Genomic DNA, 53,031 nt, shown 5'->3' with positions numbered 1-53,031 from the left:
GCGCGACATCAGGACATCCTCCCTCCAGACCACTGTCTGGAATCAAGGTGTCCGGCCCCACGGGGCAACTCCACGTGCCTGGGTGGACGACACGCGTGCCTGGGCGGACGACACGCGTGCCTGGGCGGACGACACGCGTTCTCGGGTGCCGGATTGCGTGCCTCCGCGGTCGGATTGCGTGCCAGGAGGGGTTGGTTTGCGTACCCGGAGAGGTCGGCTGGCGTGCTTGGGCGGGCATCACTCGTGACTGGGCGGGCATCTCGCGTGATTGGGGAGGCATCACGCGTGACTGGGCGGGCATCGCGGGTGATGGGAGGGTGGCGGCGGGCGGGGTAGGGGGCCGTTACCGTTTGGGAGTGCCACGACGTAACCGTCCCGGCCGCCGTTCGGACGGTGGGCCGCCCGAACGTGACCTCGGTGCCGCCACCGGGTGGGCGCGGGCCGAGTCCGGCACCGACGGGGACTGGCTCGTGCGGACCGTGCCCGGGAGCCAGGCGACCAAGTTCTACCGCTGTCCCGGTTGTGACCACGAGATCCGGCCCGGCACGCCGCATCTGGTGGTGTGGCCCGCCGACGAGACCGGGTCGGTCGCCGACCGCCGGCACTGGCACCGGGCCTGCTGGGAAGCGCGCGCCCGGCGGCGGCCGCAGCGCCGGTGGTGAGTCCCGTCCGGCCGCGGGTACCCCGTCGGCGGTGGTGGCCGCAGGGCTCGGTAGGGGCCCCGATTCGCTCTGGAGTTTTCAAACAACGCCCGGCTCAGCGCCGGTAGTGGCGGGACATCGCGCCGTCGTACATCTCCTCCGTGTACTCCGTGAAGCCCAGCCGCTCGGCCACCCGCAGCGATGGCTTGTTCGCGATGCTCACGCTCGCCAGCACCGGCACGGACGGCAGCTCGCGGGCGCACCACTCCAGGACCGCCTGCCCCGCCTCCACCGCGTACCCCTTCCCCCACGCCGACGGCCGGAACCGGTAGCCGAGGTTCAGGACCTTCTCGCCGTGGAACTCGCGCAGCCGCACGCCGCACATGCCGATCACCTCGGTGCCGCCGCGTTCGAGGACCGCGGGGTAGCCGAAGCCGTGCTCGGCCCAGTGGGCCAGCCAGTCCGAGAACATCGCCGACGCGCGCGGGACGTCGGGTGGGTCGGGGTGGAAGCGGTTGGTCCGGGGGTCGGTGTGGATGTCGACCATCGCCTGCCGGTCCGCCTCGTGGGGCGGCCGCAGCAGGAGCCGGTCGGTTTCGATGTCGGTGAACACATCGGCGAAGCTAGCGAGGGGGTCCGACAAAATGACGCGCATGACCGAACTGCCACTGGTCCTCCTCCACGCCTTTCCCCTGGATTCCCGCATGTGGAACGCGGTGCGCGAGCCCCTCGCTTCACACCTTCGGGTGATCACACCCGACCAGCGCGGGCTCGGCCGCTCGCCGCTGCCGGAGTCCGATCGCGAACCGAGCCTCGAGGACGCCGCGCGGGACGTCGTCGCCCTGCTCGACCGGCTGGACCTCGACCGCGTCGTGCTCGGCGGCTGCTCGATGGGCGGCTACCTCGCGATGGCCGTGCTGCGGCTCGCGCCGGAGCGGGTCGGCGGGCTGGTGCTCATCGACACCAAGGCCGGGCCCGATACCCCCGAAGCCGCCCAGACCCGGCTGGACGTCGCGGCCCGCGTCGAGCAGGAGGGCACCGAAACCTGGCTCGCCGAGGCGAACCTGCCGAACCTGCTGGCCGCGTCGACGCGCGAACGGCGTCCCGAGCTCGTCGAGACGGTCCGGGAGATCATCGAATCCCAGCCGCCCGCCGGCATCTCGTGGACGGCGCTCGCGCTGCGGACCCGGCCGGACTCGCTCGACCTGCTGCGGGACTCCGGCGTTCCCGCCCTGGTCGTCGTCGGGGAGGAGGACCCGATCACGCCGATCGCGGCGGCGAGCGAGATGGCCGGGGTGATGGACGGCGCGACGCTCGTGGTGCTCCCCGAAGCCGGTCACCTGACCCCGCTCGAAGACCCCGCGGGGGTGGTCGAGGCGATCCTCTCCTGGTACCCGGCGACTCACGAGAGCGAGAAGTAGGCAGCGAGCGCGGAGCGGGCTTCGGGAAGCCGGTGCGGGAACCGCCGGGCGATCACGAAGCGCCATGCCACGGCGAAGAGTTCCCGCAACCGCGTGTACGCGCGAAGGGCCTCGTCGGACACCGAGCCGGGGTAGGCGGCCAGGTACTCCGGGCCGCCTTGCCGGGCCAGGATGGCGAGGTCCCAGGCGAGCGGGCCCAGCCAGGTGTCCTCGAAGTCCAGCCAGCACGGCCCGGCCGCGGTCGCGATCAGGTTGCCGGGGTGCGCGTCGCCGTGCAGCGGCTGAACGGGCCCGTCCGGCAGCGTGGCTTCGATCCGCGCGGCTTCCGCCCGCAAGCGGGGGTCGAGGTCGTACCGGCCGAGGAGCCGCTCCAGGTCGTCCAGCGGCCCGCGGCGGGGCAGTTCGCCCGGGTACTCGCGCAGGGCCGCGTGCACCTCGGCGAGCGAGCGCGCGACGACGTCCGGGGCGTACCGGTGAGCCGGATCGTGCGGGGTGTGGTGCCAGAGCGTGACCGGCAGGCCGTCCGCGAAGTGCGGCCCGGCCGGGGGATCCGCGGCGGGTGAGACGACGAGCACACCACGGTCGGTGAGGAACCTCGAGAGCGCGACGTCCCGGGCCAGCCAGGCCGCCGGTTCCGGGCGGAGCAGCCGGGTCGTCGCGGGCACCCTGGCGACCAGCGAACCCAGCTTCACCAGCACGTTCGAGCGCTCGTGGAGTACTTCGGGATCGTGGCCGGGCAGCCCCAGCCGGGCGGTCACGGCGCGGGCCGCGCGCACCGCCGCACGGGTGTACTCGTCGGCCACGCCCCGATCTTGCCAGCCGGTGCGCGCGACTGTCGGTAGCGAGGGCTACGATCCCCCTAAGCCGCCGGATCGGGCTTTCCCGAGCCCCGGTGGCGCGACGATGACCACCACAAGGTTTCAGTGTTGGAGGCAGGAGTGACGGCCGTAGCCCCCAAGCCGATCGCCACGCGCCCGTACCCCGCGCGCGAGTCGGTTAAGGGTTCGTACCTGCTGCGGTTGTTCCGCACGACGGACCACAAGCAGATCGGGATCATGTACCTGGTCACGTCGTTCGCCTTCTTCATGGCGGGCGGCGCGATGGCCATGCTGATCCGCACCGAGCTGGCGCGGCCCGGGCAGCAGTTCCTGTCCCAGGAGCAGTACAACCAGCTGTTCACCATGCACGGCACGGTGATGCTGCTGCTGTACGCGACCCCGATCCTCTTCGGCTTCGCGAACTTCGTGCTGCCGCTGCAGATCGGCTCGCCGGACGTCGCCTTCCCGCGGCTGAACGCGTTCTCGTACTGGCTGTACCTCTTCGGCGGCCTGATCGTGCTGTCCGGCTTCCTGACGCCCGGTGGCGCCGCCGACTTCGGCTGGTTCGCCTACACCCCGCTGTCGGACGCCATCCACTCGCCGGGTGTCGGCGCGGACCTGTGGATCTCCGGCCTGGTCGTCTCCGGTCTCGGCACCATCCTCGGCGCGGTCAACATGATCACCACCGTGGTCTGCCTGCGCGCGCCGGGCATGACGATGTACCGGATGCCGATCTTCACCTGGAACATCCTGGTGACGTCGATCCTGATCCTGCTCGCCTTCCCGATCCTGACCGCGGCCCTGATGGGCCTGCTGGCGGACCGGCACCTCGGGGCGCACGTGTTCGACCCCGAAAACGGCGGCGTGATCCTCTGGCAGCACCTGTTCTGGTTCTTCGGCCATCCCGAGGTGTACATCGTCGCGCTGCCGTTCTTCGGCATCGTGTCGGAGATCTTCCCGGTGTTCAGCCGCAAGCCGCTGTTCGGCTACAAGAGCCTGGTCTGGGCGACGCTGGCCATCGCGGCGCTGTCGGTCGCGGTGTGGGCGCACCACATGTACGCCACCGGCGCCGTGCTGCTGCCGTTCTTCTCCTTCATGACGTTCCTGATCGCCGTCCCGACCGGCATCAAGTTCTTCAACTGGATCGGCACGATGTGGAAGGGCCAGCTGTCCTTCGAGACGCCGATGATCTTCTCGATGGGCTTCATCGTCACGTTCCTCTTCGGCGGCCTGACCGGCATCCTGCTGGCCGCGCCGGCGATCGACTTCCACGTGTCGGACAGCTACTTCGTCGTCGCGCACTTCCACTACGTGCTCTACGGCACGATCGTGTTCGCCACCTTCGCCGGCATCTACTTCTGGTTCCCGAAGATCACCGGCCGGATGATGGACGAGAAGCTCGGCAAGTGGCACTTCTGGACCACGTTCATCGGCTTCCACGGCACGTTCCTCGTCCAGCACTGGCTGGGTGCCGAGGGCATGCCGCGCCGGTACGCGGACTACCTGACCAGTGACGGCTTCACCACGCTGAACACGATCTCCACGATCGGCGCGTACATCCTCGGTGCCTCGACGCTGCCGTTCATCTGGAACGTCTTCAAGAGCTACCGGTACGGCGAGATCGTCACGGTGGACGACCCGTGGGGCTACGGCAACTCGCTCGAGTGGGCGACCTCCTGCCCGCCGCCGCGGCACAACTTCACCGAGCTGCCCCGGATCCGCTCCGAGCGGCCCGCGTTCGAGCTGCACTACCCGCACATGATCGAGCGCATCCACAACGAGGGTGAGATCGGCTTCTTCGGGAAGCAGAAGGTCAACAGCCACGCGGCGCCTTCGCAGCTGCTCACCGAAGCGGTGATCCCGGGAGACCACTCCAACGACAACGCGAGCGAGCAAGGCGAAAAGTAGCCCCCTGATCGAGTGAGCGCGTGCCCGGCTGATGTGAAGCCGGGCACGCGCTCTACTTATGTCCGGCCCCGGACCGGCAGACTGGCCGTGCAGCGTTGCCGAACGAGGGATGACCAGTGACCCAGACCCCCGTCCTGATCACGACGACCGGCCCCGACAAACCGGGTGTCTCGTCCGTGCTGTTCGCCGTGCTGACCCGGCACGACGTCGACGTGCTCGACGTCGAGCAGGTGGTCATCCGCGGGCAGCTCGTGCTCGGGGTGCTCGCCGGGGTCTACCGCGACCCGGAGGGCCTGCAGGAGACGGTCGAGCAGGCGATGGCGTCCGTCGGCATGCAGGTCGACGTCAAGATCGGCTCGGCGATCGGGGACGACCCGTTCGCGCTCGGCCGCCGGGACTCCTCCCACGTGCTGGTGGTGCTGGGCCGCCCGGTGACCGCGCGGGGCTTTTCCGAGGTCGCGCGCCGGCTGGCCTCGCTGGGCGCCAACATCGATGCCATCCGCAGCGTCGCCGACTACCCCGTGACCGGGCTCGAGCTGTACGTCTCGGTCGACCAGGACACGCCGCAAGCCGACGCCGAGCTGCGGTCCGAGCTCGCCGACGCCGCCGTCGAGGCGGGGGTCGACATCGCCGTGGAGCGGGCCGGCATCACGCGCCGGGCGAAGCGGCTCGTCGTGTTCGACGTGGACTCGACCCTGATCCAGGGCGAGGTCATCGAGATGCTGGGCGCGCACGCCGGGGTCGAGCCGGAGATCCGCGAGATCACCGAAGCGGCCATGCGCGGCGAGCTGAACTTCACCGAGTCGCTGGAGCGGCGGGTCGCGCTGCTGGCCGGTCTGCCCGCGACGGCGATCGACGAGGTCGCCGCGTCGATCGAGCTGACCCCGGGCGCCCGCACCACGATCCGGACGCTCAAGCGGATGGGCTTCCGCACCGGCGTCGTCTCGGGCGGCTTCACCCAGGTCATCGACGGCCTGGTGGAGGAGCTGGGACTCGACTTCGCGGTGGCGAACGAGCTCGAGATCGTCGACGGCAAGCTCACCGGGAAGGTCGTCGGTGACGTCGTCGACCGCGCGGGCAAGGCGAAGGTGCTTCGCCGCTTCGCCGCCGAGTACGACATCCCGCTCGAGCAGTGCGTTGCCGTCGGGGACGGCGCCAACGACATCGACATGCTCTCGGCCGCGGGCATGGGCGTCGCGTTCAACGCGAAGCCGGCGCTGCGCGAGGTGGCCGACACCGCGCTGTCGCACCCGTACCTCGACGCCGTGCTGTTCGTGCTCGGCCTCACCCGCGGCGAGGTCGAAGCGGCCGACGCCGCCGACGGGCTCGAGCTGATGCGTCCGTGAGCAGCGTTCTCGACCCCCTGGGCGTCCGCTACGCCTTCTGGCTGGGGCTTCCGGCCGAAGACACGTCGGACACCTCCGACGAGCTCCCCGAGGAAGTCCGCGCGATGCCGGTCATCCTCCGCATCGAACGCGCCGAGCCGCCGGGGCGCACGCCGCTGCTGGAGGCGGCGGCCGCGGCGGCGCTGGCGGTGTGCCTCGACGAGCGTGCCCAGCCCGGCGGCGAGTGGGCCGAGCCGATGCACGCCTGGCTCGACAACCGGATCCGCAAGGTCGCGCGGCGGGCGCGGGGCGCGCACTGGGCGGCCGTCCAGGAGCTGCCGGGCATCACCGTCGAGGTCGACGGCGCCGAGGCACGGGCCCTCCTGCCGGGGCTGGTCACCGAGACCCCCAAGGAAGTCGCGCGGCTGCAGATCTCCGGCAGTGAACTGCCGCCGGACGAGCCGGGCCCGCTCCCGGACGGTGTCCCGCTGCTGCTGCTCAACCCGCACGTGCCGATGACGGTCGGCAAGGGGGCCGCCCAGGTCGGGCACGCGACGATGATCCTCGCCGCGTTGCTGGGCGACGCCGAGCGGGCGGCCTGGGCCGATCGCGGCTTCCGGGTCGCCGTGCGCGCGGCGAGCGTCGCGCAGTGGAAGGAACTGCACCCGGGTGACGACCCGGAGGGCGCGTGGCGGCGGGACCGCGTCATCGCCGTGCGGGACGCCGGGTTCACCGAGGTCGACCCGGGCACGATCACGGTGCTGGCCCAGTGGGCGCCGGAACAAGCGGCCCCCTGAGCCGGTTGGAGCGGGCATGACACTGGAAGTGGAACGCACGGGCGAGCACGCGTTCGTCGGGCGCAACGACCGGGGCGCGGAGGTCCGGCTGGGCCGGGCGGGCGCCGAAGGGGCCTTCTCGCCCGCCGAACTGCTCCAGATCGCGGCGGCGGGCTGCAGCGCGGTGACCGCGGAAGAGCTGATCACGCGGCGGATCGGCGAAGACGCGAAGTTCCGCGTCGCCGTCAGCGCCGATCGGCGTGAGGGCGCTTCGGAACTGGACGCCGTCCACGTCGCTTTCGATGTCGATGTGTCGACTTTGACCGCGGATCAGCGGGACGCGCTGGCCGGTGCCGTGGACCGGGCGATCGACCGGCTCTGCACGGTGAGCCGGACGCTCAAGAAGGGGATTCCGGTGACCGAGGAGTTTCCGAGCTAGTCGAGGTACTTCGGCAGCTCGAGCCGATCGGCGGCTTCGGCGAGCTTCTCACGCTCTTCGTCGTTCATGAACGCGGTGAGGGCGCCGCAGTCCAGGCAGGCACGGCCGTAACCGACGGCGAACCTCGGGGTGCGCGAAAAGAACTTCGGCGCCGCGTACGTGAGCATCAGGCTGAAGAAGACGTCTTCGCGGGCCCTCAGCTCGCCGAGCGGGCCCAGGCGCTCCGAACCGCAGACCGGGCAGCGCACGTCAGTTCTGGCCGGATTCCCAGACGACGTAGGCCTGGTCGGCGTCGGTCGTCATGGCCTCGATGAACTTCTCGTTGTCGAAGCCCGGCAGGGCCTGCAAGCGCTCGATGAGCGCGTCGGCCGCCGGGTCGCCGCTCGGGACCGCGGTGCCCTTGCCGTCGGTGCCCACCAACATGAAGAACACGTCTTCGTTCCAGGGGCCGTCGGGGATCACCCGGACCATCACCGACGACAGGCCGGCCCACGTGACAGCTTCTTCGCTGCCGTCCGCGAGGCGCCGCCGCACGCCGGTGTCGTCGACACTGACGGTCCGGGACTGTGCGCTGGACGAATCCTGGGTCAACCGGTGCTCCCTTGGTACTTGGGTTGCTTCACCGTACCGGGCGAGGCTGTGGACCGCGTCACGCGGGCGCGGCTGCGTCCAGCCGGCGCAGTGCCTCCCGCACCACCTTCGGGTCCATGGTGGGCCAGAACGGCGGCAGCGACGCACGCAGGAAACCGCCGTAGCGGGCGTTCGCCAGCCGCGAATCCAGCACTGCCACCACGCCGCGGTCGGTGACCGACCGGTGCAGCCGCCCGGTGCCCTGCGCCAGCAGCAGCGCCGCGTGCGTGGCCGCCACGGTGAGGAACCCGTTGCCGCCGCGGGCTTCCACCGCGCGCTGCCGCGCCGAGGACACCGGGTCGTCCGGGCGCGGGAACGGGATCCGGTCGACCACCACGAGCTGCAGTGACGGCCCGGGGACGTCCACGCCCTGCCACAGGCTCAACGTGCCGAACAGGCACGTGCGGACGTCTTCGGAGAACTTCTGGACCAGCAGCGACGTTGCGTCGTCGCCCTGGCACAGGATCGGGAAGTCCAGCCGTTCCCGCATCTCCTCCGTGGCCTGCTTGGCCGCCCGCATCGAGGAAAACAGGCCCAGCGTGCGCCCGCCCGCGGCCTCGATCAGCTCGGCCAGTTCGTCCATTGTGGACGACGTGAGGCCGTCGCGCCCCGGTGGCGGCAGGTGCTTGGCGAGGTACAGGATCCCGTTGCGCCGGTGGTCGAACGGCGAGCCGACGTCCAGTCCGGTCCACTTCGGGCCCGAGTCGTCCGACGGCGCTTCCTTCTCCGTGGCGGCTCCGGGCGCCTGTTCCACCCGGGCCGCGCCCGGCGGGAGCCCCCACTGGCGCGCCATGGTGTCGAACGTGCCGCCCAGCGTCAGCGTCGCCGACGTCAGGATCGTCGTGTGCTGGTTGAACACCCGCTCCCGCAGCAGGCCGGCGACGCCCAGCGGCGCCACCTTCAGCGCCGGTGGCCGCGGGTTCGACGAGTACTTGTCGCCGGAGAGCCAGACGACGTCGCGCTGGTGCGCCTGGTCCTCGTCGAACGCCTCCAGCAGCCGGACGGCGGTGTCGTGCACCTCGTCGAGCAGCGACCGCGCCAGCTTGCGCGCCGTGGCCCCCTCGACGTCTTCCTTGCGGTCGGAACCCAGCGCCGTGATGCACCGGTGTGCGGCGTCGCGGATCGCCGGGATCGCGCCCTGCAGCGGCCGGGGCAGCTCGTCCATCCGGCCCGCGGGCAGGTCGTCGATGATCAGGGCCAGCCCGTCACCCGCTTCCAGCAGGCCGTCGGCGACGTCGGCGTCGATGAGTTTTCCGCAGCGGCGCGCGGCCGACGCGCACATCGCGCTGGTCAGCTCGCCGGTGGCCACCGAGGTGACCCGGTCGACCAGGTCGTGGGCCTCGTCGATGATCACCACGTCGTGGTCCGGCAGAACCTGGTAGCCCTGCAGCGCGTCGATCGCCAGCAGCGCGTGGTTGGTGACGATGACGTCGGCGCGGCCGGCTTCGGCGCGGGCCTTCTCGGCGAAGCAGTCCGTGCCGATCGGACAGCGTGAAGCGCCGAGACATTCCTTCGCCGTCACCGAAACCTGACGCCACGCCTGGTCGGTGACGCCGGGAACGAGCTCGTCGCGGTCGCCGGTTTCGGTGTCCGACGCCCACTCCCGCAGCCGCGTGACCTCCTTGCCCAGCCGGGACACCGCGAACGGGTCGAACAGCTGGGCGTCCTCCGGCTCGTCCGGCGCGCCGGAATCCAGCCGGTGCAGGCACATGTAGTTGCGGCGGCCCTTGAGGATCGCGAAGGTCGGCTCGCGGCCGAGCGGCTTCTTCAGCGCCTTCGCCAGGCGTGGGAGGTCACGGTCGACGAGCTGGCGCTGCAGCGCGATCGTGGCCGTGGAGACCACGACCGTGGCTTCCTTCTCGACGGCGTGCCGGATCGCGGGCACGAGGTAGGCCAGCGACTTGCCGGTGCCGGTGCCGGCCTGCACGGCCAGGTGTTCGCCGGTGCGGATGGCGCGGCCGACGGCGTCGGCCATCTGCACCTGCCCTGGGCGTTCGGCACCGCCTACGGACTCCACCGCGTGGGTGAGGAGTTCGAGGACGCCGGGGAAATCGGTTCGGGCGGGCACAGCGACACACATTAGCCGCCACCACCGACAGAGATCGGTGCTCCGTCGCGAACGGGCCACTCGCGTCGCGGGGGACCTCCCGCGCGGAAGGTCCCCCGGCGAGCGTCAGTCCTGCGTGCGGCCGGAGACCAGCTTCCAGGTCAGCGGCAGCAGACCGGCGGCCACGACGATCTTGATCGCGTCCCCGATCAGGAACGGCGTCACGCCCTTGGCGAACGCGGTCGACAGGTCGAACCCGGTCGACGCCATCAGCCACGGCACGCCGAACGCGTAGATCACCAGGTTGCCGAGGACCATGGTGCCCGCGGTGCGGACCGGCGTCCGGTCGCCGCCACGACCGGCGAGCGCGCCGACCAGCGCGCCGGCGAAGACGAACCCGACGATGTAGCCGGCGCTCGCCCCCGACAGGCCCGCCGTGCCGTGCTGGAACCACGGCACACCAATCGCGCCGACCAGCAGGTACACCAGCATCGAAGCGGCACCGCGCGACATGCCGAGCGACGCGCCGACGAGCAGCGCGGCGAACGTCTGGCCGGTCATCGGCACCGGGCTGCCCGGCACCGGGATCGTCAGCTGCGCGGCGGCGCCGGTGAGCACGGCACCGCCGGCGACCAGCGCGATGTCCCGCACGAGCGAACCGGGGACGAGGTCGGCCAGCACGGGCCGCTTGCCGGCGATGGACAGCGAAGACACGAAACCTCCCGAGGTGAACAGGCGACGACCGAGGTTAACGCTCGTTACCGTCCCGTGGACCCGCCGAGTTGCGTTCCTCACCGGCCACTCGTCCGGGTGGACCCGATCAGGGCGGCTGCCGGACCGGCCGATGACGAAAGGGCATAGCTGCGATCCGTCACGGAACCGAGGAGGCCGGAGCATGCGGAACGCCAGGAAGAGGACATACCGGTTGCTGGCCGTGACGACGCTGGCCGCTCCGCTCTTCGGCGCGGCGGCCCCGGTGACGTCCACCGGATGGGCGTCGTCCGGCTCGGTGGACGTGACGATCGACAACGAGCAGGTCGTCACCGGTGAGCTGGCGAAATGCACCGTCGACGGCCCCTACCGGGGCTGGACGCAGGGCGGTGCCACGGGCGACATCGCCGTGTTCGGCGCCGGTGACACCGGCTGCGGGCGATCCGGCGAGGTGTCGATCGCCCAGGCGGCCGGACGCCGCTTCCGGGCGACCGTGCTGCAGCGCTACGGCGGCCCGGAACTCACCGTCCGCACGTTCTCGGCGAAGTGCGCGACGACGGCCACCGGCAGCCAGGGCGAGGTGGCGGTCGGCGCCGTGGAAGGGGTCACGGTGCCGGAGGAGATCCCGCCGAACTACCGGATCGTCATCCCCGGCGGCGCCGCCGGCACCGCGCTGGCGACGGTCGTGCTCAACGAGACCGTGACGCCCCAGCCGCCGGACGGCAGCCTGGTGACGCACGCGGTGCACATCAAGCTGTTCCCGCAGGGCGGCCCGGCGAGCGGGGACATCTACCTGGGCACGGCCGCGTGCGACCCCTTCGGCAAGAAGTAGCTCAGGCCGTCCCGAAGCGCGAAGCCGCCGCGACGAATTCGCCCGCCCGCGTGGCCAGGTCCGGCAGGCTGCCGCCGGAGGACAGCGCGTCGCCCAGCAACGGCGTCGCCGCGGCGACCGCGATCGCGCCCGAGCGCAGGTAGCCCTCGACGTCGGCCAGGTGGACACCGCCGGTCGGCACCAGCGGGACGTCGGGCAGCGGCGCCCGCACCGCGCGCAGGTACGCGACCCCGCCGACGGCCGCGACCGGGAACACCTTCACCGCGGCCGCGCCGAGCCGCCAGGCCTGGTCGATCTCCGTCGGCGTCAGCGCGCCGCAGATCACCGGCGTGTCCAGGGCCGCGGCGCGCTCGAGGACCGCCGGGTTGACCGTCGGCGTGATCAGGTACGCGGCGCCCGCGTCCACCGCGATGTCCACATCGGACGGTTCACGGACGCTGCCCGCACCGATCAGCGCGTCCTCGCCGAGCGCCAGGCGCAGCGCGGTGATGGCCGCGGGCGCGTCCGGCGTGGTCAGCGTGGCTTCGAGCAGGCGGATGCCCGCCGCGTGCAGCACCATCGCGGCGTCGGCGAACCGCGACGCGTCGGTGGCGCGCAGGATCGCGACGAGCCGGTGTTCGGCCAGCGCCGCCTGCAGGTCCTTCACGCGGCCGGGCCGACGACGGCGGTGCCGGTGTACGCGACGCCCGCCTTGTCGAAGTCTTCGAGCGTCGCGTCGACCGTCGGCTGCGAGCCGCCGACGGTCAGGTCCAGCAGCACCCGCACGCCGAAGCCCGCCTTCGCCGCGTCGAGTGCCGTCGCGCGGACGCAGAAGTCCGTCGCGATGCCGACGACGTCGACGTCGGTCACGTCGTGCTCGCGCAGCCACGCCTCCAGGGACTTCCCGTCGCGGGCCGAGCCCTCGAAGCCGGAGTACGCGGCGCTGTACTCGCCCTTGGAGAACACCTCGCCGATCGGGACGACGTCGAGCGCGGGGTGGAACGACGCGCCCGGCGTGCCGGCGACGCAGTGCACCGGCCAGCTGTCCTTGAAGTCCGGCGTCTCGCTGAAGTGGTCTCCGGGGTCGATGTGGTTGTCCCGGGTGGCCACGACGTGGCTGTACCCGCCTTCCGCGGCCTGCTTCGAGATGCCGGCGGCCGCGGCGGCCCCGCCCGGCAGACCGAGCGAGCCCCCTTCGCAGAAGTCGTTCTGCACGTCCACCACGATCAGCGCGGTTCCCATGGCCGGACTCCGTTCCAGAAGAAGGTTTCAGAGGAAGAGGGTGGGGATGGCGGGTTCGCCGTGCGAGAGCTTGAGGCCCTCCCACGGCAGGCTGACCAGGCCGCGGCGCAGCCGCTGCCTCGCGTCGTCGAGCGTAGGCAGGCCGGGCTCCGGACGGCCAGCGCGGATCAGCGGAATCTGCAGCGGCCGGTCGTTGGCGTCCGGCTCGGGCGCGGTCCCCGAGGTCGTCCAGACGACCTCCTCGACCGCCGTACCGGTGCCGCGGTGGCGCCGCAGCGCGGACTTGCGCCCGCCGCGGGACTCCTTGTGCGCGCTGCGCTTGGCGACCGGCTTGCCGTCCACTTCGACCAGCTTGTAGACCATCCCGGCGGTCGGCGCGCCGGACCCGGTGACCACCGAGGTGCCGACGCCGTACGCGTCCACCGGCTCCGCGCGCAGCGCCGCGATGGCGTGCTCGTCCAGGTCACCGGACACCACGATCCGGGTGTCCTTCGCGCCCAGGGCGTCCAGCTGTTCGCGGGCGCGGCGGGCGAGCGGGCCGACGTCGCCGGAGTCGATCCGGATCGCGCCGAGCTCGGGCCCGGCGACGCGGACCGCCGTCTCGATGCCCGCGGTGATGTCGTAGGTGTCGACCAGCAGCGTCGTGTCCGCGCCCATCTTGTCCACCTGGGCGCGGAAGGCCGCCTCCTCGCTGTCGTGCAGCAGCATGAAGGCGTGCGCGACGGTGCCGCGGGTCGGGATGCCGTAGCGGCGGCCGGCTTCCAGGTTGGACGTCGTCGCGAACCCGGCCAGGTAGGCGGCGCGCGCGGCCGCGACCGCGGCGTACTCGTGCGTGCGGCGCCCGCCCATCTCGATGATCGGGCGGCCGTGCGCGGCGCCGGACATCCGGGCCGCCGCCGACGCGATGGCGCTGTCGTGGTTGAGGATGGACAGCACCAGCGTCTCCAGCAGCACGCACTCGGCGAACGAGCCGCTGACGGTGAGGATCGGCGAACCGGGGAAGTACAGCTCGCCCTCGGGGTAGCCGTCGATGTCGCCCGAGAACTCGTAGTCCGCCAGCCAGCCCAGCGTCGCGTCGTCGACGACCGCGGTGGCCTCCAGCTGCGCCAGTTCGGCGTCGGTGAAGCGGAAGTCCGCGATCGCGTCGAGGACCCGCGCGGTGCCCGCGACGACGCCGTAGCGCCGGCCGTCCGGCAGCCTCCTGGCGAAAACTTCGAATACGCAGGGCCGCGCGTGCGTCCCGTCGGCGAGTGCGCTGCCCAGCATGGTCAGCTCGTAGTGGTCGGTGAGCAGCGCAGTGCTGGCCGTGACCGGCTCCGGTGAACCCATGGGGTAAGCCTATTCACCCACATGGCCGGACCTGGCGCGGCGTACCCCGTCACCCCCGTGACACCATGGGGTGCATGTCCACGCCTGTCGCATCCGAACAGACGCAGGTCGAACCGGCCGGCGCCGAAGTCGCCGAGTCGGACACACCGTGGCGGACCGTGGTGTGGAACGACCCGGTCAACCTGATGTCGTACGTGACGTACGTCTTCCAGAAGCTGTTCGGCTACAGCCGCGACCACGCCACCAAGCTGATGCTGGACGTGCACCAGAAGGGCAAGGCGATCGTGTCGTCCGGCAGCAAGGAGAAGGTGGAGACGGACGTGGCGAAACTCCACGCGGCCGGCCTCTGGGCCACCATGGAGCAGCCCTCGTGAACGGTTGGCGGCGCAAGGGCGCGGTGATCCACGCCGGGTTCGAGCAGCAGGAAGCGGCCGTGCTGCGCGGGCTGGTCAGCCAGCTCGAGGACATGCTCACCGCGCGTGCCGAAGAGGCGCCCCAGGACGAGCTCGCCGAGCTCACCGGCATCCGGACCGGGCCCAGCGAGTCGCCGGACGACCCGGTGCTCTCGCGGCTGCTCCCGGACTTCCACAAGCTCGACCCGGACAACCCGTCGCGGGAGGACATCGACTCGGTCGCGGCGATGCGGTCGCTGCACGAGCCGGAGCTGCTCGACATCAAGGTCGGCGTGGCCAAGATCGTGCTCGACACGCTGCCCCGCGACGGCGGCCACGTGCGGCTGACCGAGGAGCAGGCCGACGCGTGGCTGAGCGCGCTCAACGACGTCCGGCTGGCGCTCGGCACCGCCCTCGACGTCACCGAGGACATGCCCGACGAGCTGCCCGAGGACGATCCGCGGGCGCCGCACCTCGGCGTCTACCACTGGCTGACCTGGGTGCAGGAGACGCTGATCCAGGCGCTGACGGGATGATCACCGACGTGCCGGGTGTCCTGGTCGGGCACCACGAGCGGGTCGGCGACGGCTGGGCCACCGGGACGACGGTGGTGCTGGTGCCCGAGGGCGCGGTCGGCGCGGTCGACCAGCGCGGTGGCGCGCCCGGCACGCGGGAGACGAACCTGCTGGAGCCGGAGAACCTCGTGCAGCGGGTCAACGCGATCTGCCTGTCGGGCGGGTCGGCGTACGGTCTCGCCGCGGCCGACGGCGTGATGCGGTGGCTTTCGGAGCGCAACCTGGGCTTTCCCGTCGGGACGCAGCCGCACGAGGTGGTGCCGATCGTGCCCGCCGCCGTGCTGTTCGACCTGCCGCGCAGCGACTGGGGCAACCGGCCCGACGCGTCCTTCGGCTACGCGGCCTGCGACGCGGCGGCCGCCGGACCGGTGGCCCAGGGGACGGTCGGGGCGGGCGCTGGAGCGGCTGTCGGGTCGCTGAAGGGCGGCATCGGGTCGGCGAGCGAGGTCGTGGGCGAATTCACGGTCGGGGCGCTGGCGGCGGTGAACGCGGCCGGCGAGGCCGTGGACCTGACCACGGGCCGTGCGTACGCGGCCGACCACGGCGACTTCGGCGTGACCTGGCCTTCGCGGCCCGCTGATCTGCCTTCTCGCCGGACGGACCTCAACACGACGATCGGCGTGGTCGCGGTCGACGCGGCGCTCTCGAAGGCCGAGGCGCGGCGGATCGCGGTCGCGGCGCAGGACGGGCTGGCGCGAGCCGTGCGTCCGGCCCACACGATGTTCGACGGCGACACGGTGTTCGCGCTGGCCACGGGCGCGCACGAGCTGCCGGACGCGAGCGGCCCGTTCGGCGCGGCGGCCCGGCCGGCGGCGCTCGACGCGCTGTGCTCGGCGGCGGCGCGGGTGTTCGCGCGGGCGATGGTGCACGGCCTGCTGGCGGCGACCCAGGCCGGCGGGGTGCCGGCCTACCGGGACGTCTGGCCGGAAGCGTTCGGTCAGCGGCCCGGGTAGGGGTCCTCGGGCAGGGCGTCGCCGGTGGCCTCGAGGTTCGCCGCGCGCACGGCCGCGATGTACTCCTCGTCGATCTCCATGTCGATCCCGCCGACGGACAGAACCGGCCCGAGCGAGGGGTGGATCTCGAGCGGGCCCAGTTCGGTGGAGCGCGGCAGGCGTTCCCAGATCTGCTTCGGCCGGTTCAGGGTCCAGCGGCTGCAGGCCAGCAGGGTGACGTGCCGGTCGGTCACCATGACCAGGAAGCCGACCCGGGCGCGCAAGCGGTTGACGTAGAGCGACATCCCCGGGATCAGGTACTGGATCCGCTCGTCCGTGCCCAGGTACATCCGGCAGCGGTCCCGTACTTTCGACGACAGCGGCACCCGGTCAGTATCCCAGGAACGGCTGGTGAGCGGTATATCTCAACATCTGGACCGGCTTTGTCCACCAACTAAGATGTCGGTGTGCTCCGGATCCGCCGTGAACTCGTCGACGAGATCGTCGCCCACGCCCGTCGTGACCACCCCGACGAGGCGTGCGGGGTGATCGCCGGGCCCGAAGGCTCGGATTCCCCCGAGCGGTTCATCCCCATGCTCAACGCGGCCCGGTCGCCGACGTTCTACGAGTTCGACTCCGGCGACCTGCTGAAGCTCTACCGCGAGATGGCCGCGAACGACGAGGTGCCGGTGGTGATCTACCACTCGCACACCGCGACCGAGGCCTACCCGTCGCGGACCGACGCGAACATCGCCGCCGAGCCGGACGCGCACTACGTGCTCGTCTCCACCCGCGAACCCGATGTGCACGAGTTCCGGTCGTACCGGATCGTGGACGCCGAGATCACCGAGGAGCCGGTCGAGATCCTCGACTGACCCGATCGGAATAAACCGCCGCGCCACCGGCGTCTGCGTGTAGGAACCCACCGGAGGTAAGAACCCATGGCCGTGACCGTCTCCATCCCGACGATCTTGCGCACCCACACCGGCGGCGAGAAGTCCGTCGAGGCGAAAGGCGCGACCGTCCTCGAGGTCATCGACGACGTCGAGGCCCGGCACGCCGGCATCAAGGCGCGCCTGGTCAAGGAGGAGAAGCTGCACCGCTTCATCAACGTCTACGTCAACGACGAGGACGTGCGCTTCGCCGGCGGGCTCGAGGCCGAGGTCAAGGACGGCGACACCCTGACCATCCTGCCCGCCGTGGCCGGTGGCTGATCGATGGCTCGCTTCGAGTCGCTGCTCGACGCGCTCGGCGGCACGCCGCTGGTCGGGCTGCCCCGGCTCTCCCCGACGCACGACGTGCGCCTGTGGGCGAAGCTGGAGGACCGCAACCCGACCGGTTCGATCAAGGACCGGCCCGCGCTGGCCATGATCGAAGCCGCCGAGCGTGAAGGCAAGCTGCGCCGCGGCTCCACGATCCTGGAGCCGACGTCGGGCAACACCGGGATTTCGCTCGCCATGGCGGCCAAGCTCAAGGGCTACGGGCTGGTCTGCGTGATGCCGGAGAACACCTCCACCGAGCGCAAGCAGCTGCTGCAGGCCTACGGCGCGCGGATCGTCTTCTCGCCGGCCGCGGGCGGCTCGAACGAGGCGGTGCGGCGGGCGAAGGAGCTGGCCGAGGCGAACCCCGAGTGGGTGATGCTCTACCAGTACGGCAACCCGGCCAACGCCGACGCGCACTACCGCGGCACCGGCCCGGAGCTGCTCAAGGACCTGCCGACGCTGACGCACTTCGTCGGCGGCCTCGGCACCACGGGCACGCTCGTCGGCGTCGGACGCTACCTGCACGAGGCGAAGCCGGACGTCCAGATCATCGCGGCCGAGCCCCGCTACGGCGAGCTGGTGTACGGCCTGCGCAACCTCGACGAGGGGTTCGTGCCGGAGCTGTACGACCCTTCGGTGCTCAACGGCCGCTTCTCGGTGGGGGCGTACGACGCGTTGCGGCGCACCCGGGAACTGCTGGAGCACGAAGGCATCTTCGCGGGGATTTCGACGGGCGCGGTGCTGCACGCGGCGCTGGCGGTGGCCGAGAAGGCCGCGGCGCGCGGCGAGGTGGCGGACGTGGCCTTCGTCGTGGCGGACGCCGGGTGGAAGTACCTCTCGACGGGGGCGTACGCGGGGTCGCTCGACGAGGCGGCCGAGCGGCTCGACGGGCAGCTCTGGGCCTGAATCACCCGGCCTCCCACAGCGGGGGCAGGGCGAGGTGGACACCGTCGGCCCGCGCCAGCCGCTCGAAGGTGGCCATGGTTGCCCTCACGTCGTCGAACGGCTTCGGCAGCAGCTTGAGCCGAGGTGGACGACGTCCGCGTCGTAGCCGGTCAGCGCGCCGGGGATGACGTTCGCCGAGGCGTGGACCAGCACGTTCCCCACCGCGTGCGCGATGTGGAACGAGTAGCACCGCCCGGTCTTGAAGGCCTTGGCCGGCAGCCGGACGGCTCGGCGGCCAGGCCGTAGCCCTTCTGGACCTTCCGGGTCGACGGCGAGCCGGCCAGCGTGGCGCCGGTCAGCTCGGCGACGACCGGCGCGTCGAGCACGTGGTCGACGTGCGAATGCGTCACGAGGACGGCATCGAGCGCCGTGACACCGAGACGGCTCAGGGCCTCCTCGATCCGGCCGCGGTCCGGCGCCACCCGCCTCCCCAGCTTCAGCAGCGATGGCCGCGAGAAGAAGCCGTCGACGAGCACGCCGGAGGTGCCGTCGGTGACCAGGACGTTCGACACCCCGGCGAACGCCGTGCGCAGTTCGGGCATGCTGGGGAGTATGAAGGTCATCGGGCTGCTCGGCGGGATGAGCTGGGAATCCTCGATCGAGTACTACCGGCTCGTCAACGAGCGGGTGAAGGCCGCGCTCGGCGGGTTCCACTCTGCGCACACCGTGCTCTACTCCGTCGACTTCGCCGCGATCGAAGCCATGCAGGCCGACGGCCGCTGGGACGACGCCGGTGCCGAGCTGAACCGGGCCGCCAAGGCCCTCGAAGCCGCCGGGGCCGGCTTCGTCGTGCTCTGCACCAACACCATGCACAAGGTCGCCGACCGGCTGGAAGACGGCCTCGGCATCCCGCTGCTGCACCTCGGCGACGCCACCGCCGCGGCCATCAAGGCCGCCGGTGTCCGCCGCGTCGGGCTGCTCGGGACCGGCTTCACCATGGGGCAGCCCTTCTACCGCGACCGCCTCGCCGCGCACGGGCTCGACGTGCTCGTGCCCAGCGCGGAAGACCGCGACCTCGTGCACCGGATCATCTACGACGAGCTGGTGCTCGGCGTCGTGAAGCCCGAGTCGCGCGAGGCCTACCGCGGCGTGATCGCGCGGCTGGCCGGCGCGGGCGCCGAGGGCGTCATCTACGGCTGCACCGAGATCGAGCTGCTCGTCGGGCCGCAGGACAGCCCGGTGCCGACGTTCCCCACCACCCGCCTGCACGCCGACGCCGCCGTCGGCTTCGCGCTCGGCAAGACCCCGCTGCCGCCGGCCCCGGTCACACGCTGACCACCGCCTCGCCGCCCGTGTGTGCTTCGTGCTGCGCGACGACCTGCCGCCACAGCCGGGCGCGCTCCTCGTCGGTGAACTGCGCCGGCGAGACGCCGAACACGTCGGCCGCCGCCGTCCACCACGCCGTCGGCGACTCGATCAGCTCCTTGGCGCCGTGCCGGTTCAGGGTCAGCGCCCGCAGGGTGTCGACGCCGGCCGCGTCGCGCCGCTGGAGCACGCAGACCCGCACGAACCCGGACTCCGGCGCCGTCGACAGCCACGCGTGCTTCTCGGCGAAGTCGGCCATCTCCGCCGGGCCGGGCGCGAAGTCGAAGCCGGTGAAGCTGCCCGAGGGGTCGTGGTCGAACCGCCAGCCACCCGGCGCCACCTCCGACGGCCGCAGCCGGTAGGTGTGCGGCCCCTGGACGTACGTGCCTTCCCGGAGGGGGAGCGGCTCGTGGATGCCGTCACCCAGCCCGGCGTCGACCAGCCAGGTCGCCGACGGGTCCTCGGGCAGGCCGGTGACGGTGAGGGCCAGGTGGTTCCGGTCGACGTTCGGCGCGTCCGCGGCGCTGCCCTGCACCCCGCCGTGGTGGCGCGTGACCTGGTAGCCGAGAGCGCGCAGCAGCGCCGAGAACGCCCCGTTCAGGTGGTAGCAGTACCCGCCGCGGCCCCGCAGGATCCGCGCCAGCGACGCCGCCGGCTCGAGCGAGGTCGTCCGCCCGAGCTGGATCTCCAGCGGCTCGTACGGCACCCGTTCCACGTGGGCCGCGTGCAGCCGCCGCAGGGCGTCCGCGCCCGGCGGCTCCGCGTCGAGGCCGAGCCGCTGCAGGTATCCGGTGACGTCGAAGTTCCCCATGCCGCCACGGTAGCGATGACCACCGACAAAACTCCCGGATCAGGGATTTCACCCGAGGTGGAGTGGCCGCGGCCCGCCGTAGCCTCGAAGGGTGAGCACCTTGAGCCCCGCCCCGGAAACCGCCGCCGCCAAGCGCGTGCTGCCGCCGAAGCCGGTGGCGGCCGCGATCGTCGCGCTGTCGTTCACCCTGCTGCTGTACCTGGTCGAGCTGGTCGACGTCATCCTCCCCGGTCACCTCGACCAGGGCGGCATTCACTCGCGGGCGCTGTCCGGGCTGGACGGCGTGCTGTTCGCCCCGGTCCTGCACTCGGGCTGGTCGCACCTGTTCGCGAACACCGTCCCGGTGCTGGTGTTCTCCTTCCTCGCGATGGCCGCCGGAATCGGCCGGTTCGCGCTGGTCACGGCCATCATCTGGGTGGTCTCCGGGCTCGGCGTGTGGCTGATCGGGCCGTCGGACGGCGTCACCGTCGGCGCGTCCGGGCTGGCCTTCGGCTGGCTCGCCTACCTGCTGGTCCGCGGCCTGTTCAACCGCGCGGCCGGCCAGATCCTGGTCGCCGTCGTCCTGCTCGGCGTGTGGAGCGGCATGCTGGCCGGGCTGCTGCCGGGCAACCCCGGCGTCTCCTGGCAGGGCCACCTCTTCGGCGCGCTGGCCGGCGTTCTCGCGGCCTGGCTGACCACCCGCCGGGCGGGCAAGGCCGCCCCGGGTAATCTCGAAGCGTGACGTCTCCGCCCGCTGATGCCCCGATCGGCGTGTTCGATTCCGGCGTCGGCGGGCTGACGGTGGCGAGGGCGATCCTCGAGCAGCTGCCCGCCGAGCAGCTCCGCTACGTCGGCGACACGGCGCACAACCCGTACGGCCCGCTCCCGATCGCCACCGCCCGCAGCTACGCGCTCGCGGCGCTCGACGAGCTCGTGGAGAGCGGGGTGAAGGCACTGGTGATCGCCTGCAACACCGCGTCCGCGGCCTGCCTGCGCGACGCGCGCGAGCGCTACGACGTCCCGGTGATCGAGGTCGTCCTGCCCGCCGTGCGCCGCGCCGTCGTGGCGACGCACACCGGCCGCGTCGGCGTGATCGGCACCGAGGGCACCGTGCGGTCGCGGGCCTACGAAGACGCCTTCGCCGCGGCGCCCGCCATCACGCTCACCAGCGTCGCCTGCCCGCGGTTCGTCGACTTCGTCGAGCGCGGCATCACGACCGGGCGCCAGGTGCTCGGGCTGGCGCAGGGCTACCTCCAGCCGCTGCTCGACGCCCAGGTCGACACGCTTGTCCTCGGCTGCACGCACTACCCGCTGCTGCAAGGAGTGCTGCAGATCGTGATGGGCCAGGAGGTCACGCTCGTGTCGAGCGCGGACGAGACCGCCAAGGACCTCGTCCGCGTGCTCACCGAGGGGGACCTGCTGACCACGCGGGACACCCCGCCGCGGCACGAGTTCCTCGCCACCGGGTCGGCGGAGCCGTTCACCCGGCTCGCCCAGCGGTTCATGGGGTTCGCCCCGGGTGTCCTCGCTCCCACCACCGCGTGATCGCGGCGGTGGACGCTTAGGGTGTCGTCGTGCGACTGACCATCCTCGGGTGCTCCGGCAGCATCCCCGGGCCGAACGCCGCCGCGTCCGGTTACCTGGTCGAGGCCGAGGGCTTCCTGCTCGGCCTCGAACTCGGCAACGGCACGCTCGCGCAGCTGCAATCCGTGGCCGACCCGTTCGACCTGGACGCGCTCGTGCTCACCCACCTGCACCCCGACCACTGCGCCGACGTCAGCGCACTCACCGTCCTGCGGCGCTACCACCCGGCGCCGCCGTACCCGGCGCGCCCGCGGCTGCTGCCGCTGTACGCCCCGCCGGACGCCCCGGTCCGGCTGGCCAACGCCTACGCCCCCAACGAGACCGAGCGGGCCGTCACGGACCTCTCCGACGTCTACGACTTCCGGCCGCTGCGGCCCGAGCCGTCCCGGATCGGGCCGTTCGAGGTCGTCGCGGTCGAGGTCGACCACCCGACCCCGGCGTACGGCCTGCGGATCTCCTACGGCGGCCGGATCCTCGCGTTCACCGGCGACACCGGGCCGTGCCCGGCGCTGAACGAGCTCGCCGACGGCGTCGACCTGCTGCTCGCCGAAGCGTCCTGGACGGACTCGGCGGAGCGGCCGATCGGTGTGCACCTGTCGGGCAAGCAGGCCGGCGAGCTGGCCCGTGACGCCGGCGTCGGGCGGCTGCTGCTGACGCACATCGCGCCGTGGACCGACGCCGGGGCAGTGCTGGCCGAGGCTTCGGCCGGGTTCCCCGGCGCCGAGGTCGTCAAGCAGGGTGCCGTCTACGACGTCTGAACGGCGGTCATAGAGTGCACCTGTGGCTCGTAAAGATGGCAGGAACGACGACCAGCTCCGCGACATCAAGATCACCCGGGGGTTCCAGCAGTGGCCGGCCGGGTCGGTGCTGATCGAATTCGGCAACACGCGGGTGCTGTGCGCGGCGAGCGTCACCGAAGGCGTGCCGCGCTGGCGGGCCGGCTCCGGCCTCGGCTGGGTGACGGCCGAGTACGCGATGCTGCCGTCCGCGACCAACACGCGCGGTGACCGCGAGTCGGTGAAGGGCCGGATCGGCGGCCGCACGCACGAGATCTCGCGGCTGATCGGCCGGTCCCTGCGGGCCTGCATCGACCTGGCGGCGCTGGGCGAGAACACGATCGTCATCGACTGCGACGTCATCCAGGCCGACGGCGGCACCCGCACGGCCGCGGTGACCGGCGGTTACGTGGCCCTGGCGGATGCGATCACCTGGCTGAGCGCGGCGAACCGGCTCAACGACCCGCAGCCGCTGTCGTCGTCGGTGGCGGCGGTGAGCGTCGGCGTGGTCGACGGCCGGGTCCGGCTCGACCTGCCGTACGAAGAGGACTCGCGCGCCGAGGTCGACATGAACGTGGTCGCCACCGACGCGGGCACCCTGATCGAGGTCCAGGGCACCGGCGAGGGCGCGACCTTCGCCCGGTCCACTTTGGACACGATGCTCGACATGGCCCTCGCGGGCTGCGCGGAGCTGACTCGGCTGCAGAACGAGGCACTGGCGCTGCCGTACCCGGGCGAGCTGCCGGAACCGCGTCCGGACAAGAAGAAGGGCTCGAAGTGACGAAGCTGCTTCTGGCGACGCGCAACGCGAAGAAGCTCGGCGAGCTGCGGCGGATCGTTGCCGCGGAAGGTCTTTCGGGCCTCGAGGTGCTCGGCCTCGCGGACGTGCCGGACTTTCCCGAGGCGCCCGAGACGGCTCCGGACTTCGAAGGCAACGCGGTGGCGAAGGCTCGCGACGCGGTGGCGGCGACGGGCTTGCCCGCCATCGCGGACGACTCGGGGATCGCGATCGACGCGTTGAACGGGATGCCAGGCGTGCTCTCGGCTCGGTGGTCCGGGCGGCACGGCGACGACGAGGCGAACCTGGATCTGGTGCTGGGGCAGCTTTCCGACGTGCCCGATGAGCGACGCGGGGCGCAGTTCGTCTGCGTTGCGGCGTTGGTGCTGCCGTCGGGCGAGGAGACGCTGGTCCGGGGCGAGTGGCGCGGGACGCTGGTGCGCGAGCGCCGCGGGACGAACGGGTTCGGGTACGACCCGATCTTCCGGCCGGACGGCGAAAGCCGGACGTCGGCAGAGCTGGACCCGGCGGAGAAGGACGCGGTTTCGCACCGGGGGCTGGCTTTGCGGGCGCTGCTGCCGGCGCTGCGCGAGCTGGCTTAGCTCAGCTTGATGCCGGGGCCGAGTTTGTCGGTGCCGACGAGCTGGGTGTCCTTGGCCTCGATGGTCAGTTTCAGGTCGGCCAGCGGACTGAGGTCCACGGGCTCGGTCACCCATTCGAAGGCGACTGTTTCCAGCTGGCTCATGGCCGCGAGGGGGCGAAGGCCGGGCACCTTCGTATTCCTGAATTTGATCATGGTGAGCGGCAGGTCGGCCAGGGGGCGCAGGTCTGTTACTCCCGTGTCGAACAGGCGGAGTCTGGTCGCGCGGGGAAAGCAGTGCGCGATTGCCGCTGCGTCGATCAGCTTTTCCTTGGTCCCCTGGTGAAAGAGGTCGATCTTGCTGGGCATCGGCAAAGGTGGCGAGGAGGCCAGCGTCTTCGTCCGGACTCCCCAGAGCTGCAGTGTTCTCAGGTTGGTCAACGAGGTGAGGGCGGCGAAGTCTTCTATCTTCCTCAGTTCGTCGAGAGCGAGGAAGGTGAGGCTCGTCAGGTCACCGAAAGCATCGATGCTGTGCCACGGTGACTGGCGAAACAGGGAAAGCATGCGTAGCTTCTGGAGGCCGTTGAGGGAGCGGACGTTGGTGAACCTGTGCGCGAAGTACAGCGCCACGTCCACCAGTCCGGGGTGATCGCTCAACGGGGCGAGGTCGACAACCGTGGTGTGGTGGAAAAGGGCGTCGACTTGAGTCAGGCACGGTAGTCCGCCGAGTGCACCGAGGTCGGCCTGTCTCTCCGAAGGGGGCAGGGTGACGCTCAGACCGGCCAGATTCTTCAGATGCCGTACGTGCGGCAGGAGCCGCACGGCTTCGACGGTGGCCACGCCGTCCGCCAAGGGCGAGTCGGCCAGTACCTCGGCCGCATAGCGTTCCGGGTCGAAGTACTGCCAGGCTTGGGTCAACTGCTTCTGTACCGCCAAGCGCGAGTCTTGTGCGTAGTTCCGCAACAGTTTCAGCGCTTCGGTGCCCGCGGTCAGCGCCGCAGCCCGGACCGAAGCGGCCGCGACCGCGTCCGACAGGCCGTCGAGCCTCTCGGGCAGGTATCGCAGCACCCGATCCCCGATCGAAGCCAGCGACCTGGTCTCCTTCAGGCTTCGCGGCGGTACCAGCTGCTCCCGGATCACGGCCTCCACCCGGGCGATGACGTCCAGGTCCGCGTTGCTCACCGTCTCCAGGCACGCCGCCGCCAGCAGGCGGAGGTGGCGTGTGTGCCGGGGCTCTTCGTCCGCCCGGTCGAGGATCCCAGTCAGCAACGTCCCGGCCTGGTGGTGCTTCGCGTGGCCGCACGCCATGACGATCGTCTCCCACCAGGTGTCGAGGTGGGCCCGGTCGATCAACGTCTCCAGGTGGTCCTGTTCGGTCGCCTCGTTCGCCGCGAGGCACTCCTGGAACGTCCGGTGCACGAAATCCACGCGATCACGCACCGGTTCCCTCAGCACGCCGCTGCGTTCCAGCAGGTGGTTGAGCACGTCGTCCGGGGTGTGGTCGACGTGCGGCAACGACGGCAGCCGCCGGGCGATGTGCTCGCGGACCCGGTCCTTCGGCAACTCCACCTTCGACGCCAGTGAAAGCCGCCAGGCCAGGTCGCCCAGGAGGACTTGCTTCTGCGCCTCGGTGAGGAGCACGCCGATCTTGCGCTCCGCATCACGCAGGTGGAGCAGCATCGACAGAGCTTTGCGGTACAGATCCATCCGGTCGCGTGGGAGCTCGGACCGGTGCGCCAGGTTGAGCGCACACAACATCGCGCACAACAGCGGGCTGGCCGCCAACGTGCGCAGGTGCGGCCGGCTGTCGAGCTGGTTGAGCAGGCGCCGTTGCACCGCGGGCAGATCGGTACCCTGCCGTATCGTGCCGCCGGTGGCCGCTGCCTTGTGCCACCGCGCCACCAGGGCCTCGATGTCGTCCGAGCTCATCGGCTCCAGCAGGACGCAGCCGAAACCCTCTTGGGCCAGCCAGCGCTGATCCGCCGCGGCGGTACGGGAAGTCACCACGAACAGGGTGTCTTCGAAGGCCAGTGACAGCTCCCGGAGCCAGGCTTTCACTTCCCGGCGGTGGTTGGCGCCGACCTCGTCGACGCCGTCGACCAGGATCATCGCCCGTCCGGCGGCCAGCACCCGACGGGCCCAGCCTTCCGGCGGGGCCAGCACCGGGGCGATGTGCCGGACGAATTCCTCCGGCCGCGGCAACGGATCGGCGGCGAAGCTGCGCAGCCGGATGGGGAACGGCACCCGGCCGTTCCACTCGGCGAGCTTGCCGGTGAAGCCGGTGCGGGCCGCCGTCACCGCCAGCCAGTCCAGCAAGGTCGTCTTGCCCGAACCGGCTTCTCCGCGTATCAGGATCCGGGGGGCTCCGCCGAGTGCGGTTTCGACTCGCATGTTCGCACTGCCCGCCGGGCGCCGGCGCTTTTCGAACCACCGCTCGTCGGTCTGGTGATCGGCCTGCCTGGCTTCGCCTTCGGGGGACACGCTCAGGCTCAAGTAGGCGACCGTGAGCGGCAGCGCGGGCTGGTCGTCCATCGTCAGCCCGAGCAGTTCGAGCCGGTCGAGTTCGTGGGCCAGCAGGCCCAGGTAGGTCGTCTCGAACTCGGCGTCGCGGTCGATGCCCTCGGGCGTCGCCAGGCTGGTCTTGGGCACCCTGGCGAGCAGCTCTTCGAGCTGTTCGTTCTGCCGGCCGAGCCGGCCGAGTACCTCGGCGAGCGCGCGAGGGGGGAACGAGGGGAGGTGCCGGACCACCTGCACGAGATGACGGCACGCCTGGTCCAGCGCCAGCTCGTACAGCGCGGCCGTCTTGGGCGCGAAGAGCCGATCGGCAGCCAGGGCGGGGAGGTCCTCGCGGATCTTCCTGGCCAGCTGCTCGGGGTCCGCGTCCGTCGCCAGGAGTGCCTCGTCGGACAGATCCGCCTTGCTCAAGGCGTCTTCCACCGCGAGGAAAGCCGCCTCGATCTCATGCGAAGGCAGCGTCGAGAAGCGGTCCGCGAGGACCGGCTCCAGCTGCTCGGCCACCTGCATGCCGATGTGCTGGACGAGGTTCTCCAGCTTGGCCCGCTCCAGCGGTCCCTTCAGCTCGCCCGCCGCCAGCTCGACCAGTTCGGCGGACCGCTCGAGACCGGCCTTGCGCCGCTGCAGCCACGACTTCGCCGCGGCCGAGGCAATCTGGCCGCCCAGCTTCAGCGCCGGCCCTTCCAGGCTCGTCAATGTGTCCTCCCACCCTCAGACCGCCGGATGATTCCGGCGGAACGGGGCAGGAACAAGCCTGCGATCGGGTGGACCGGTTCAGGCAGCCAGGCCGAGGTCCCGGAGCAGCTTCGCCACGTGGCCGGTCGCCCGGACGTTGTAGAAGGCGTGGGCGATCTTGCCGTCGGCGTCGACGACGAACGTCGAGCGGATCACGCCCAGGTACGTCTTGCCGTAGTTCTTCTTCTCGCCGTACGCGCCCCACGCTTCGATGACGGTCTTTTCCGGGTCACCCAGCAGCGGGAACGTGAGGCCTTCGTTCGATACGAACTTGGCGAGCTTCGCCTGCTTGTCCGGCGAGATGCCGATCACCTGGTAGCCGGCGTCGTTCAGCTCGGCGAGGTTGTCGCGGAAGTCGCAGGCCTGCTTGGTGCAGCCCGGCGTGCTCGCCGCCGGGTAGAAGTACACGACGACGGACCGGCCGCGGAAGTCGCGCAGGGACACCTCGTTGCCCTCGCTGTCGGGCAGGGTGAAGTCCGGGGCTTCGTCACCGGGGGAAAGGCGCTCGGTCATGCCCGGAGCTTAATGGCGGTGGCTCAGGCGGGGCCGCAGTAGGTGACCGCGACGGCCTCGGTCGCGCTCGGCCGGATCTGCAGCCGCAGCTGCGTCTGCTCGCTCGGGACCGCGAACGCCAGCGTGATGTGCACCGAACGGCCCGGCATGACGTCCTTGCCCGCGTCGGTGATGCCGGTGAAGCCCTGCGTGGTGTCCACGACCTGCTTGACCGCGGTGCCGCCCGAGGTGGCGGTCACGTTGAGGCCCGAGAGCTTGTACGTCGTCGAGCCGTCGTTGGTCAGCTGGACGTCGAAGGCCGCGCCGCGCGGGCTCTGCGGGTACGCCGACGGGCTGGGCCGGAACGACTGGGGGGAGCCGACCGAGATGGTGAGGCCGCTGGCGAACCGGTGGTCGGCGCCGAACTTGAGGTCGTGGCCCGCGGGGGAGGCCGAGGCGGAGGCGCCGGCGCCCGCGGGGGAGCCGCCCACGCCGAGTGCCGCGGTGCCGTCGTGAGCCGACGGGACCCCGCACGCCACCGCCAGGCCGAGCAGTCCTGCGGTGAACATGATCTTGCGGGTGCGCGCGAGCGCCATTGCGGGTACTCCAGTCGGCGGGTCGGGTGCCGTCGGCAGCGGGGGATTGCCGGGCGAACCCGCTCTACTCTGGCCGTGATCGCGCGCGGTTACGAGGCGCAACCGGGGGTTGTCGCGCACCTGGTGCCACCCCGTGGCCAATCCGTGACCGGAACGGCACGGCTGGTGACAATCTCTGGCCACATGCCACTTAAACCGCGAGGGCGAACAACAGGATGAAGATCGCGACACCGGCCACCCACGCCGCCATCAGCCAGCCGAAATCCCGGACCGGATCGACCGCCCGGCTCTCCTCGCCGGGCACGTAGACGCCGCGTTCCTCGAACCAGTCCGCCCAACGGGCAAACCACTGCAACGGGTTGCGCGACGACATGCTTCACCTCCGGGAGCGCCGTTCCTCCGTCACAGTACGCGTTCGGTCACGCACGCCGGAAGGTGCGGGCGGCCGTCCCTTCCCGACACGTCACGGTCGGGTGAACCTCGGCGTCACTCGTGTAGAAACTCAGGCGAGTCCGTGACGCTGCAGGATCGCCGCCGCACGGACGGTCGCGTAACCGCGCCACTCGAGCGCCGCGGCGGGCGAGAAGCTCGCGAAATCCACCCGCCAGCCACCGTCGTCCTGTTGCGCGGCCGCGAGCCGCCGCAGTTCGGCCTCGATGACGTCGTCGGCGAACAACGCGCGCGCCGGGCGGTCCGGCAGCGGCGCGAAGTCCAGGGCACGGAGGGTCTCGCCCTCCGAACCACCGTCCACCGGGGCCAGCCCGTCGGCCGGGACGAACGCGGCGAGGTGGTCCAGAAGCGCGGGCGCCTCCCCGTGGAGTTCGTGCGCTGCGTCCGCGAACTGCACCGCGAAGGACAACGCGATCGCGTGCGGCGGCGCGGAAAGCTCGCGGATGGCGCGGAAGCAGTACCGCGTCGCCGCGGCCAGCCACGGGTGCTCGCGCACGGCCCGGTCGTGGCGGGCGACGCGCAGGGCCACGCCCGCGGTGAACGCGGTGCTCTGCAGGGTCGCCTCCGCCGGATCGGCCTGGACCCAGAAGGGCGCGCAGCCGGCCGGGTCGGCCACCGGCAGGGCGAACGGCAGGCCACCGTCCGGACGGGACGCCGTGGCCAGCCAGTCGCAGAGCTTCGCCGCGTGCGGGGTCGTCGCCGGGGCGATCTCCTCGAACACCTCGAAGGCGTGGAGGGCGCCGCCGGGCTGGCTTTCCGGGGCCCGCAGGTCCGGCTCGAGGCCCCAGCCGTAGCCGCCGTCGGCGTTGCGGTAGCCGTCGACGGCGGCCAGCACCGCGTCGGCGCCGGTCGCGCCGCCGAGCAGTTCGAAGCGGCGGCGGTCGAGGAGGCGGGCGTGCGTCGCCATGAAGGACGCCGCGGCCGGAAGGTTCACGGACATGCCGCCAGCCTCGCACCGGTGTGGCCGGCGGTCTTGAACGGATCGGACGTCAGGGCAGCCGGGGCCCGACGGAGGGGGCCTCGCGCAGCCGCGCCGCGTCCTGCCCGGGTGGGGCACCGAACAGCCGGCGGTACTCGCGGTTGAACTGCGAAGGGCTGTCGTAACCGACGAGGTGCCCGACACCGGCGACGTCGCCCGCGTCGGCCAGCAACAGCGACCGGGCTTCCTGCAGGCGGATGCGCTTCTGGAACTGCAGCGGGCTCATCGCCGTCACCGCGCGGAACTGGCGGTGGAACGCCGACGCGCTCAGCCCGCTCAGCCGCGCGAGCTCCTCGATCCGCATCGGCTCGGCGTAGTTGGCCCGGATCCAGCGGATGGCCCGGCCGACGTGGGCGGCGCCGCTGTCGGCCAGGCCGATCCGGCGGACCAGGCCGCCGTGCGGGCCGGTCAGCAGCCGCCAGAGGATCTCCCGCTCGATCAGCGGCGCGAGCACGGGCGCGTCGGACGGGTGGTCGAGCAGCCGCAGCAGCCGCAGCGCCGCGTCCAGCAGCTCCGGACCGGCGTCGTCGATGGCGATGGGGGACGCGGGTGGGGTGCGAGGCGGCGCCTCGAGCAGCAGCGGGGCGATCGCCGTGGGCCGCAGGGCCAGGCCGAGGCCCAGCGCCGGCGTCCGCGGGGTGGCGCCGACGAAGTGGCCGGTCACCGGCAGGTCGGTGCCGACCAGCAGGTATTGCCCGGCGCGGTACTCGTGCACGTGGTCGCCGAGCAGCAGGCGTTTGCCGCCCTGGGCCATGACGACCAGCAGCGGCTCGGCGAGCGAGTGGTGCGGTTCGCTCGTTTCCACTTTGGATAGCAGCAGGCCCGGCACCGGCGTGCGCAGGTCGGCGTGTGCGTGCCGGGTGATGAGGTCGCGGAGTTGTTCGAGCACTCGTCCAGATAACCGGGGCCGAGAGGATCGTGCAAGAGGTCGGGGCGATCGGTCTACCGGTGAACAGGGTGTTCGCGGTTTCCTGGTCTCAGTCGATTCGCTGAGCAAGGAGAGTTTCGTGTCACTCGATCACTACGTCACCCTCGGCCGGTCCGGCCTCCGCGTCAGCCCCTTCGCCCTCGGCGCGATGACCTTCGGGGAAGACCCCGGTGGCGCCGGCTGCGGGGTCGAGGAGTCCGAAAAGATCCTCGCGACCTACCTCGACCTCGGCGGCAACTTCGTCGACACGGCGAATTTCTACACCAACGGGCATTCGGAAAAGATTCTCGGCGACTTCTTCGCCGCCCGCCCCGGCCGCCGGGCGCGGGTGGTGCTCGCGTCGAAGTTCTTCGGCAACCTGTTCCCCGGCGACCCCAACGGCGGCGGCGCCGGCCGGGCGTCGATCATCGCCCAGCTCGACGAGACGCTCCGGCGGCTGCGGACGGACCACCTCGACCTGTACTGGCTGCACAACTGGGACCGCCGCACGCCGATCGAGGAGACCATGCGGGCCCTCGACGACCTGGTGCGCGCGGGCAAGATCCGGTACGTCGGCTTCTCCAACACCCCGGCTTGGGTCACCGCGCAGGCGCAGGCGACCGCCCTGCTGCGCGGCTGGACACCGTTGATCGCGCTGCAGGTCGAGTATTCGCTGCTGGCGCGGACGGTCGAGGGCGAGCTGGCGCCGTTCGCGCTCGACCAGGGCCTGGCGCTGGTGCCGTGGAGCCCGCTGAAGAACGGTTTCCTGTCGGGCAAGTACCGGCGTGGCGCTCCGGCGCCGGAGTCCGCCCGCGCGGCTTTCGTCGGCGGTCCGTCCGAAGCGGAGTTCGCGGTCGTCGACGCCGTCGCCGCGATCGCCGGGGAGATCGGGTCGACGTCCGCGGCGGTGTCGCTGGCGTGGTTGCGCGCGCGGCGCGGAACGGTGGTCCCGATCATCGGCGCGCGGCGGCTGGAGCACCTGACCGGCAACCTCGCCGGGCTCGAGGTGACGCTGACGCCGGCGCAGCTGGCTCGGCTGGACGAGGTGTCGGCGCCGACGCTGGACTACCCGGCCCCGATGCACGGCGCTCAGCGGGCGATGCTCCAGTTCGCGGGCACGACGGTCGACGGTGAACCGTCCACTGTGTACCCGCCGTTGCTCCAGAGTGAGGTCCGCTACTGAAGGACGCTAACTGCGGAACGTGCGGCGGTAGGTGTCCGGGGGCACGCCGACCGTCCGGTTGAAGTGCCGTCGCAACGTCGCCGCCGTGCCCATGCCGACCGCCTCCGCGACCGCGTCGATGCTCGCGTCGGTGTTCTCCAGCAGCTCCTGCGCGCGGCGGATGCGCTGGTTCAGCACCCACTGCAGCGGTGTCGTGCCCGTGGCCGACCGGAAGTGGCGGCCCAGGTGGCGGCTGCTCAGGTTCGCTTTGCGGGCCAGGTCCTCGACCGTCAGCGGGCGGTCGAGGCGGGCCGTGATCCACGGGAGCAGCGAGGCCAGCGGATGGTCGTCGCGAGTGGGGACCGGTGCCGTCACGAACTGGGCCTGGCCGCCCGCTCGGTGCGGTGGCACCACCAGGCGGCGGGCGATCGTGTTGGCCGCCGCCGGGCCGTGGTCGGCGCGGACCAGGTGGAGGCACAAGTCCATGGCCGCCGCCTTGCCCGCCGAGGTCAGGACCTGGCCGTTGTCGACGTAGAGCACGTCCGGGTCCACGGTCACCCGCGGGTAGCGGGCGGCGAGGACGTCCGTGTGCGCCCAGTGCGTGGTGGCCCGCAAGCCGTCCAGCAGACCGGCCGCGGCCAGCACGAACGCGCCCGTGCACAGCGACGCCACCCGGGCGCCGCGGGCGTGGGCCGCGCGCACCGCGTCGACCAGGCCGGCCGGCGGGTCCGCGTCGACGTCGGCCCAGCCCGGCACGAGCACCGTGTCCGCGCGCGCCAGCCGGTCGAGGCCGTGGTCCGGCTCCAGCAGGAACCGGCCCACCCGCACCGGGGCCGGGCCGCAGACCGCGAAGCCGTACCGGGGATCGTCGCCGAACACCTCGGTGGCGATCGTCAGCTCGAACGACAGCATCCCGTCCGTGGCGGCGAGGGCGACAGCGTGCATGTCCGAAAGTGTACGCAGCACGTCGTTCCGGACACTGGTGACGGCGACCGCGGCCCGACAGGATGGCCTCATGACTTCGGTACTGGTTTACGGCGCTTACGGGCACACCGGCCGCTTCGTGGTGGCTGAGCTGGAGAAACGCGGGTACGACGTGGTCCTTTCCGGACGGAACGCGGCGAAGCTGCCGGGCGGGCGGCCGGCGTCGGTCGACGATTCGGCGGCCCTCGACCGCGCGCTCGACGGCGTGGCCGCGGTGATCAACTGCGCGGGCCCGTTCGCCGAGACGGCCCTGCCGGTCGCCGAGGCGGCCATCCGCGCCGGCGTCCCGTACGTGGACGTCGCCGCCGAAATCGAGGCGAACCTCGACACCCTCGCGCTGACCGCCGACAGTGCCGTGGTGCCCGCGATGGCGTTCTTCGGCGGCCTGGCCGACCTGCTGGCCACGGCGGCGATGGGCGACTGGACGGCGGCCGACGAGGTGCACGTCGCCTACGGCCTCAGCGGCTGGCGCCCCACGGAGGGGACTCTCGCCGCGGGCCGGGTGTCCAGGGAACGCCGTGACGGCAAACGCATCCGCTTCGCGGGCGGACAGCTGGAGTACCGCGACGACGCCCTGCCGACGCGGGAGTGGCCGTTCCCCGAGCCGCTCGGCCCCCGGCCCGTCTTCGGCGAGTTCTCGATGGCCGACATCGTCACCATCCCGCGGCACCTGCGGGTGCGCGACGTCGTCAGCTACATGACGGTCGACGGGGCGCAAGGCCTCGCGGCGGCGGGCGAGCGCGACGCGGCCGAGACGTTCGTGGTGGACGTCGTGGTGCGGGCCGGCGAGGACGAACGCCGCATCGTGGCGCGCGGCGAGGACATCTACGCGGTGAGCGCGCCGCTGGCGGTGGAGGCGGTGGACCGGATCCTGACCGGGCGGGCGAAGGTGAAGGGCGTTGCGCCGGCGGGGGAGATGTTCGACGCCGCCGACTTCCTGCGGGCGCTGGCCCCGCACATCACGATCGAGTTGGCCGCCCGGCCAGAGCGTGTTCTTCGTGGGTCACGGCGACCGCGCCGTGCTCCAGGACCTTGCCAGGGCGGCGGAATTCCCGGATGGCGTAATAGCTGAGGACGATGAGCATCGCGAGCTCGATGGGTAGTCGCCGGGGTGATGTCCTGCGCGAGGCACGACGAGCGAGGTCGGCGCGCACCTGCCGCACGCAGACCTCGCCCACGCGCGAGTGGGCCCGGAGAGACTCGAACTCTCACTGGCACGGACCTAAACCGTGTGCCTCTGCCAATTGGGCTACGGGCCCCAGGCGCTTCGAAGCGTAGCGTGCGGCGTGGCCCGTGCGGAGGCGGTGGGGCGGTCGACTAAGTTGGGGCCCGGAAGTCCCATGCGGCGAGGAGGACAAGTGGCCCGCGATCCCGAGACGATCGAGCGTGAGATCGAGCAGGCTAGGACCGCCCTGGCGGCGACGCTCGACCAGCTGACCGTCAAGGCCGACCCGAAGAAGCTCGCCGACGCGGCCAAGGACGGCGTGCGCGCCAAGCTGGACAACCCCAAGGTCAAGTTCCCGCTGATCGGCGCGGGCGTCCTCGTGCTGGTCCTGCTGGTGCGCAAGCTCCTCAAGTAGCGCTCAAGCCTGTTTCGCCGGCGCCTTGCTCTCCGCAGCGGGCGCCGGCGTCGGCGCCGCCGGGCTCTTGCGGTCCTCGACCGCCTTCGGGAGCTGCTTGCTCGGCGGCAGCTGCGGCTTCTTGTCCGCCGACTTCGGGGTCTGCTGCTTCGGCACGCTGCCGGGCGGCGGGACCTCGAGCGGCGGCAGCTTCGGGAGCGTCAGCCGGGCCGTCATGTAGGCGCTCGTGAAGTCCAGCGCACTCCCGTTGAGCAGGTGCACCACCGTCGTCTTGGTGTCGCCGGCGAGCTCCTCGACCAGCTGGTCGGCCCGGTCGCGCGCGGCGATGATGCCGGGCGCGCGTGCGGTCAGCTCCTTGCCGCGGCCGCTGACCGTGATGGCCCAGTCGGCGTCTTCTTGGACGTACGTCGCCGTGATCGCTTCCACCATCTGCCTCACGCCCCTCTCCCTCGCCAGCATCCTTACACAACCGTGACGCGGTCACCGCGCTTTCGTGACGTGGTTCCCGCGCCCCTCCTCCGGCCGCGAAGGTCCAGCACACTTTCTACCTTGTCATCGATACCGTAGAGCAACTCTGTGTCACAGGACACGACAACGCTGAGTAACGACCGAGTGGCCTAGTGCACGCGCAGGCTAACGTGCGCGCTGTCGCAGGCCCGTCCACAGCACGTCCATGGCGTATTCGGTGGCCGTCCCGGGGCTCACTTCTTCGTGGCGCTCGCACCAGATCGCGAGCCGTTCGCACGCTCCGACCACGAATTCCGCGGCCGCTTCGGCCCGCAGGTCGTCCCCGGTGTCGAAGTGGCCGCCCATCAGCGCGGCGATGAGGTCGGTCTGCTGCCGCCGGGTCTCCTCGACCTCGTCGGCGGCCGGCGTGCCGATCAGCACCATCTCGTGCCGCAGCAGCGACCACGCCTGGCAGCGTTCGCGGATGAAGACGAAGAAGGCCAGCAGGCCGCGCCGCAGCGCGTCCTCGGCGTCCACCGCGCCGACCGTCGCCTGCTCGGTGACCTCGCGCAGCACCGCCCGCGACTCCCGGATGCAGGCCAGCAGCAGGCCTTCCTTCGAGTTGAAGTACTCGTAGAGCATCGGTTTCGAGACGCCGACCAGTTCGGCGATCTCGTCCATCGACGCCGCCGCGTAGCCGCGTGCCGAAAAGACCTGCTCGGCGACCTCGATCATCTGCCGCATCCGGTCGGCCCGTGGCATGCGCTTGCGCTTCGCGGTGGTCACGGGTCAGACTCTACCGCGGGTAACCTACTGCCAGTAAGATGGACGACGAGTAACAGGAACTGGAGGCGTCATGGGCAACCGCACGGAGACCGGGGTCGTCATCGTCGGGACCGGGTTCTCCGGTCTCGGCATGGCGATCCAGCTGCGCAAGGAGGGCCGCGAGGACTTCGTCATCCTCGAAAAGGCCCACGACGTCGGCGGCACCTGGCGCGACAACAGCTACCCGGGCTGCGCCTGCGACATCCCGTCGCACATGTACTCGTTCTCCTTCGAGCAGAACCCGGGCTGGTCGCGGGCCTACTCGCCGCAGCCGGAGATCTGGCAGTACCTGCGCGAGACCGCCGACAAGCACGACCTGCGCCGGTTCGTCCGGTTCGGCCAGGAGATGACCGGCGCCCGCTGGGACGCCGAGGAGAACCGGTGGCACGTCGCCACCAGCGGCGGCGACGAGTTCATCGGCACCGCGCTGGTCGCCGGGGTCGGCGCGCTCCACCTGCCGATGATCCCGGAGCTGCCCGGGATCGAGAAGTTCGAAGGCCCGGCCTACCACTCCGCGCGGTGGCGGCACGACGTCGACCTCGCGGGAAAGAAGGTCGCGGTCATCGGCACCGGCGCCAGCGCGGTCCAGTTCGTGCCGAAGATCGCGCCCGAGGTGGCGGAGCTGACGCTGTTCCAGCGGACGCCGCCGTGGATCATGCCGAAGGCCGATCACGAGATGTCCGGCCGGACCCGGGCGCTGTTCAAGGCGTTCCCGCCGGCCCAGCGCGCCTACCGCACCCTGCTGTACTGGCTGCTCGAAGCGCGCGCGATCGGCTTCAACGGCCAGTCGTGGGTGATGAAGCTGGGGCAGCGCCTGGCCAAGCGCCACGTCGACCGCGCGATCACCGACCCGGCGCTGCGGCGCAAGGTGACCCCGGACTACACGATGGGCTGCAAGCGCGTGCTCATCTCCAACGACTACTACCCGGCACTGGCGCGCGACAACGTCGACGTCGTCACCGAGGGCGTGCGGGAGGTCCGCGCCCGCAGCGTCGTCGACACCGCGGGTGTCGAGCACGAAGCCGACGTCCTCATCTACGGCACCGGCTTCCACGTCACCGACGCCTTCGACGACCTGGAGATCGTCGGCCGCGACGGGCGCAACCTCGGCAAGGAGTGGGCGACCGAGGGGATGCGGACGCACCTGGGGATCACCGTCGAGGGCTTCCCGAACCTGTTCTTCCTGCTCGGCCCCAACACCGGCCTCGGGCACAACTCCGTCGTGTTCATGATCGAGGCCCAGATCTCCTACATCGCCGAAGCGCTGCGGCTGGCCCGTGGCCGGGCGATCGAGCCGAAGCCCGAGGTGCAGGAGCGGTTCAACGCGCAGATCCAGCGCAAGCTCGCGAAGGGCATCTGGACCCGCGGGGGCTGCAAGAGCTGGTACCTGGACGCGAAGGGCGTCAACCGGACGATCTGGCCCGGCTTCACCTGGCGGTACTGGCTGGACACGCGGAAGGTGCGGCGCGAGGACTTCCGGGTCGGCTGAACGGGCGGGTCCCTCGTCGGAGGGTGAGGGACCCGCCCGGGATCAGCGGGAGGTGTAGCGGCGGAGGTGGGCGATCAGGTCGACGGTCGGCATCCCGCACAGCTCGGCCATCCGCTCGAGCGCGGGCAGGTCGAGGGCGATCTCGCCGCCGCCCTGCTCGCCGGCCTGCCGCAGCCGGTCCTCGGCCCAGCGGCGCAGCGGCCACAGGTCGGGCGGGGCGTCGGCGACGACCTTCCGCAGGTCGACGCGGACCCGCCCGGGCTCGTCCAGGAACACCCGGCGGTGCACCTTGGCCAGCAGGTCCTGGGGCAGTTCGTCCATCGCGACGCACAGCTCGACCAGGCGCACGACGGAGCACTGTCTGGTGCCCAGCTCGTAGGTGGCCAGCGTCTGCAGCGAGATCTCGCTCTGCAAGTGCTGGTTCAGCTCCTTGCGCGTCCACCCTCGGCTGCGCCGGAGCTTGCGGAGCTCGTCTCCGAGGATCCGCTGGTACTCCTCAGCGTCGATCAGCACATCAATGTCCCCTGCCGTGCGCTCCCACGGCACCGCCCGGGCGTGATGATTCCCGTGCAGGTGCACCCTCACGTGTATGTAAGTGCGCTGGGCCCCGGCCCTTACGCGATTTTCGGCATGTCTTTGATACCGATTGCGCGAGTTAGGCCGAACGGGTTAACGACAGCTCGTTGACCGGCTCAGTTCACGCAGGGAACGCCCTCGGCGGTGATCGGTTTCTCCTCGTCGGCGCCGGCCGGCGGGGGTGTCGCGGCCTGCGACGTCGCTCCCGGGGCACCGGCGCCCGAGCCCGCGTCGGACGTCGTGCCCTGGTAGTCGGCGCCGAGGAACACCGTCACGTGGCCCGCGGCCACGCTCTTGTCCTCTTGGATCGTCGGCGAGCCGCCCAGCGCGGTCGCGACGGCCTGGCCCTTGTCCTTGCCGCCCTTCGGCACCCAGATCACCGTGGTCTTGCGCGAGGTGGCGTTGGACGTGTCGCCGGAGGTGAAGCCCTTGCTCTCGAGGGTCTTGGCGACGCCCGCCGCGAGGCCGGTGCGCCCGGAAGCGTTCCGGACGTCGACCGTGGTCGCCTTGTTGGCGGGATCGGCCTGCTGGGCGGGCGGGGCCGACTCACCCGGCTGCGGCCCGGCGAGCCCCTGCACGAACTGCTTCACCGCGGTGGGGTCGACCTGGATGGCCGAGCCGTCTTCGGGGGTCTTGTAGTCGATGTTCTTCACCGGGATGGTGCGGAACTCGAGCTGGCCGCCGGTCAGGCCCTTCATCTGCTGGGCGAACCCGAAGATGTCCCAGTGCTGGCTGAGCACGACCGACTTCTTGATCGCGTCGATCAGGTCGTTGAGCTTGCCGGGGTTGGTCAGCGTGCCGGCCGAGAGCACCTTGCGCGCCATGCCGGCCATGAACACCTGCTGGCGCACGACGCGGTCGAGGTCGCCGTTGGGCAGGCCGTGGCGCTGCCGGACGAACTCGAGGGCTTCGACGCCGGAGATCGTGTGCTGCCCCTTGGTGAAGTTCGCGCCGGAGTACTCGTCCTTGACGGTGTTGTTGAGGCAGACGTCGACGCCGCCGACGGCCTTGGTGATCTCGCTGAAGCCGAGGAGGTTCACCGCGGCGTAGTTGTCGATGGTCGACCCGGTGAGGTTCTGGACGGTCTCGATCAGCTCCCGCGCCCCGGCCTGGTTGGCCTGGACGTCGAGCTCCTTCGGGTCGGTGACGCCCTTCTTCTGCAGGTCCTTGCGGGCCGTCAGCATCGCCCGCGCGTACGCCGAGTTGATCTTGTGCTTGCCGTAGCCGCCGGGGATGTCGACGTAGGTGTCGCGCGGCAGCGAGATCGCGACGGCCTTGCTGCCGTCGTTGGGGATGTGCACGAAGATCAGCGAGTCGGTGTTGAGCTCGCCGTCGGCGTCGCCGGCGCGCAGCTCGTCGAGCACCTCGCGCGGCAGGGGGTTGCCCTGGGCGTCGGTGCGGCTGTCGAGGCCGACCAGCAGGATGTCGCGGGCGCCGTCGGCGGGCTTGTCGCCACCGCCGCCGTCGTTGATCACGTTCGTGTAGTTGAGCCCGTTGACCAGGCCCTGCATGGCCGCCCAGGCGTACCCGGTCAGGCCCACCACCAGCAGCGAGACGACGGCCAGCGCGATCTTCGCGCCGCGGAAGGAGTTGCGGCCGGCGCGCGGGGCCGGGCGCGGCTCCGGGCGGCGGGACGCCGACGGGGCGGCGCGGCGGGCGTCCGCCGGCTCGCGGCGCGGTGCCGGGCGGCGCGGCGGGCTGCTGCGCCGGGCATCGTCGCGGCCTGGCTCGTCCTGCCAGGGCCGGGCCGGGCGACGGCCGCCTTGCCCGTTCCGAGGCGGGTGGTCCACGCGGACGGCTCCTCACTCCATCGATCGGGTGGTGCTCAGGGATGGGACGCATGGTGCCGTCCCCGGGTTGCCGTAGCGTTACACATCCCCCTGCGAATGTGCTCCGCGCCACCCAGTTTCCCGGAGGTTCGACGGTTTCGCCTGGTCAGGACGTCACGTTCGCCGGTGGCTGCCCCGGGATGAGGGTGCCCGCGGCGGCCAGCAGCGCAAACGCGGCCGTCACCGCGTGCAGCGTGACGCCGAGGAAGCCGGGCGTGCTGCCGTCGGCGGCGAACAGCAGCGAGGGCGCACAGGCGAGCGCCGTGGCCAGCCATGTGCCGGTCGCCGCGCCGGCCCCGATCCGGATCGTGTGCAGCAGGAAGACCCCGAGCAGCAGGTGCACCAGGCTCTGGATCGGGTCGAGCCGCAGGCCGAGCAGGTCGGCGTCGGCGGCGACCCCGCCGAAGCGGGTCAGCGCGAAGCCGAACACACCCAGCGTCGCGTAGCCGATCCCGAGCCCGGCCGCGGCCCGGGTGAGCACCGCCGTCCGGCGGCCGGGGTGGTCGGCCGCCCGCGGGGCCCGGACGCCGTGGGTGTGTCGTTCGAACCACCAGAAGACCAGCGTGGCGGGCACCGCGAGCAGCCCGACCGCGACCAGCGTGCGCGGCCGGATCAGCCAGCTCAGCCCGTCGGCGATCCGGCCGGGCAGGTACACGACGGCGACCAGCAGCAGCATCGCGGCGAGGAACGCCAGGTAGAGGCTCATCGGCGCGCGCAGGACGAACCGGCAGGCGCGGGCGATGCCTGGCCGGTCGCCGAGCCTGCCGAGCGGGCGGGCCAGCAGCCCGAGCACGCCCAGCTGGACGAGGCCGAGCAGCAGCACGCCCCACGGCGGGGCGGAGAAGGCGGCGGGCGCGCCCGGGCTGCCGAGCAGGACGGGTGGCCCGCCCCGCAGGACGCTCACCCCGGCGAGGCCCGCGACGCCGGCCGCGGCGGCCGCGGCGAACAGCCGTCGCGCCGGGCGGACGCCGTCGGCGTGGGCGAAGGCGAGCTGCTGGGCGAGCAGGGCGATGGCGAACGTCGCCGCGTAGCGCGGCAGCGGCGAACCGGACCAGCTCGCGGCCAGCTCGCCGACGGCGACCGCGGCGAGCAGCCCGGCGGCCGCGGGCACCGGCGCCCGGCGGTGCAGGGCCAGCAGCGGGGGCGCGCACACGATCGTCAGCAGGTAGACACCGAGCAGCCAGAGCGGGTGCAGCGCGATCCGCATCACCGTCGCCGTGGTCCCGGCCGGGCTGCCGAGCAGTTCGAGCGCGAGCGGCGTCAGCAGCGCGACGACCGCGAAGATCAACGCCGGGCGCAGCAGCGGGCTCGCGCGTTCGGCCAGGTAGTGGCGGTAGCCGCCGCCGGCCTCCTGCTCGGCGCGCCAGCCGGCCGCATTGGCGTGGCCGCCGGCGAAGTAGATCAGCGGGGCGAGCTGGGCGAGCCAGGTGAGCGGCCACAACGCCGCCTCGGGGGCGCCGGCCCAGTGCGCGAGCGCCGTCACCGATTCGCCGAGCAGCAGCAGGACGACCCCGCCGGCGCCCAGCAGGGCCCACCGGCCGACCTCCGCCGGGGCGGTGACGGGCACGGGCGCCCGCGGCTCGCGGCGGGCCCGCAGCCAGCCGCGCAGCCGGAAGACCAGCAGGCAGCCGATCACCAGCACCCCGGCGACCATCGGGCCGATCGGGTCGCCGACCGGCGGGCCCCAGCGCTGGTGCCACGAGTTGACGACCAGCCCGGCCGAGTAGAGGGAGGCGACGACCCGGCAGGTGAGCGCCGAGTTCATCGGGTTGAGGTCGCAGGCGTGGTGCATGTCGTAGGACAGGCGGTCGTCCAGGGCCTCCCGGACCTCGGGGCCGAGCGGGTGGCCCTTGCGGTCGGCGTACCGGAGCAGGTCGTAGCCCAGGTCGTGGGCCTTGCACGGCACGGAGTAGTCCCACTTCGTGTTGTCGTCGCCCCACGGCGTCGAGCAGCCGCCGTCGACGTGCACGGCGCGGACCGTGCCGTCGCGGGCCGGCAGCGACCCCGGGGTGACGCCGCTGAGCGCGGTGAAGTCCTTCGGCAGCCGGGCGAGCGCGTCGGGGTGCGGGCCGGGGTGGACCAGCGCCTCGATGGCGTTCTGCGCGGCCAGCACGTCACCGGTCGGCGGCCCCTGGTCCGGCGGGGACGGCGGGCGCGAGGCGATCAGCCCGAACGCGAAGACGACCAGCAGGACCAGCAGCAGCCACCCGGACGTCGACCAGGGTCGGCGGGTGCGTGGCGGATCGGTCGGTGCCGGCATGGGGTCAAGGGTGCCAGCCCCGCTCGGCGGCCGACATGGGGACAACCACCGGACTGCGTGGCGGTTTCCCGCAAGCTGCCCGGACGGCTGCCCGTTCTCCCCTACCGCGGCGGGGGCGTCCTGGTGAGACTGGGGACAGGGGGCGCGGCGACCAGGAGGCAGCAGTGCGCTCGACCGAGCTCGCCGTGCCCGCGGAGAACACCGTGCGCGCACTGCGCCGGCTCGCCCCCGGCGCCCGGCTGCGCGAACCGCGCACGCCGGAGCTGCGGGTGCTGGCCGGTGCGCTGCGCGACTGCGCGCCGCCGGAGCTGGCGCGGGCGCACCCCGGGCCGGTCGGCCGGGTGGTGCTGGCCGCTCAGCTGCGGGCGCTGGACCGGGCGATGACGGGCTTCTTCGCGGCGGGCGAAGGGGGCCCGGAGGCCGCCCGGCTGGTCCGCGCGGCGTTTTTCAGCAGGGTCAGGCAGGCGCGGCCGCTGCTCGACCGGCTGGCCACCGAGCCGGGACTGCGGACAGCGGCGCTGGCCTGGGCGGACGTGCTCGGGCACCGGATACTGGCGGGGCAGCTGCGCGGGGTCCGGGAGGTCCCGGGGGAAGAGGACGGCCGCCGGGCGGCGGAGCTGGCGGTGGCGGCGCTGTTGCCGCGGGCCGAGGCCGGCGCGGGCGGGCGCGAGGTACTCCTGCCCTGGCCGGACGGTGGTTCGCCGTCGGGCTCCGGGCCGGTGGGCGTCCCGCCGGACGACAGTGCGGGTGATGCGGGCGGCCCACGGCCGGCGAGCGGTGGTTCGCCGTCGGGCGCCAAGCCGGTGGGCGTGCCGCCGGGCGACGGTGCGGGTGATGCGACCGGCCTGCCGCCGGGTCCCGGCGAGGGAGGCCGACCCGCTTCGGGTGACCGTGGCTCACCGCCTCCCCCCGGCCCGGCCGGCGGCAGCGCGTTCCTCCACGTCCGCTCGGTCCGCGTCACCGACCGTGGCTTCCGGGTCGACGTCCACGCCGATCCGCCCGTCGAGCTCCTCCGCGACGGCGACGGCCTCACCCTCCGCGCCCTGTGGTGGAACGGCCTGGACCGGGTCGCCGACGACCTCGGCCACGAGTACCTGCTCCTGGCCAGGGACCACGCCGGCACCGGAACCGTCCGGCACTGGTGCCACCCCCGTCCCGCGCCCGGCGCGCGCGTCCTGCGGCTCGAGTCCGCCGGCTACCGCGGGGAGCGGGTACGCCTTGACCCGGCCTCGGCCGGGACCTGCGCCGAGGTGCTCGTCAAACTCGAACTCACCGTCCGGCTGGGGGTGTGACCGTGTCCGGGGCGAAGCAGACCTGGTCGCGGCCGTTCTCCTTCGCCAGGTAGACCGCCGCGTCGGCGGACTGGAGGAGGCGCTCGAGGGTGTCGCCGTGGCGGGGGTGGCGGGCCACGCCGATCGACGTCGTCCGGTCGGCGATGGTTGCCGGGTCGCCGCGCTTGTCCGTGGTCACCATGTGCAGCTTGGCGATCGCGATGCGGATGCGCTCGGCGGCGTCCCACGTCGCGTCTTCGTCGATGTCCGGCAGCAGAATCAGGAATTCCTCGCCGCCGAAACGGCCGACCAAGTCGCTCGGTCTGGTCACTTCGTCGAGCGTTTGCGCGACGGTGCGCAGCACGTCGTCGCCCGCCGGATGTCCATAGGTGTCGTTAATCCACTTGAAGTGGTCCAGATCGACCATCAGCAGCGCCAACTGATCACCCGATCGGGAGGTCCGTTCAAGAGCCCGTTCGGCCGCCTCCGACCAGCCACGCATGTTGAGAATGCCCGTTTTCGGGTCCGTCCGGACGTCGTTCTGGAGCTGATCGAGTTCCGCGAGGCGATTGAAGACCACGGTGACCACGGCCATCACCGCCACCATCGGCGGGACGGCGGCGAGCAGGATCGCGGTCACCGCGCCGAGGCCGATGGTGATCGCTTCGAGCATGTTGTCGGCCGGGCTGCCCAGCACGTTACGAACCGTGCGCCCGGCGGGGGATCCGAGTAGCAGGACCCCGCCCACGTACGCGATCTGGATCGCTTCGTAGATGGCTCCGGTGACGACGATGGTGCCGAACTCGCGGAGGAAGTCGCCCCAGCCCGGCCGGCCGAGCAAGTGCGGCCCGAGTGCCGTGTAGGTGAGGTGGGCGAGCGCGCCGGCGAGGCCGTGCGTGATGGACGAGAAAATGAAGTTGTGGGCGGGCCGCCGCGCGATGAACCAGTGCTGCAGCCGGATCACGGCGATGACGAAAAGGGTGAGCGGTACCGGCAGTATCATCGCGGCGGAAAACGTCCACACGGCGGTGAGGTCGATCAGCACCGTTTTGGTCCGGTCGCGCCGTCGTTCTTCCTGGCGCTGGGTCAGTTGAATGTGGACGGTGGCACCCGCGGCCAGAATCGCGAAATTGATCCAGTCGTTTCCGGACGGAATCGGCGAGCGTGCGAACGACACGGCGAGAACGGTCACCGCGACGGCTTCGGCCACCAGCATGAAGGCGACCTGCACCGGCCGGCGGCGCCAGAGCGCCCAGTTGCCCGGCCAGTACGCGTGGTGGGCCCGGGCGGTCGCCGGGAAGCCACTGGTCGTGGTCGCGGGCGTACCTGTGGTCACGTCCGGTTCCGCGGCGCCGCGGTTTTGGGACGCCGCCGCCCGCGCCGCCTGCTCACCGCCTGGTTCGCCCGGCGCGCCCGCGTCCCCGTCCGGTCCTGGATGCAATTGGTCACCTCCTTTCCAGCCTAGTCCCGGCCTTGAGTAATCTCATCGGTACCTGGCAGAGTGTTCACGCATTCCGTGGCCGGGTACCATCCCACAGCAACGGACCGGTCAAGGTCCCGGAGTAACTGCCGGGAACGCGGCGCAAAAGGTTCTGCGAGACTCTCCCCGCATGGAGGTGGCCCCCATGAGCAACCGCGACTTCTGACCACCCTCGAATTGTCACCCGTGACGTCCGCGAATGCCATTCATGATCTTGGCCGTACCCCGGAGGTGGCACCTGGCGCTCACGACGGCCAGGCTTGCGGCTCCGCCCCGCCCACCCGGCGCCAGGCGAACGCCACCGGCATGGCCAGCAGCAGTCCCACCGCGCCCGCGAGCGCGATGGTCGCGTGCGCGGACCCCAGCGCCTGCGCGACCAGCCCGCCCACGCCGACGCCCACGCCCTGCGCGACCCGCAGCCCGGTCCGGTACAGGCCGCCCGCGCTGCCCCGGATGTCGTTCGGCACCCACGTGATGAACGTGGCCGACACCGTGATGACGTACGCGCCCGTCGCGCCGGCCAGCGCGAGCAGGATCAGCGCGAACACCAGGTTCGGCCGCAGCGCGAACGCCGCCAGCGCGGCCAGCGGCAGCGCGGCGAGCACGCCGAGCAGCTTGCGGCGGTGCTCGGTCGTGACGAACCGCGACAGCAGGAACGTCCCGGCCACGAAGCCCAGCGGATCGGCGGCCAGCAGCCAGCCGACCGCCTGCTCGCCCGCGCCCAGCTGCGCGGCGAGCGGCGCCGCGAGGCCCTCCGGGATCACCGCCAGGCCGACGAGCCAGGACAGGTAGAGCAGCACCCGCAGCCGTTCGTCGCCGAAAACCTGCCGGACGGCGCCGAACCACGGGGCACCGCCGTCGCCCGCGGCGGGCCGGCGCAGCACCAGCAGCCGCACGGCGACGGCGGCCACCAGGAACGTCAGCGCGTCGATCGCCAGCGCCCACGAGGTGCCGATCGTGGTCACCAGCAGCCCGCCGACGGCCAGGCCGGCCAGCATCGCGGTGTTGTTCGTGATCCCGCGCAGGTCCTGGCTCCGCAGGTAGACGTCGTCGGCGGCGAAGACCTCGCGGCCGAGCGCGTTCTGCGCCGCGTTGCCCGGCGCGTTCGCCAGGCGCGCGAGGACGAACAGCACGAACAGCCCGCCCATCGGCATCCCGGGCAGGGCCATCAGCCCGATCAGCACGGCCTGCGCGAACGAGCCGGTCACCAGCACCGCGCGCCGGGGGAACCGGTCGGCGAGCTGGGACAGCCCGAGCCCGCCGGCGAGCGCGGGCAGGAACGTCAGGGAGTAGACGACGGCCGACAGCAGCGGCGACCCGGTCCGGTCGAAGGTCAGGATGGCCAGCGCGACGATGGTCAGCTGGTCACCGAGCATCGACTGCGTCTCGGCGAACCACAGCGCGCGGAACTCCCGGTTGGCCAGGACGGCCCGGAGCCGGGGTGTCGCGCGTGTTGTCACCTCGTCACCGCCGTCCCCCGATCGAGTGAACATGGACCGTCCGCATTGTGCCTCTCCGGTGACGACCCCATCCGGGGGAGTCACGGTCGACCACCGGAAAGTACCCACAGTATGCCGCCGGTTACGCCCCGATGTCCCCGGAATGCGCGCCGGTCACCCCCTCGTGACCGGCCCGCGGGTACGTCCGGACTGATCGATCCGGACTCGCTCGGCGCAGGGCGGCGGCCGCTCGTCGTGGCGCCGATGCCGCGTTGGACCGAATGGGCCAAGACTGGACAGTGAGCCGGCCGGGGTGGACGGACCGCGCGCCGCCGGCGCTGCAGATCGGGGAGAAGCGATGGACGGGTTGATGCAGGGCAAGGCGGTCGTGGTCACCGGCGCCGGCCGGGGTCTTGGCGAGGCGTTCGCGGTGCACATCGCGCGCGCGGGCGGGGCAGTGGTGGTCAACGACGTCGACGCCGAGCTGGCGGAGCGGACGGCGGAGACCATCCGCGCGCACGGCGGCCGGGCCGTCGCGAGCGGGCACAGCGTGGCGGAGGCGGGCGAGGCGCAGGAGATCGTCGACCTGTGCGTCAAGGAGTTCGGCGGGATCGACGGGCTGGTCAACAACGCGGGGCTGAACTACGAGGCGCTGCCCTGGGAGGACGACGCCGAGCAGGCGCGGGAGCTCGTCGCGGTCAACGTCCTCGGTGTGGTGAACACCGGCCTGGCCGCGATCAAGGCGATGGTCGACGCGGGCACCGGCGGCTCGATCGTCAACATCTCCTCGGGTGCTTCGCTCGGGCAGCGCAAGCTCGGCGTGTACGCGGCGAGCAAGGGCGCGGTCGCGTCCCTGACCTACTCCTGGGCCCTCGACCTCGAGGACGTCGGGATCCGCGTCAACGCCGTCTGCCCGCTCGCGCACACGCGGATGGTGTGGAAGTCCGAACGCTCCCTGCGCGCCTGCCCGCCGGACCGCACGCCGGCGCGGATCGCGCCGGTCGTGCTGTTCCTGCTCGGCGACGGCTCGGACGGCATCACCGGCCAGATGATCCGGTGCAACGGCCCGCAGCTGCACATCATGGGCCAGCCGTTCCTCAAGCAGCCGATCCTCGAGCGCCCGATCTGGGACACCGAGACCGTGCAGAAGGCGTTCGACGAGGTCTTCTCCGCCCACCTGGAGAACTACGGCCTGGAAAAGCGCGTCCCGCCGCGGCTGCGCAAATGGACGGACACGACCTCGCCCCGGACCGCCTAGGCGCCCGCCGCGGGCTCGCGCGCCGCCGCGTAGAGCGCCTCGATGTCGGCCGAATACCGGTCGTTGATGACCCGGCGCTTGAGCTTGAGCGTCGGGGTCAGCTCGCCGGATTCGGGCGTCCACGCCTTCGGCAGCACGTGGTAGCGCTTGATCTGCTCGATCCGCGCGAGCCTGCTGTTGGCCGACTCGACCGCGCGTTCCAGCTCGGCTCGGACCGCCGGGTGGTTCGCGAGGTCGGTGAGGTCTTCGGGGGCGGCCTCGACGCCGTTCGCCGCGGCCCAGCCGGGCGCGATCTCGTCGTCCAGCACGATCAGCGCCGTCACGTACGGGCGGTCGTCGCCGATCGCGACGGCCTGGCCGATCAGCGGGTGCTCCTTGAGCAGGCCCTCGACGCGGGTCGGCGCGATGTTCTTGCCGCTCGAGGTGATGATCAGTTCCTTCTTGCGGTCGGTGATCGTCACGAAGCCGTCTTCGTCGATCGTGCCGATGTCGCCGGTGGCGTACCAGCCGTCGGCGTCGGTGGCGTCGGCGATCGTGCCGTCCTCCTGCAGGTAGCCGAGGAACACGATCGGGCCGCGCACCAGCAGCTCGCCGTCCTCGGCGACCTTCACCTCGACGCCGTCCAGCGGCTTGCCGACCGTGCCCGCGCGGAACGCCGCGCCGGAGTTGGACGTCGCCGCGCCCGTCGTCTCGGACAGGCCCCAGACCTCGCAGATCTCGATGCCGAGACCGGCCAGGAAGTAGATGATCTCCACCGGGATGGCGGCCGCGCCGCTGGAGGCGACGAGCACCTTGTCGAGCCCGAGCAGGGCGCGCACCGGCGCCAGCGCGGCTTCGTCGGCCTGCCGGATCTTCTCGGCCAGGTCCGCGGGCACCGGCTTCCCGGCGCTGCGCAGCTTGTAGCCCTGCTGCAGCAGCTCGTTCGCCTGCAGCAGCGCGGTGCGCCGGTCCTCCGGGACGCCGGCGAGCATGTTCTTGAGCCCGGCGACCATCTTCTCCCACACGCGCGGGACGCCGAAGAAGCTCTGCGGGTGCACCTTGCCGAGCGCGCCGACGACCCCCGTCGGGTCGGCCAGGGTGTGCACGTGCCCCGCCCAGACGATCGGCAGGTAGATCGACAGCTCCCGCTCGGCGATGTGCGCGAGCGGCAGGTACGCGATGTTCGTCGCGTGCATCGGCGGGTGGTGCAGCTCGGTGACCGCGTACGCCTGGTGGACCGCGTTGCGGTGCGAGAGCACCACGCCCTTCGGGTCGCCGGTGGTGCCGGAGGTGTAGATCATGGACAGCGGGTCGTCCGGCTTGATCTCCTGCCAGGACCGTTCGAAGGAGTCCGGGTCGGCGGCAAGCGCTTCCCGGCCCCGGGCGCGCAGCTCGGCGAGGGTGAGGAACCGGTCGTCGCCTTCGGGGAGCGCGGTCTCGTCCATGACGACGACGTGCCGCAGCGCCGGGAGGTCGTCGAGCACCGGCCGCCAGCGCGCCAGCTCGTTCTCCCCGCCGAGCACCACGACCGGCGCCGCGCTGTGCCGCGCGACGAACCGGATCTGGTCCGGGCTGAGCGTGGCGTAGGCGGTGCAGGGGATCGCGGACAGGTGCGTCGCGGCGAGGTCGGCGATGATGTGGTCGGGGCAGCCGGGCGCCATGATCAGCATGCGGTCACCCGCGGCGAGCCCGAGCCCGGCCAGCCCGCGGGAGACCTCGGCGATCGCGGTGCGGAACTCCGCCCACGTCAGCGTCGGTTGTCCTTCGAGGTCGAGCGAGGTGATCGCCGGCAGGTCCGGGTACTCGACCGCGTTGCGGTGCAGCAGCCGCGGGATCGTCTGGCCTTCGGTCTGCTCGGCGACGGACGGGGTGGTCAACGCTGGCCTCCTCGGTACTCCGGATGGCCACACTGTAGGGGCTCCCGGCGCAGGGGGATAGAGAATCGCGGCCACGTCAACCGTCGCCGTCGAACCGGACAAAGCGGTCAGGCTCTCACGACTGTCCACTGTGTACACGGGCGTTCGCGCCGGAACCGCGCTTCAATGGAGGGACTGCTGCCACGAGGGACGGCGGACTCCGGGGGGAACCGATGACGCGGTCGGCGCGCAAGCTGCTCGAAGAGATCCAGGCCGAACTCGCGCCGCGCGACGACGACAACCGGCTCGTGCCGCTGATCACCGCGGGCCGGGCGCCGCGCGCGGTGTTCGCCGCGCTCGCCGCCGAGGAGAAGCTGATCACGCTCAGTGACTGGCGGAGCTTCCACGCGCTGGCCGCCCGGGCCGACGAACCGAACGCGCGCACCTTCTTCGGCGGGCTCGCGCCGGGCGAGCAGCAGGCGAACGGGATGCTCGACGCGTTGCTCGCGGCGACCGGTCCGGACCACGGGAAGGAACGCCCGCGCGCGGGCTGCCAGGTCTACCCGGCCTACGTCGCCTGGCTCGCGCTGAACGGCGAGTCGTCGGCCACCGCGGCGGGGATCTTCGCCAACTTCGCCGCCTTCGGCCGGTACTGCCGGGACGTCGCCGCCGGCATGCGCGCGCACTACGGCTTCACCGACGAGCAATGTGCGTTCTTCGACTTCTTTGCTGCGGACGTGCCGGAAATAGAAGAACAAGCGCTCGCCGCGATCCAGGCCGGCCTCGACGCCCACCGGCTCGACGAACGCGAAGCGCACCGCTGCGCCCGGCTCTTCCAGAGTTACGAGCTGCTCTTCTGGAACACGCTGGCCGACGAGTTCCCCGGCTGATCGCCGGCCGCGGTCGCGGAACCGGTACCGGGCCACCGCAGCGTGATCAGCCGGCTGCGATTGCGGAATGCCGGGAATTACGACTCGGTCTCCGGTGAATCCGTGGCGGTGTTCCCCAATCCTGCGCATTCCGCTTTCCCGGGGCTGTCTACTCCGGACGAAGGCGGGGTCCGGAGGGGCGAGTGCGGGTCCGTGATGTTTGTCACCGAACGATTCGCCGCTGTCGTACGTAGAGGGGCGGACCGGGACGCGCGGCGGCGAACGGGAGCGCTCCCAGTGCTCACATCCGTGCGTGGAACGAAAGTCGCCCTGCGACGAACGTCACGACTTACGGTGGTGGACTTTCCAAGCGCAGGCGGCGAGTGTTGACGGGTCACCGGTTCAAGATCACGTTCTCGCCACGGACTTGACGCGCCCTGGAGGGCTGCCTAACGTCGTCGCGGGCGAAGCAGACCACGGTGATGTTGATCCGGCTGGTCGGAATCCGGGTGTCGAACGCCTCGGGCGACCCGAAACCATGTACTGCCGGAAGGAAAACGGACCCAGGTGAAGCAGATTTCTCTTCGACGCAACCGGGGATCCTCGATTCGGAAGCGCGTGCTCACGATCGCGCTCGTCCCCAGTGTCGCGCTGTTGCTGGTCGGGGTGGCCCTCGCGGGCTACCTGATCTACGACGCCGTCACCGGCCGGGACTACACGAACCGCATCCGGGGCTCGGAAGCCCCGTCGATCCCCTTCCTCGCCTCCCTGCAGCAGGAGCGCCAGGCCACGCTGAGCTTGCTCGCGGGCCAGAGCAACCAGCGCGCCGTGCTCGCGGCCGTCCGGCCGAAGACGGACGAGAACGCCGCGAAGACGATCCAGTACCTCAAGGACAGCTTCGCCGACTACGACGACACCCCGCCGAGCGTGCTGAAGAACATCACCACGTTCTTCGGGCTGTACCAGCAGCTGCCGCAGAACCGGCAGGCGATCGACGGCGGCCAGATGCAGATCAACCAGGCCTTCGTCTACTACAACAAGATGATCGACCAGTTCACCGACGGCGTGGCCGGGCTCGCGCAGAACGCGCGCGGCGCCCAGAACGCGTTCGACCGGCTGACCGCCATCCCGCTGTTCACCGCGGCCGACGAGATGCAGCGCAGTGACGCCCTCGCCGCCGCCGGGCTGGCCGCGGGCGGGCTGAGCAACGACGACTTCCGGACCTACGTCGGCCAGGTCGGTGCCTACCACGCCCAGCTCGACGCGTCGGCGCCGAAGCTGATCCCCGAGGTCAAGGCCAAGTACGACGAGCTGCTGGCCAGCCAGCCGTGGCAGACGGTCAACCAGGTCGAGACCACGTTCCTGCGTGGCGACCTGTCGAAGCTGCCGGTGCCGCAGGACCAGTGGCGCACCGCCGCCCGCCAGGTCGGTTCCGCGCTGATGGGCATCTTCATCCTGCAGAGCTCCAACGCGAGCCAGGCCGCGATCAACGACGCCGACTCGACGTTCACCGAGTCGCTGATCGCCGGCGTGGTCGCGGTCCTGTTCGCGGTCTTCGTGGTGTTCGTCGCCGTCCGGCTGTCGAACCGGCTCATCGGCCGCCTGCACCGGCTGCGCGAGGACACCCTCGACGCGGCCGAGGTCCGGCTGCCCGAGCTGGTGGCGCGCGTCCAGGCGGGCGAGCCCGTCGACCTCGAAGAAGGCGGTCACTTCCTCGACCACGGCACCGACGAGATCGGCCAGGTCGCCGACGCCTTCAACAAGGCGCAGCAGACCGCCATCGCGGCCGCCATCGAGGAGGCGAAGACCAAGGAGGGCACCAAGACGGTGTTCCTCAACATCGCCCACCGCAGCCAGGTCATCGTGCACCGCCAGCTCAAGGTGCTCGACCAGGCCGAGCGCAAGCAGGAAGACCCGGAGCAGCTGGACACGCTGTTCCAGCTCGACCACCTCTCCACCCGCGCCCGGCGCAACGCGGAGAACCTGATCATCCTCGGCGGCGGCCAGCCGGGCCGCCAGTGGCGCAACCCGGTCGGGCTGGCCGAGCTGGTCCGCGGCGCGTCCGCCGAGACCGAGGACTTCGCCAGGGTCAAGACGGCCGTGCTGCCGCAGATCGCCATCCGCGGCCCGGTCGTCGGCGACCTCGTGCACCTGCTCGCCGAGCTGATCGACAACGCGACGGCGTTCTCGCCGCCGCAGTCGCGGGTCGAGATCCGCGGCAACGTGGTCGGCAAGGGCGTCGTGATCGAGGTCGAGGACCAGGGCCTCGGGCTCGAGCCGGACCAGACCGAAGAGATCAACACGATGCTGGCCGACCCGCCGGACTTCGGGATCATGGCGCTGTCGGACGAACCCCGCCTCGGCCTGTTCGTGGTCGCGCGGCTGGCCGCGCGGCACGGCATCCAGGTGCACCTGCGGGAGTCGGCCTACGGCGGCACCCGGGCCATCGTGCTGGTGCGCACCGACCTGCTGGCCCCCTTGGCGGAGACCGAGCCGGAGCAGCCGATCACCCCGCCGAAGCCGGAGCTCGTCCCGAACCCGGTCGAGCCGGAGACGATGGCCAACGACGAGGTCGCGCCGCTCAAGCGGCCGGTCCGCCGCCCGGCCCGGCACCGCACCGAGCCGCCCGCGCCGCCGGCGCCGGTCATGGCTCCCGCGGCCGTGACACCGCCGCCCGCAGCGGCGCCGCCGGTTACCGTCCCGCCGCCGGCCCCGGACCGGTCGCCGTCCACGGTGTCGACCTCGACGCTGTCGCAGGTCCCGCTGTCGCCGGCCACGCAGCCGCCGTCCGGGCCGACGCCGGTCCCGGTCGGGTCCGTGTCGGAGCCGGTGAGCCAGCCGACCCAGGCCCAGCCGGTGGCCGCGGTCCGGCCGCCCGCCCCGCCCGCCCGGTCCTCGCGCCCGGCACGGCCGTCCGCGCAGCAGCCGGTGTGGCCGCCGCAGGAGCCGCGGGCCGCGGCGACGCCCGAAAGCCGCCCGCAGCAGCCGCGCCGCCCGGAGGCGCCCGGCCGGCCGCCGCTGCCGCAACGGCGACGTC

The 53,031-nt window shown here is 71.7% G+C and carries 54 protein-coding genes and 1 tRNA gene (1 of these 55 only partly in view); 27 read left to right on the top strand and 28 right to left on the bottom strand.

What is annotated here, in order from left to right; all coding sequences use genetic code 11:
* Positions 1-356 precede the first annotated feature (356 nt).
* Positions 357-662 carry a hypothetical protein gene (locus tag ISP_RS39990; protein ID WP_013229480.1) on the top strand — a complete coding sequence of 102 codons (306 nt, stop codon included), beginning with the start codon at positions 357-359 and terminating at the stop codon, positions 660-662.
* Positions 663-756: 94 nt separating this feature from the next.
* Here ISP_RS39990 and ISP_RS39985 read toward each other — a convergent pair whose 3' ends face one another.
* Positions 757-1,296: a GNAT family N-acetyltransferase gene (locus ISP_RS39985; RefSeq protein ID WP_013229479.1), complete on the bottom strand. Its 540-nt coding sequence runs from the start codon at positions 1,294-1,296 to the stop codon at positions 757-759.
* Here ISP_RS39985 and ISP_RS39980 point away from each other — a divergent pair.
* Positions 1,295-2,062, top strand: a complete 768-nt coding sequence (locus ISP_RS39980; protein ID WP_013229478.1) for an alpha/beta fold hydrolase — start codon at positions 1,295-1,297, stop codon at positions 2,060-2,062. The two genes, ISP_RS39985 and ISP_RS39980, sit on opposite strands and share 2 nt — an antisense overlap.
* On the opposite strand, the gene ISP_RS39975 is transcribed toward ISP_RS39980, so the two are convergent.
* Complete coding sequence (locus ISP_RS39975; protein WP_013229477.1) at positions 2,044-2,865, bottom strand: phosphotransferase; 822 nt, start codon at positions 2,863-2,865, stop codon at positions 2,044-2,046. The genes ISP_RS39980 and ISP_RS39975 overlap by 19 nt on opposite strands.
* Before the next feature lie 135 nt (positions 2,866-3,000).
* Here ISP_RS39975 and ctaD point away from each other — a divergent pair, with 135 nt between their 5' ends.
* From ctaD to ISP_RS39955, 4 genes are all read left to right on the top strand, one after another.
* A complete protein-coding gene (ctaD, locus tag ISP_RS39970; RefSeq protein ID WP_013229476.1) occupies positions 3,001-4,788 on the top strand; it encodes an aa3-type cytochrome oxidase subunit I in 1,788 nt (595 codons plus the stop codon).
* 116 nt (positions 4,789-4,904) lie between these two features.
* Positions 4,905-6,134 (top strand): phosphoserine phosphatase SerB, encoded by a 1,230-nt coding sequence (gene serB / locus ISP_RS39965; protein ID WP_013229475.1) that lies wholly within the window; start codon positions 4,905-4,907, stop codon positions 6,132-6,134.
* Positions 6,131-6,910, top strand: coding sequence for an aminoacyl-tRNA hydrolase (locus ISP_RS39960; protein WP_013229474.1), 780 nt, complete (start codon positions 6,131-6,133; stop codon positions 6,908-6,910). The genes serB and ISP_RS39960 overlap by 4 nt, the downstream gene beginning before the upstream one ends.
* Before the next feature lie 16 nt (positions 6,911-6,926).
* Entirely contained in the window at positions 6,927-7,328 is a 402-nt protein-coding gene (locus tag ISP_RS39955; protein ID WP_013229473.1) for an OsmC family protein, read from the top strand.
* On the opposite strand, the gene ISP_RS39950 is transcribed toward ISP_RS39955, so the two are convergent.
* From ISP_RS39950 to ISP_RS39935, 4 genes are all read right to left on the bottom strand, one after another.
* On the bottom strand, positions 7,325-7,576 hold the full coding sequence (locus tag ISP_RS39950) for a hypothetical protein (protein ID WP_013229472.1): 252 nt from the start codon (positions 7,574-7,576) through the stop codon (positions 7,325-7,327). The genes ISP_RS39955 and ISP_RS39950 overlap by 4 nt on opposite strands.
* A 1-nt stretch (position 7,577) precedes the next feature.
* Positions 7,578-7,919, bottom strand: coding sequence for a hypothetical protein (locus tag ISP_RS39945; protein WP_013229471.1), 342 nt, complete (start codon positions 7,917-7,919; stop codon positions 7,578-7,580).
* 58 nt (positions 7,920-7,977) lie between these two features.
* Positions 7,978-10,026: an ATP-dependent DNA helicase gene (locus tag ISP_RS39940; protein ID WP_013229470.1), complete on the bottom strand. Its 2,049-nt coding sequence runs from the start codon at positions 10,024-10,026 to the stop codon at positions 7,978-7,980.
* 105 nt (positions 10,027-10,131) lie between these two features.
* Positions 10,132-10,719, bottom strand: a complete 588-nt coding sequence (locus ISP_RS39935; RefSeq protein WP_013229469.1) for a biotin transporter BioY — start codon at positions 10,717-10,719, stop codon at positions 10,132-10,134.
* 211 nt (positions 10,720-10,930) lie between these two features.
* Between ISP_RS39935 and ISP_RS39930 the strand changes: the two genes are divergently transcribed.
* Entirely contained in the window at positions 10,931-11,548 is a 618-nt protein-coding gene (locus tag ISP_RS39930; RefSeq protein WP_013229468.1) for a choice-of-anchor P family protein, read from the top strand.
* A 1-nt stretch (position 11,549) separates the two neighbouring features.
* On the opposite strand, the gene ISP_RS39925 is transcribed toward ISP_RS39930, so the two are convergent.
* From ISP_RS39925 to ISP_RS39915, 3 genes are read right to left on the bottom strand one after another with little or no spacing between them, the layout of a single operon-like run.
* A complete protein-coding gene (locus ISP_RS39925; protein ID WP_013229467.1) occupies positions 11,550-12,194 on the bottom strand; it encodes a bifunctional 4-hydroxy-2-oxoglutarate aldolase/2-dehydro-3-deoxy-phosphogluconate aldolase in 645 nt (214 codons plus the stop codon).
* Positions 12,191-12,769 (bottom strand): isochorismatase family protein, encoded by a 579-nt coding sequence (locus ISP_RS39920; protein ID WP_013229466.1) that lies wholly within the window; start codon positions 12,767-12,769, stop codon positions 12,191-12,193. Before ISP_RS39920 ends, ISP_RS39925 begins: the two co-directional genes overlap by 4 nt.
* Before the next feature lie 27 nt (positions 12,770-12,796).
* Positions 12,797-14,098, bottom strand: a complete 1,302-nt coding sequence (locus ISP_RS39915) for a nicotinate phosphoribosyltransferase (protein WP_013229465.1) — start codon at positions 14,096-14,098, stop codon at positions 12,797-12,799.
* 74 nt (positions 14,099-14,172) lie between these two features.
* Between ISP_RS39915 and clpS the strand changes: the two genes are divergently transcribed.
* From clpS to ISP_RS39900, 3 genes are read left to right on the top strand one after another with little or no spacing between them, the layout of a single operon-like run.
* Complete coding sequence (clpS, locus tag ISP_RS39910; RefSeq protein WP_013229464.1) at positions 14,173-14,472, top strand: ATP-dependent Clp protease adapter ClpS; 300 nt, start codon at positions 14,173-14,175, stop codon at positions 14,470-14,472.
* Positions 14,469-15,026: a DUF2017 domain-containing protein gene (locus ISP_RS39905; protein ID WP_013229463.1), complete on the top strand. Its 558-nt coding sequence runs from the start codon at positions 14,469-14,471 to the stop codon at positions 15,024-15,026. The genes clpS and ISP_RS39905 overlap by 4 nt, the downstream gene beginning before the upstream one ends.
* Positions 15,023-16,018 carry a P1 family peptidase gene (locus tag ISP_RS39900; protein WP_013229462.1) on the top strand — a complete coding sequence of 332 codons (996 nt, stop codon included), beginning with the start codon at positions 15,023-15,025 and terminating at the stop codon, positions 16,016-16,018. Before ISP_RS39905 ends, ISP_RS39900 begins: the two co-directional genes overlap by 4 nt.
* Here the strand turns inward: ISP_RS39900 and ISP_RS39895 are convergent.
* Complete coding sequence (locus ISP_RS39895) at positions 16,003-16,383, bottom strand: hypothetical protein (RefSeq protein WP_230468568.1); 381 nt, start codon at positions 16,381-16,383, stop codon at positions 16,003-16,005. The two genes, ISP_RS39900 and ISP_RS39895, sit on opposite strands and share 16 nt — an antisense overlap.
* Before the next feature lie 81 nt (positions 16,384-16,464).
* Here ISP_RS39895 and ISP_RS39890 point away from each other — a divergent pair, with 81 nt between their 5' ends.
* The 3 genes from ISP_RS39890 to ISP_RS39880 all read left to right on the top strand — a co-directional run bounded on the left by ISP_RS39890 (position 16,465) and on the right by ISP_RS39880 (position 18,165).
* Complete coding sequence (locus ISP_RS39890) at positions 16,465-16,872, top strand: M67 family metallopeptidase (RefSeq protein ID WP_013229460.1); 408 nt, start codon at positions 16,465-16,467, stop codon at positions 16,870-16,872.
* 66 nt (positions 16,873-16,938) lie between these two features.
* Positions 16,939-17,211 carry a MoaD/ThiS family protein gene (locus tag ISP_RS39885; RefSeq protein ID WP_004559268.1) on the top strand — a complete coding sequence of 91 codons (273 nt, stop codon included), beginning with the start codon at positions 16,939-16,941 and terminating at the stop codon, positions 17,209-17,211.
* 3 nt (positions 17,212-17,214) lie between these two features.
* Positions 17,215-18,165 (top strand): PLP-dependent cysteine synthase family protein, encoded by a 951-nt coding sequence (locus ISP_RS39880; protein WP_013229459.1) that lies wholly within the window; start codon positions 17,215-17,217, stop codon positions 18,163-18,165.
* 149 nt (positions 18,166-18,314) lie between these two features.
* Here ISP_RS39880 and ISP_RS39875 read toward each other — a convergent pair whose 3' ends face one another.
* Complete coding sequence (locus tag ISP_RS39875; RefSeq protein ID WP_013229458.1) at positions 18,315-18,746, bottom strand: MBL fold metallo-hydrolase; 432 nt, start codon at positions 18,744-18,746, stop codon at positions 18,315-18,317.
* Between the two features lie 10 nt (positions 18,747-18,756).
* Here ISP_RS39875 and ISP_RS39870 point away from each other — a divergent pair, with 10 nt between their 5' ends.
* Positions 18,757-19,479: an aspartate/glutamate racemase family protein gene (locus ISP_RS39870; protein WP_013229457.1), complete on the top strand. Its 723-nt coding sequence runs from the start codon at positions 18,757-18,759 to the stop codon at positions 19,477-19,479.
* Here ISP_RS39870 and ISP_RS39865 read toward each other — a convergent pair.
* Positions 19,469-20,320 carry an arylamine N-acetyltransferase family protein gene (locus ISP_RS39865; protein WP_013229456.1) on the bottom strand — a complete coding sequence of 284 codons (852 nt, stop codon included), beginning with the start codon at positions 20,318-20,320 and terminating at the stop codon, positions 19,469-19,471. The two genes, ISP_RS39870 and ISP_RS39865, sit on opposite strands and share 11 nt — an antisense overlap.
* 91 nt (positions 20,321-20,411) lie before the next feature.
* Between ISP_RS39865 and ISP_RS39860 the strand changes: the two genes are divergently transcribed.
* From ISP_RS39860 to rdgB, 5 genes are read left to right on the top strand one after another with little or no spacing between them, the layout of a single operon-like run.
* Positions 20,412-21,041 carry a rhomboid family intramembrane serine protease gene (locus ISP_RS39860; protein WP_013229455.1) on the top strand — a complete coding sequence of 210 codons (630 nt, stop codon included), beginning with the start codon at positions 20,412-20,414 and terminating at the stop codon, positions 21,039-21,041.
* The gene (gene murI, locus ISP_RS39855; RefSeq protein WP_014467674.1) at positions 21,038-21,844 is read left to right on the top strand and encodes a glutamate racemase; all 807 of its coding nucleotides are present in this window, start codon (positions 21,038-21,040) and stop codon (positions 21,842-21,844) included. Before ISP_RS39860 ends, murI begins: the two co-directional genes overlap by 4 nt.
* 29 nt (positions 21,845-21,873) lie before the next feature.
* Positions 21,874-22,641 (top strand): MBL fold metallo-hydrolase, encoded by a 768-nt coding sequence (locus ISP_RS39850; protein WP_013229453.1) that lies wholly within the window; start codon positions 21,874-21,876, stop codon positions 22,639-22,641.
* 22 nt (positions 22,642-22,663) lie between these two features.
* On the top strand, positions 22,664-23,440 hold the full coding sequence (gene rph, locus ISP_RS39845; RefSeq protein WP_013229452.1) for a ribonuclease PH: 777 nt from the start codon (positions 22,664-22,666) through the stop codon (positions 23,438-23,440).
* A complete protein-coding gene (rdgB, locus tag ISP_RS39840; protein ID WP_013229451.1) occupies positions 23,437-24,039 on the top strand; it encodes an RdgB/HAM1 family non-canonical purine NTP pyrophosphatase in 603 nt (200 codons plus the stop codon). Before rph ends, rdgB begins: the two co-directional genes overlap by 4 nt.
* On the opposite strand, the gene ISP_RS39835 is transcribed toward rdgB, so the two are convergent.
* From ISP_RS39835 to ISP_RS39810, 6 genes are all read right to left on the bottom strand, one after another.
* Entirely contained in the window at positions 24,036-27,227 is a 3,192-nt protein-coding gene (locus ISP_RS39835) for an NACHT N-terminal Helical domain 1-containing protein (RefSeq protein WP_013229450.1), read from the bottom strand. The two genes, rdgB and ISP_RS39835, sit on opposite strands and share 4 nt — an antisense overlap.
* Before the next feature lie 78 nt (positions 27,228-27,305).
* Positions 27,306-27,779 (bottom strand): thioredoxin-dependent thiol peroxidase, encoded by a 474-nt coding sequence (bcp, locus tag ISP_RS39830; protein WP_013229449.1) that lies wholly within the window; start codon positions 27,777-27,779, stop codon positions 27,306-27,308.
* A gap of 23 nt (positions 27,780-27,802) precedes the next feature.
* Positions 27,803-28,354 (bottom strand): hypothetical protein, encoded by a 552-nt coding sequence (locus ISP_RS39825; protein ID WP_013229448.1) that lies wholly within the window; start codon positions 28,352-28,354, stop codon positions 27,803-27,805.
* Positions 28,355-28,544: 190 nt separating this feature from the next.
* Entirely contained in the window at positions 28,545-28,727 is a 183-nt protein-coding gene (locus ISP_RS39820) for a hypothetical protein (protein WP_013229447.1), read from the bottom strand.
* 129 nt (positions 28,728-28,856) lie between these two features.
* Complete coding sequence (locus ISP_RS39815) at positions 28,857-29,744, bottom strand: hypothetical protein (RefSeq protein ID WP_013229446.1); 888 nt, start codon at positions 29,742-29,744, stop codon at positions 28,857-28,859.
* A gap of 49 nt (positions 29,745-29,793) precedes the next feature.
* Positions 29,794-30,672, bottom strand: coding sequence for an AraC family transcriptional regulator (locus ISP_RS39810; RefSeq protein ID WP_013229445.1), 879 nt, complete (start codon positions 30,670-30,672; stop codon positions 29,794-29,796).
* Between the two features lie 118 nt (positions 30,673-30,790).
* Between ISP_RS39810 and ISP_RS39805 the strand changes: the two genes are divergently transcribed.
* A complete protein-coding gene (locus ISP_RS39805) occupies positions 30,791-31,873 on the top strand; it encodes an aldo/keto reductase (RefSeq protein ID WP_013229444.1) in 1,083 nt (360 codons plus the stop codon).
* Between the two features lie 6 nt (positions 31,874-31,879).
* Here ISP_RS39805 and ISP_RS39800 read toward each other — a convergent pair whose 3' ends face one another.
* Positions 31,880-32,797 carry a helix-turn-helix domain-containing protein gene (locus ISP_RS39800; protein WP_014467673.1) on the bottom strand — a complete coding sequence of 306 codons (918 nt, stop codon included), beginning with the start codon at positions 32,795-32,797 and terminating at the stop codon, positions 31,880-31,882.
* A 70-nt stretch (positions 32,798-32,867) separates the two neighbouring features.
* Here ISP_RS39800 and ISP_RS39795 point away from each other — a divergent pair, with 70 nt between their 5' ends.
* The gene (locus tag ISP_RS39795) at positions 32,868-33,908 is read left to right on the top strand and encodes a saccharopine dehydrogenase NADP-binding domain-containing protein (protein ID WP_013229442.1); all 1,041 of its coding nucleotides are present in this window, start codon (positions 32,868-32,870) and stop codon (positions 33,906-33,908) included.
* A 113-nt stretch (positions 33,909-34,021) separates the two neighbouring features.
* On the opposite strand, the gene ISP_RS39790 is transcribed toward ISP_RS39795, so the two are convergent.
* Positions 34,022-34,095: transfer RNA gene (locus ISP_RS39790), tRNA-Leu, on the bottom strand.
* Positions 34,096-34,194: 99 nt separating this feature from the next.
* On the opposite strand from ISP_RS39790, the gene ISP_RS39785 reads away from it, so the two are divergent.
* On the top strand, positions 34,195-34,416 hold the full coding sequence (locus ISP_RS39785; protein ID WP_004559246.1) for a DUF3618 domain-containing protein: 222 nt from the start codon (positions 34,195-34,197) through the stop codon (positions 34,414-34,416).
* Between the two features lie 3 nt (positions 34,417-34,419).
* On the opposite strand, the gene ISP_RS39780 is transcribed toward ISP_RS39785, so the two are convergent.
* Complete coding sequence (locus tag ISP_RS39780) at positions 34,420-34,845, bottom strand: hypothetical protein (protein ID WP_014467672.1); 426 nt, start codon at positions 34,843-34,845, stop codon at positions 34,420-34,422.
* A 204-nt stretch (positions 34,846-35,049) separates the two neighbouring features.
* On the bottom strand, positions 35,050-35,649 hold the full coding sequence (locus ISP_RS39775; RefSeq protein ID WP_013229440.1) for a TetR/AcrR family transcriptional regulator: 600 nt from the start codon (positions 35,647-35,649) through the stop codon (positions 35,050-35,052).
* Between the two features lie 70 nt (positions 35,650-35,719).
* On the opposite strand from ISP_RS39775, the gene ISP_RS39770 reads away from it, so the two are divergent.
* Positions 35,720-37,177 (top strand): flavin-containing monooxygenase, encoded by a 1,458-nt coding sequence (locus ISP_RS39770; RefSeq protein WP_013229439.1) that lies wholly within the window; start codon positions 35,720-35,722, stop codon positions 37,175-37,177.
* Between the two features lie 42 nt (positions 37,178-37,219).
* On the opposite strand, the gene ISP_RS39765 is transcribed toward ISP_RS39770, so the two are convergent.
* From ISP_RS39765 to ISP_RS39755, 3 genes are all read right to left on the bottom strand, one after another.
* Positions 37,220-37,690, bottom strand: a complete 471-nt coding sequence (locus tag ISP_RS39765; RefSeq protein ID WP_013229438.1) for a helix-turn-helix domain-containing protein — start codon at positions 37,688-37,690, stop codon at positions 37,220-37,222.
* A gap of 179 nt (positions 37,691-37,869) precedes the next feature.
* On the bottom strand, positions 37,870-39,543 hold the full coding sequence (locus tag ISP_RS39760; RefSeq protein ID WP_013229437.1) for an LCP family protein: 1,674 nt from the start codon (positions 39,541-39,543) through the stop codon (positions 37,870-37,872).
* Between the two features lie 145 nt (positions 39,544-39,688).
* Positions 39,689-41,842: a phospholipase A2 gene (locus ISP_RS39755; protein ID WP_013229436.1), complete on the bottom strand. Its 2,154-nt coding sequence runs from the start codon at positions 41,840-41,842 to the stop codon at positions 39,689-39,691.
* A gap of 164 nt (positions 41,843-42,006) precedes the next feature.
* On the opposite strand from ISP_RS39755, the gene ISP_RS39750 reads away from it, so the two are divergent.
* Complete coding sequence (locus tag ISP_RS39750) at positions 42,007-43,134, top strand: hypothetical protein (protein ID WP_013229435.1); 1,128 nt, start codon at positions 42,007-42,009, stop codon at positions 43,132-43,134.
* Here ISP_RS39750 and ISP_RS39745 read toward each other — a convergent pair.
* Both ISP_RS39745 and ISP_RS39740 read right to left on the bottom strand, forming a co-directional pair.
* The gene (locus ISP_RS39745; protein WP_013229434.1) at positions 43,112-44,554 is read right to left on the bottom strand and encodes a GGDEF domain-containing protein; all 1,443 of its coding nucleotides are present in this window, start codon (positions 44,552-44,554) and stop codon (positions 43,112-43,114) included. The two genes, ISP_RS39750 and ISP_RS39745, sit on opposite strands and share 23 nt — an antisense overlap.
* A gap of 284 nt (positions 44,555-44,838) precedes the next feature.
* A complete protein-coding gene (locus ISP_RS39740) occupies positions 44,839-46,086 on the bottom strand; it encodes an MFS transporter (RefSeq protein ID WP_013229433.1) in 1,248 nt (415 codons plus the stop codon).
* A 304-nt stretch (positions 46,087-46,390) separates the two neighbouring features.
* Between ISP_RS39740 and ISP_RS39735 the strand changes: the two genes are divergently transcribed.
* Entirely contained in the window at positions 46,391-47,290 is a 900-nt protein-coding gene (locus ISP_RS39735) for an SDR family NAD(P)-dependent oxidoreductase (RefSeq protein ID WP_013229432.1), read from the top strand.
* On the opposite strand, the gene ISP_RS39730 is transcribed toward ISP_RS39735, so the two are convergent.
* Positions 47,287-49,146, bottom strand: coding sequence for an AMP-dependent synthetase/ligase (locus ISP_RS39730; RefSeq protein ID WP_013229431.1), 1,860 nt, complete (start codon positions 49,144-49,146; stop codon positions 47,287-47,289). The genes ISP_RS39735 and ISP_RS39730 overlap by 4 nt on opposite strands.
* A 212-nt stretch (positions 49,147-49,358) precedes the next feature.
* Between ISP_RS39730 and ISP_RS39725 the strand changes: the two genes are divergently transcribed.
* Together ISP_RS39725 and ISP_RS39720 are read left to right on the top strand one after the other, a co-directional pair.
* Positions 49,359-50,015, top strand: coding sequence for a hypothetical protein (locus tag ISP_RS39725; RefSeq protein ID WP_013229430.1), 657 nt, complete (start codon positions 49,359-49,361; stop codon positions 50,013-50,015).
* Between the two features lie 597 nt (positions 50,016-50,612).
* Positions 50,613-53,031 carry the 5' portion of a sensor histidine kinase gene (locus ISP_RS39720; RefSeq protein WP_013229429.1) on the top strand. The gene runs 176 nt beyond the window's last position, so only the first 2,419 of its 2,595 coding nucleotides appear in the window; the start codon lies at positions 50,613-50,615; the stop codon falls past the right edge of the window.

Origin of the sequence: Amycolatopsis mediterranei (genome assembly GCF_026017845.1) — a bacterium.
GTDB classification, from domain to species: domain Bacteria; phylum Actinomycetota; class Actinomycetes; order Mycobacteriales; family Pseudonocardiaceae; genus Amycolatopsis; species Amycolatopsis mediterranei.
This window is presented reverse-complemented; position numbering and strand designations above follow the sequence as displayed.

Coding starts and splice junctions, on each gene's coding strand:
- ISP_RS39880 (WP_013229459.1), top strand. CDS start 17,215: ATGGCTCGCTTCGAGTCGCTGCTCGACGCGCTCGGCGGCACGCCGCTG.
- ISP_RS39985 (WP_013229479.1), bottom strand. CDS start 1,296: ATGCGCGTCATTTTGTCGGACCCCCTCGCTAGCTTCGCCGATGTGTTC.
- ISP_RS39865 (WP_013229456.1), bottom strand. CDS start 20,320: ATGGGGAACTTCGACGTCACCGGATACCTGCAGCGGCTCGGCCTCGAC.
- ISP_RS39980 (WP_013229478.1), top strand. CDS start 1,295: ATGACCGAACTGCCACTGGTCCTCCTCCACGCCTTTCCCCTGGATTCC.
- ISP_RS39870 (WP_013229457.1), top strand. CDS start 18,757: ATGAAGGTCATCGGGCTGCTCGGCGGGATGAGCTGGGAATCCTCGATC.
- ISP_RS39900 (WP_013229462.1), top strand. CDS start 15,023: ATGATCACCGACGTGCCGGGTGTCCTGGTCGGGCACCACGAGCGGGTC.
- ISP_RS39820 (WP_013229447.1), bottom strand. CDS start 28,727: ATGTCGTCGCGCAACCCGTTGCAGTGGTTTGCCCGTTGGGCGGACTGG.
- clpS (WP_013229464.1), top strand. CDS start 14,173: ATGTCCACGCCTGTCGCATCCGAACAGACGCAGGTCGAACCGGCCGGC.
- ISP_RS39755 (WP_013229436.1), bottom strand. CDS start 41,842: ATGCCGGCACCGACCGATCCGCCACGCACCCGCCGACCCTGGTCGACG.
- ISP_RS39875 (WP_013229458.1), bottom strand. CDS start 18,746: ATGCCCGAACTGCGCACGGCGTTCGCCGGGGTGTCGAACGTCCTGGTC.
- ISP_RS39885 (WP_004559268.1), top strand. CDS start 16,939: ATGGCCGTGACCGTCTCCATCCCGACGATCTTGCGCACCCACACCGGC.
- ISP_RS39825 (WP_013229448.1), bottom strand. CDS start 28,354: ATGGCGCTCGCGCGCACCCGCAAGATCATGTTCACCGCAGGACTGCTC.
- ISP_RS39770 (WP_013229439.1), top strand. CDS start 35,720: ATGGGCAACCGCACGGAGACCGGGGTCGTCATCGTCGGGACCGGGTTC.
- ISP_RS39915 (WP_013229465.1), bottom strand. CDS start 14,098: ATGGGTTCACCGGAGCCGGTCACGGCCAGCACTGCGCTGCTCACCGAC.
- ISP_RS39955 (WP_013229473.1), top strand. CDS start 6,927: ATGACACTGGAAGTGGAACGCACGGGCGAGCACGCGTTCGTCGGGCGC.
- ISP_RS39795 (WP_013229442.1), top strand. CDS start 32,868: ATGACTTCGGTACTGGTTTACGGCGCTTACGGGCACACCGGCCGCTTC.
- ISP_RS39735 (WP_013229432.1), top strand. CDS start 46,391: ATGGACGGGTTGATGCAGGGCAAGGCGGTCGTGGTCACCGGCGCCGGC.
- ISP_RS39780 (WP_014467672.1), bottom strand. CDS start 34,845: ATGGTGGAAGCGATCACGGCGACGTACGTCCAAGAAGACGCCGACTGG.
- ISP_RS39725 (WP_013229430.1), top strand. CDS start 49,359: ATGACGCGGTCGGCGCGCAAGCTGCTCGAAGAGATCCAGGCCGAACTC.
- ISP_RS39815 (WP_013229446.1), bottom strand. CDS start 29,744: ATGTCCGTGAACCTTCCGGCCGCGGCGTCCTTCATGGCGACGCACGCC.
- ISP_RS39740 (WP_013229433.1), bottom strand. CDS start 46,086: ATGTTCACTCGATCGGGGGACGGCGGTGACGAGGTGACAACACGCGCG.
- ISP_RS39920 (WP_013229466.1), bottom strand. CDS start 12,769: ATGGGAACCGCGCTGATCGTGGTGGACGTGCAGAACGACTTCTGCGAA.
- bcp (WP_013229449.1), bottom strand. CDS start 27,779: ATGACCGAGCGCCTTTCCCCCGGTGACGAAGCCCCGGACTTCACCCTG.
- ISP_RS39800 (WP_014467673.1), bottom strand. CDS start 32,797: ATGCACGCTGTCGCCCTCGCCGCCACGGACGGGATGCTGTCGTTCGAG.